This is a genomic window from Bacteroidota bacterium (assembly GCA_016714535.1).
In the GTDB taxonomy this organism is placed as follows: Bacteria; Bacteroidota; Bacteroidia; order AKYH767-A; family OLB10; genus JADKFV01.
In genome coordinates this window covers 1-57671 of sequence record JADKDR010000011.1, presented here as the reverse complement: position 1 = coordinate 57671, position 57671 = coordinate 1, and the positions used below count along the sequence as shown (strand labels likewise).

The window sequence follows — 57671 nt, the reverse complement described above, 5'->3', positions numbered from 1 at the left end:
CCGCGCTGGTTTGAAAAAATTGCCGATACCTTTCCTGAAAACATTGCTATACAATCAAAAAAGGAGACAATTACCTATCTTACACTTAATGCTCAGGCAAATCAACTTGCGCATATGTTGATGGCAAAAGGCGTAAACCCCGGTGATGTAGTGGCATGTTGCATGCATCGTTCTTTTGATTTGATTACTGCTTTTATTGCTATACAAAAATGTGGTGCTGCATACATTCCTATTGACCCCGAATACCCTGCTGATCGGATAAATGCAATGCTGCATGATTCGCAATCTAATTTTCTCGTTACCGAGACATCGATAAAAGAGAAATTTGCTTTTACAACAACATATATCGTCATAGTAGACAAAGGCTGGCAACATGGTTGTCAGGCCTCGGCTATCAACCCGGCTGCGTTAATCAACTCTGCACACAATGCCTATATACGCTATACATCAGGAAGCACAGGCAAACCTAAAGGAGTAGTTATACAGCAGGTTTCTATTGTCAACCTTATTAATTCATTTTTAAGAATTACTGGTCTCAAAGCAGGCGATACCTCCATTGCACTTACAACAGTTTCATTCGATATAAGCGAACTTGAAATACACTTACCACTGGTATGTGGAGCTACCATGTATTTGTGCTCGCGCGAAGAAAGCATGGACCCTGTAAACCTGTCAGATATAATAACAAAATATAAGCCTGCATTAATGCAGGCAACTCCTGCAACCTGGCGTAGTATGATGGATGCCGGATGGGCCGGAAGTAATTCTCTAACCATTTTATGTGGTGGCGAGGCACTACCGGTTGACCTTGCAACCTTTCTATCGCAAAAGTGTGGGCGCCTTATCAATGTTTACGGCCCTACCGAAACCACTGTGTGGAGCGCGTTTTATGAAATAGCGCCTTTGCGTGGCAACGAGAGTGCACCTGTGCGCATTGGCAAAGGAATTGACAACACACTGATTTATGTGCTTGATGCTAACATGAAGCGTGTACCGGTTGGTGTTGAAGGCGAAATATATATTGGAGGTATTGGTGTTGGAGGTGGATACTATAAGCAACCTGCACTTACTGCCGAAAGATTCATAGCAGATCCATTTGACTTTAGCGGTCTTACATTAATATACAAAACCGGAGATAAAGGCAAGTACGACTCTTCGGGCAACTTGATATATACTGGGCGTGCCGACTTTCAGGTAAAAGTTCGTGGTTACCGTATTGAGCCAGGCGAAATAGAAACCCTCTTAAGTGCGCATCCTGACGTGAGCCAAAGCGTTGTTATTGCTCGCAAAGATGCCCTTGGCCAAAATAATCTCTATGCGTACGTGACCCCCAAACTAAACCTAGCAGTATCAAATGAAAACACTTCTCATTCCATTGATTCATTACTTAGTTACTATACTAGTGAGCATAAAAATACAGCTAGGCTCAATCAAATTCGCGAATTACAAAAACAATCGTTTGTTACTGTGCGGCATTATTTGCGCTTACTCAAAAAGCCTCGCATCTGTGTCATAGGCAATGGTCATGAATGGCTTTATAGCAAGCTAAAAAATGAAATCTCATCTTATGCTGGTTTCGTTTTTGACTCATTGCCCGAAAGCTATTCGGAATTCAATGCAGAAAGTGCCGTTCCATTTAATGTGCGGCAATTTGATACTACCGCAATGGCCGAGATTAATGAAAAATATGACCTTGTAATTTTAGATAGTATAACATCATTGTTAGAAAGCGAAGACAAACTGATATACCTTCTTCAAACCATGTCGGGTTTGCTTGCCAATGATGGAGCTATGCTTATACTTAACATAAAAAGCAATTCGCTTTCGAAACTAGGTAATTTTTTTGGAAGCATCGAAAAAAGCACCATAGATGCTACATTAAGTTCAGTTAAAAAACAAATTGAGATAGATGAGCAAAACAATTCGTTGCTGCAGTTGGATAGTGAATGGTTTGAATTAAATCGTGAAAAATTCGGAATTGTTGGCCATGTGGAATGCCATGCTAACTTTAATGCAATCCCTGCAGTTTCAAAATATTATTTTCATGCATGGCTTGATAACTCCACTTCTAAAAGCGATGTAACGTTGCGCGAACTAAATTATCGTAAAGACATACTAAACAAGACACGCATAAACTTATTGCTTTCGCAGTTCATCACTGAAATAAAGATAATGCGCGATATTCCCTGCGATGCGGTAATGAAAGAATGTGAAGCTCGCAACCTTGCCGAACTAGCAAACGAAAAAAGCCTTTTAAAAGATTTAAAAAAGCTATATCAGAAAACCGAAGAAGCAGTAAGCTACGAAGAGTTGAAACGCCTGGCTGATTCACGCGAATATTTTTTGAAAATAAATTTCGACTCAAAACAAGAGTCAGCTAAATTTGATGCAGTCTTTATACCTTTTTCCAATTTACAAAATGGCAAACACTATTCGCTTCCCCTAGCCTCATCAACTAAAAAAGTATTAACCAACAAATCGGTTAAGCAAAGTTCAACAGCCAAAGTTGATATGCTTAAGAAGTACCTTGAAGCCAGGCTCCCTGCGTATATGATGCCGGCAGGCTACATGTGGTTAAACGAATTTAAGCTTACACCTGCAGGAAAAATAGATCGCAAATCGCTACCGGAAATAAAAGCTATAAAGTCCGAAACACGTGATGAAAAACCAAAAACGAATACAGAGCAAAAAATTGCAGCTATATGGAGTGAACTATTAAAATTATCGAAAGTAAACCGCAATGATAATTTTTTTGATCTTGGTGGACACTCGCTCATGGCTGTTAAACTGATGATTGAAATAGAAAAGTCGACAGGAAAGCGACTACCGTTGGCAATTTTATTTACCCACCCAACCATCGAGTTACTGGCAAATGTTATTGACAATGTTGTTTCAATTGAAAAACCCAACGCGCCCGAAGAAGATGTATGGCGCAGCCTTACCGCAATTCGTGAAACAGGCAATCGCCCTGCCATGTTTTTTGCACACGGAGTAAGCGGTAATGTTTTTAAATACTATGCACTTGGCAAATTGCTGGATGATGAAATTCCAGTTTATGGTTTACAAGCTAAAGGGTTAAATGGAATTGATAAACCATTTTACGATATTATCGAAATGGCAAAATACCATATTGCAGAAATATTAAAAGTACAACCATCGGGCCCGTATTATATTGGTGGAGGAAGTTTTGGCGCAGCCCTTGCTTACGAAATTGCACAGCAACTTACAGCGATGAATAAAGCCGTTGGTTTGGTTGCATTGTTTGATGCCGAGGCAGCTACCAAAACCGAATTCATGGCACCTGTTCAAAAACAAGTGGCCGAATTATTTATACGAAGCAAACGGGCTATCAATAGACTAAAAGCCATTAGCCAAAATTCGTTGAGTGACAATATCAGTTACCTTAAAAACAAAATGATCTTGCAACCTGACGAACGAAAAGAATTAGACGAATTACTTGACAAAAACGAAATACAAGAAAAGTTTGGTGCCGATAGTGCTTCTTACTTTAATGAATTAGAAGATGCATGTTACATAGCCTTAAAAAATTACAAACTCCAACCGTATGAAGGTAAGGTCGTTTTATTTCGCGCTATTGATGGATTTTATGGAATTGATTACGATCAGGATTTAGGATGGGGAAAATATGCGCAGGGTGGGTGCAAAGTTGACATGGTTGAAGGAGGGCATAATAGCATTTTCGAATATCCTTATGTAGCAGGCCTAGCCAAAGCACTTCAAAAATCTATTGATGATTATAAAAAGTAATTTTTGTCTGCTTGAAAAATTCCAATTCGGCTTTCTTCTATAATTCAACACAGGCATTACCCCGCCTCGAAAATGATTTAATGCCTTACCACATAGAAGGGAAAACTGCATTAGCAATTTTTAAAATTAAAGACTTACAACTAGTACCCGAAAATTTAACAGGACATTTATCAAATAATGAAAAGGAGCGCATGTTGCGTTTTCGTAAAGTTGAAGATCGCAGCAGATTTGTTTATGCTCATAATTTAAAACGATTGTTGCTTGCTTCTGTACTAAATTTAAGTCCAGCAGATTTGCAGTTTGACTTTACACCCAATAATAAGCCTCTTTTGTTAAATGCAAAATTGCATTTTAACTTATCGCATTCGCATGATACCGTTTGTGTAGCCATTAATTCGCATCAGGAAGTTGGTATTGATGTTGAACAAGTAAGAGAATCTTTTGACTTTACTGACTTTATACAAAAGAACTATCATGTAGATGAAATAGAAATTATTGAACAGGAAAAAGCCCCATTCTCAATTGAGCAGTTTTTTAAATTTTGGAGTCGAAAAGAATCATTACTAAAAGCTACCGGACTTGGAGTTTTTTCTGGCTTAAACTTATTAAACATGACTGATGGAATTAAGCAATTCCATGCGGATAAAATAACCGGGACACTATACCATATAAACTCCATGCGCCTGTGGTCTTGCTGGCTTAGTGTTTGTCATCCAACTAACACTCCCATCCACTATCTGGATGCTAATGTTTGGCTGGAAAAAGAATTATCAAAACTATGAGTGAAAAAATAAACATGTGGTCAGGGCCACGCAATATCTCAACTGCGCTCATGTATTCGTTTGCTCAACGGACAGATACTCTGGTGGTAGATGAACCTTTATATGCATTTTACCTTCATACAACAGGTTTGCAACATCCCGGCTGCGAAGAAGTGTTGAAATCGCAATCCACAGATGGAAACCAAGTAGTTGATCAAATACTTCATCCGGCAAGCGATAAACCGTATGTGATATTTAAGCAAATGAGCCATCATTTGCTTCATCTCGATTTGAGTTTTTTACTATCATGCAAAAATTTTCTTTTGCTCAGGCATCCAGCACGAGTAATTAATTCATACATAAAAAATATTGCAAACGTATCGGAAGATGATTTGGGGTTTAATTCCTTGGTTAAAATCTTTGACTATTTAAAAGAAAATAAGCAACCGTTAATAACAATTGACTCTGACACGCTGATAAAAAATCCTGAACAGGCACTAACTATCCTGTGCAATAAATTGCAAATTCCTTTTGATAAAAACATGCTGCACTGGAAGGCTGGAACAAGGCCGGAAGATGGCGTTTGGGCAAAACATTGGTACGAAAATGTACATCAATCAACAGGGTTACACTATGCTGAAACACCTATACCTAAACTCGAAAAAAAATACGTACCACTTCTTGAAAAGTGCTTGCACGATTATTATTTATTAAAATCTAATGCCATTGAAATATGAAACAAAAATTTAATCCAAAAAATGAGAACATAAAAATATTTGTCGGTAATAAATTATATGAACGTAATGAGGCCCGGGTGTCTGTATACGATAGCAGTGTGCAAGGAGGAGATGCCGTATGGGAGGGCTTGCGGGTATATGATGGCAAAATATTTCAGCTACAAATGCACTTAAACAGGTTGAAGGCATCAGCACATGCACTTATGTTTGAAAATATTCCTTCCGAAGAATTTATCCGCCAAGCAATTAATGACACATTGGTTGCAAACCAAATGCATTCGGATACCCACATACGTTTAACGCTTACACGAGGAGAAAAGATAACCTCCGGCATGGATCCAAGATTAAACCAAAAAGGATGTACACTCATCGTGCTGGCCGAATGGAAATCACCGGTTTACGATAATCAAACCGGAGTATCGCTATTTACTTCATCTATCAGAAGAAACAATCCTAATTTTCTGGATAGTAAAATACACCACAACAATCTGCTAAATAATGTACTTGCTAAAATACAAGCCAACCTTGCTGGCGCAGATGATGGATTGATGCTTGATCATCATGGATTCGTGGCTGAAACAAATGCGTGTAATATTTTTATGCTTAGCGAAGGTAAATTATTTACACCAACAGCCGACAGTTGCCTGCATGGAATAACCCGAAAAACCATTCTCGATATTTGCAAAAAAACAGGAATTGAAGTGGTAGAAAAAAATATTTCACTGGTTGAATTTTATAATGCCGACTTTGCGTTTACCACCGGAACTATGGGCGAGTTAACACCGGTAAACAAAATAGATGGTCGAATTATTTCGCAAAAAGCGCAAGCGCTTTTCGACACATTATTAAACGAGTTTAAGAACCTCACCTTTACCGCTTCGGAGAAGATATATTAATTACTTCACCGCAAGTACAACTTTAGGCTTGCATAACTATGCTTGATGGCTTACCTTTGCCATGCTAAAAAAATGGGGCCGACAGGTTTCGACAGCGGGATTTACCGGCTGGCAAGCATGCAGTGTATTGCAGGAGTGACACTTTAATCCTAACCTTCAAAAACTTCAAATGGCGAAACAACTTTCGCTCTTGCCGCTTAATCAGAGATTAATCAGCAATGTCCTTCACGGTGCTCCTCCTTACTGCGCTGTGTCTGGGCATCATCAATGTGAGGATAGCTTTGCTCCGTTTCGAAGCAAAGTGAAATAAAGAAACTTAAGCAGTCTATTGGAGTGCACACTATCCCAGGGCTGACGAAAATCAATAGCGTGCTAAGCATGTAGAAAACCTTCGGGTAACTTGTTTGGACGTGGGTTCAAATCCCACCGGCTCCACTTATTATAAGGTAAGTTAACCTTATTACCTTCGGAAGAAATTAAAATTTTCTCCTTTGAAAAGTGCCACATCCTTTTTTGGCTAGACTTAGAATCTGCTATAACGATTCTATTTCAATACCCTCCGCACATTTAAAATGCCCTTTAGGGCATTGTTTATAACCGTGAATGCCACAAGGTCTACATTCAGGTTTTATGGTTGCTTCAACAATTCGCGAACTAGTACTTAAGGGGCCAAAACCAAATGCAGGAATGGTACTGCAAAAAAATGCAGTTACTGGTGCATTCATGCTGCTTGCTATATGCAGGGGTGCCGAATCGTTTACATAGCACATGGTGGCACCTTGCATTAATGCTGCAGACTGCAACAGCGATAACTTACCTGCTAAATTTACAATGTTTACATTTTCTGATTGCTTACGAATACTCTCGCAAGCTTCAAAATCGGTGGGTGCGCCTAACAGATAAATTGTGCCGGATTTAATTTTATTGCAAAGCATAACCCACTTAGGAAGCGGCAACTGCTTGGTAAACCAAACCGATGTTGGCGCCATGCAACAATACTCCTGAGTTTGGTATTGACTAATAAATGCAAAATCATCTGCCGATGGATAAAGCTTCGGTTTCGAAGCCTCATCATCTGTAAAGTGTGCAATCAACATTTGATTTCGCTGCGTTTCGTGCAAACCATTATATAAACTGTGTTTTACCTTTCTGGTAAAAAATATCGACAGGGGATTTTTATCAAAACCAACCTTTTCCTTTGCTCCTGACATTGCGCATATTAATCCGGAACTTGCAAAGCGATGTGCATTAATAATGGTATCATACTTTTGCCTTCTGATTAATAAGATCAGAGACAATAGATTTTTGATTTTATTTTGTTTTTTATCCCAAAACCAAACCCGATGTATATGCGGATGGCTTGAAAGCAAAGATTCATTCCCTTTTCTTACGAGAAAATCAATTTTACAATCAGGATAACAGGAGTGCAGTTTTTCTACTAATGCAGTAGCTAATATAACGTCTCCAATAAAAGCTGTTTGTACTAATAAAATTTTTCGGGGACTATTCATATTAAATCGAATGACGAAAGTATTAAAAAAACAGCACGAATATTTAATCATTGATGGATTGAACCAATATTTTTTAGCAATAATTTAGGTAACAGCCTGAGTTTGACTTACGTTAATTAAAAAAATAAAGTCACCTTTGCACAACAAATTACCAATGCTTCGACACCAGTTTTTACAATCGCTAGCGCAAACATCGCCATCGCCACTGATGCTTGAAATAAGCCATGCTTCGGGGTGTACACTTACCGATACAAATGGCAAGGAGTATCTTGATATGATTTCGGGGATAAGCGTAAGCAATGTAGGACATCGTCATCCTAAAATTATTGAGGCTATACATAAGCAATGCGAATTGTACCTTCACCTGATGGTTTATGGTGAGTATGTACAATCGCCACAAGTACTATTGGCTGAGGCGTCGACAGAAGTATTACCTAACACACTTAACACTTGCTATTTTACAAACAGCGGCACTGAAGCAATTGAGGGATCAATGAAACTGGCCAAAAGGGTAACTGGAAAACCGCGCTTTGCAGCTTTCTACCGATCCTATCATGGCCATACGCAAGGAGCTATGAGCCTTATGGGCAGTGAATATTTTACGGCAAGCTATGCTCCGCTCCTACCCTGTATTGACTTTTTACACTTTAACAAGCAAGAAGAGATCAGGAAAATAACGTCTGACACAGCAGCAATTTTCATAGAACTAGTAAAGGCAGAAAACGGATGCATACCTATTGACCCGAATTTTTTGGCAGCCATTATTAAAAAATGTAAAGACACTGGCACACTAATAATTCTTGACGAAAATCAAACCGGCTTTGGACGCACAGGAAGTTTATTTGCTTTTCAACAATTCGATTTTGTTCCGGACATACTCGTCTTAGGCAAAGGCATGGGTGGTGGTATGCCCATAGGTGCATTTATTGCAAACCATGAACACATGATGCAACTAAGCCACAATCCGGTGTTGGGTCATATTACTACCTTTGGAGGGCATCCGGTTTGTTGTGCTGCTGCCCTAGCCAATTTGCAATTAATTGCAAATGAAATAAACCTTAACGAGATTAAACTTAAGGAAGCATTGATATGCGAGCAACTCAAGCATCCATTAATAAAAGCGGTGCATGGCCTCGGATTATTACTTGCTATAGAATTCGAAAGTGAACAGATAAATCAACAAATCATAAAACATTGCATAGAGCAAGGCGTAATTACAGACTGGTTTCTATTCGCCCCAAATATGCTAAGGTTAGCGCCTCCGCTAACTTGCACCAATGATAATATTACCTATACTTGCCGCACCATAATTAACAGTTGTAATAAAATATTAATCTAAATATAATGACAGTACTAATAGTTGAGGATGAACGAAGCCTCTCGCACGAATTAGAAATTTATCTTACCAAGCACAGTTATAATTGCGATGTAGCGTTTAATGGAAAAACAGCTACTGAAAAAATCTTTGTCAATAATTATGACTTCGTGCTACTTGATGTTAACCTTCCCGATATTAATGGCTTTGAAATTTTAAAAGAATGTAAAAAACAAAATGTGGAAAGCGCCATCATTATGCTTACAGCCCGCGGAGAAGTAAATGATAAAATAATGGGGCTTGAGTTGGGTGCTGACGATTATCTTGCCAAACCGTTTTCATTGCCAGAATTAAATGCACGCATGCAGGCTATACTGCGCAGAAAACATGGTTTAAAAAACATCGTTATCAAGATTAACGAATTTGATATGGATGTACAAAACAGAACCGTAACTGCCAATGGCAACCTAGTTAACTTAACCAAGAAAGAATTTGACCTGTTGCACTATCTTACCCTAAATAAAAACAGAGTACTTACTCGTGTGCAACTTACAGAACATATATGGGGCGATGTTATGGAAGATGATTATGATAGTAATTACATCGATGTTCATATAAAAAATTTACGTAAAAAACTGGCAGGTAGTGGCAATGCCGATTTTATTGAAACCGTTCGCGGTATTGGCTATCGTGTAAACCTGCAAGAGTAATTTCAATTCCAATTATAAGTTTTAACCTTATGCGCTTACAGCTCAAATTTGCAATATACAATGCATTAATCAAGCTGGCTATACTAGGCGTGCTTGCAATTGTTTTACCTCCTTTGATAGAAACCATCAGCTATCATTACATCGATCGTCAATTGGACGTGCATTATGAAAAACTTATGCGCGTAATAAATAAAGGAGGACTACAACAGATAATTGAAGAAGACTGCAGCTACGATGATTATAACATCCTGAAACAAGAGTTTGTAGAAGTGCACTCACTTGAAAATTCGAGTCGGCCGCTTAACACCAAAACATTTAAAACCGAAGAGTGGGATGTGGAAGGTGACAAACTTTTGTACCGTGTAATACATACCGAGTTTATTTACGACAACCAACTCTATGAATTAAATATAGGAGAAAGCATTGAGGGTATAACCGAATTAAAAAACGCGTTTATGAAGTACGGATTACCTTTTTTTAGCATCTTTTTGGTAATTACTTTTTTTATAGACTTAGGCTTTGTAACTCTGGTAATGCGGCCATTTAATAAAATTGTTACTAAATTTAAAAATGCCAACGACCCATTAAAATATGAGCCAAAACCCATTAAAACCAGCACTTTTGAGTTTGGCTACATGGATCATACTTTTGAAGAGCTTATGCTCGATATTAAAAAGGCATTCAACAATGAAAAAGAATTTATAGGCAATGTATCGCACGAATTACTTACTCCACTATCCATCATGCAAAATCGATTTGAAAATATTTTGGCAGAAGGAAAAGCTGATGATGAAACTGCGGTAAAAATTTACGAATCGCAGAAAACAATAAGCCGGCTTACCAAAATAATCCGTGCCTTACTTATGATATCAAAAATAGAAAATGCACAATACCTCCGCAACGAAACGGTAGATGTAAAACAAACAGTTGAAGAGGTAATAGGTGAACTGGAAGAACGCCTCGACCAAAAACAACTGACGATACAACTTGACCTTAAGCCCTATGCTATTGAAAAAGGCAATCATGCATTATTGCATACAATGCTGTACAATATTGTAAATAATGCAATAAAATACAATAAAGAAAAAGGATCAATTACCATTATCCTAAGCGATAGACATCTAACTATTTCTGACTCAGGTAAAGGAATAGAAAAAGAAAAACTACCTCTGATATTTGATCGATTTAAACGCTTCAACACCAATGAATCCAATAGCTTTGGACTTGGATTAAGCATTGTAAAAACTATTGCACATTTTCATGACATTCAAATAAGTGTTGAATCAAAGGAAAATGAGGGTACACAATTCATGCTTACATTGCCCAACTAAAAAGCTACTTTTGCAATCTTTCAATATTCTTACTTATGAGTTCAGTTTCTATTCCAAGCGGTACCCGCGATTTTTCGCCTGTTGAATTACGCAGACGCAACTATATTTTTGATATAATTAAGCAAGCATTTGTCAGGTTTGGTTACTCGCCCATAGAAACACCGGCCATGGAAAATCTTATTACGCTAACCGGAAAGTATGGCGATGAGGGCGATCAATTGTTGTACAAAATATTAAACTCACGTATACATGAATCAAAAGACAAAGAAAAACTGCAAGCAGAATTTAATCGCTCCTTAGCAGCTTCTACCAATAGTAGCGTACTAACTGAACGCGCTTTACGATATGACTTAACTGTTCCATTTGCGCGTTATGTGGTAATGCATCGTAATGAGATAACCTTACCTTTTAAGCGAAGTCAGATACAGCCTGTATGGCGCGCTGATAAGCCTCAAAAAGGACGCTATCGTGAATTTTTCCAATGCGATGCTGATGTTATTGGAAGCAAATCTCTTTGGAACGAAATTGAACTTATTAAGTTGATTGATTATATTTTTACAAAAATCAACCTTGGCGTATGTATAAAATTAAACAATCGCAAAATACTATCAGCGCTCGCACTAATGTGCGATGCAGAAAACAAAGTAATCGATCTTACGGTAGCTATAGATAAGCTTGAAAAAATTGGTATGGATAAAGTACTAGAAGAGTTGCAGTGTAAAGGGTTTTCGACAACTGCCATCGAAAAACTGCTTCCAATATTAAACCTGACTGGCAGCAACGAAGAAAAAATAAACACATTAAAAGTTACTCTTGCAAACTATGAATTGGGAGTAGCTGGCCTGGACGAGTTACAATATGTTTTGGAGCAGGTTAAAACGGTAAAAACAAAAATCGAAATTGACTTAACCCTTGCCCGAGGTTTAAATTATTATACCGGAGCCATTATAGAAGTAACGGTAAATGACTCGCGCAGTGCATTTACATCAAGCATTTGCGGTGGCGGACGGTACGATGACTTAACCGGAATATTTGGAATGCCGGGAGTATCAGGCGTAGGAATTTCTTTTGGTGCCGATAGGATCTATGATGTATTGCTTGAATGTAATTTGTTTCCTGACTTTGGGGTGCAAGATGAAAGTTATATGTGCGTTAACTTTGGTAATACCGAAGCACCTTATGCGGCAGCCATCGTTGATAAATTGCGTGCTGCCGGAAAATCATCCATATTGTATCCCGATGCGGATAAGATAAAAAAGCAAATGAGTTATGCCAATAGTTATAATTTCAAGTATGTAATTGTAGCTGGTAGTGAAGAAATAGAAAGCAACTCGATTACGCTTAAAAATATGATTTCAGGTGAGCAGCAAAAAATAAGTCTTACAGATTTTTTTGCTATGGTCGAGTAAGTTTTATTTTCAACTTTCGGGTTATAAATTATGATAACTTACTTGAACTAAGAAACATTCTAACTATTTCTCGAAGAAAAGGAAACATAATTAGCAGCGGTAAAAAATTCTTGAAAGCAACTCAGCTAAGGAGATAAAAATTCAAGCTATTCACTATTTCTCAATAATAATCCTTTTGTGAATTAAAAGCCCTTGCTGGGTAGTAACCCGAACTATATACAATCCATTTGCAATAGAAGGCAACATGATGGTAGTGCTATTACCCGCCTGATTAAACACCACATTTCCTTGTGAATTATATATTTCAACCGAAGCAATGTTTTGTAACGGTGACGCTATACTAATGAAATCACTGGCAGGATTTGGAAAAACAGTTAAAGAAGCCTCCATTGATTCGGCAGTTGATGCGTAGATGACCGAATCGCCAACCACAGGACGAATCATTAATGCCACAGGCTCCGGGTCTTGTATCCACTGCCCTGCAAAATTATAGTAGTTGTTATTGCTATTATTCGTATTACGATCAACACCTAGGTTATAATAATTGGCCGATGTAAAAATGCAGCCAACGTAACATATTCCTGCCGGAATATATACCGGGTTGGTAGCATGATAAATGGCAAAGCCATTTATTGAATCAACATAATCAGGCGTGAGACCAACTTGCTCGTACAAGATAGAATCAATAAAAATATTTTGCCATACGACTAACTGAAGATTGTTGTTGCCAACATAGTCGCCCATCTGTGCCCAAAACACACGTATGCCTCGTAAAGTATCCCCTTCGAGAAAATTAAATCTTACCGCACAACTGCTGAAAGGCGATAGCATGGATAAGCCTGCTTCGGCTGTGCCATCATCAAATGCATAATAATTATACAAACGTTGTTTATAGACTACTGTATTATTTTCAGAATTTAAATCGGGATTTGTTGTAAGTTTAGCTAAAGAATAAAAGTTGGTTCCCTCGTCATTTATCTGTACCGAAGTTGGATAAGTAAATCCATTAAGCGGATAGGCATAAGGCGTGTAGGTATCAGGATTATAATTATTTGCTCCACCAATACTTGAGCTAAACAAGTAGTTAAAATTCTCATCAAATACGCTATCCTTAACGGTTACATTTCGAATGTTGTTTGCATCAATGTTGATGTTGTGAATAGTTAATTCTAAATTCGATTTCATTAATACAGCTTTGTTGCCAAAATTTTTGTAATGCCTCCATGGTATACTACTATAATCTTTTAACAACGATTGCCCTTTGTAAACCCATGCCACATCATCTATATTTTTACTTGAGTTTAAAATAATTTTTCGCAAAAGCACATAATCAATATGCCAATGATCCTGATTACCACTTTTTTGCTGCCGTAATTTCTAAATCGAAAGCGGAACCCGTTTGTTAGAAATTGACCTGTATTAATTTTTATCTCATACTGTGTAAAAACGGTATCATCCACAAAACTGCCTTTCATGCCCCACATACGCACCCAGTTTGATGTTGAAACGTCCCAAAAATCAAGGTTTAAAGAATCCTTAGGTTCCACGGTGTTGCCATACCCTCTGCGCTCCACATAAAACAACATTTGAACGCTATCATAATTATTGCCTTGCGCATCTTTTTGCAAATTGATAAAACGAGATGTCAATTGATCACACCATCCTGCCGTATTTCCGCTTAAAGTATCGTAAGCGTTTCCAAATTGATTAAGGCCATCAAGGGTAGCCACCCCGATACTTGGAGGATTTTTTGGAAAATCGGTATTCACATAAGCGGTGCTATCTATCCACCGTGATGATGCAGGGAAAATACTATCGTATGAAAAATCATCAATAAATGGCAAATTCAATGTATCTGCACTTGCATTCACCTTAAATGCGAATTGTGTTGAAGTGGTCTTCCAATATTGTTGCAAAGTTGCATTGCCCTTTACAGGTACCAGCCTAACCTGTGCAATTAATTGGTAGCCGGAGAGCAACACATATATGGTGAAAGATAGGAGTGTTTTAGCAGAATGAGAAATCATGTTTTAAATTTATTTTTTTTGTAGATGCTGGTTCAATACACTTTGAGACTGAGTAAAAAACAAATCAATTACATCGCCCTGATTAACGGGTTGCCCTGAAGTTGGCTCCGGCTCTTGCTTGTAAATTTTTGCCTCAGCGGTATCAATTACTGTTCCATCATACACAATTTTTCCGGCCAGCAAAGCCGAGCCTTTTAATATGAATAACGCTTCGCTTAATGTAAGATTGTATAACTCAGGGATTTCGACTGAACGATTTCCCAATCCATCCCCAAGTACTAAATCAACGGTGGTTCCTTTGGCTATAAATTCTCCGGGTTTTATGGTAAAGCCATTTACCTGAATAGCCAATACCGCATTTTTGCAAGGTCAGGCTTGTAAATGGTTTCGCCAATCTTAATACCGAGCGACTGTAAAATTTTTTCTGCTTGCCGGTACGATCCATCTATCAAATCAGGCATTAGTATTTCCGGAGCATTAAAACGTGTGATGGTTACATAGATGGTGCGTCCCTCTTTTACTTTTTCGTTAGGCTTTGGATCTTGCTCTATTATAGTGCCCGGACTAAGCTTAATATCATAAATGCTTGAATCGCTTACACTAAAATTTAACTGCTTATACTTTAAGAAAGTGCCAAGCTCGCTGATGTTTTTCTTGCGCAGCTCAGGAACCGTAATGGTTTCGCCATGGTGTGTATATTTATTTAACCAGTGATACGTAAGACCTAATAGCAACATAACCATGATAATGGCAGCAATTACATTAAGCCAAAAAAATCTGGAACGTAAATATGCAAGCAGCGAACCCAAGACACTTTTATTTTTAAAAGAGGCGCAAAATTATAATTTTCAAGCGAATAGCTGATACCTTGAGTGCCTTAGCAACAATTAATTGCTAAAAACATAGCTAAGTAAATTGGCTCCCATCTGTAATGCCTTCTGATGGCGCTCGGGGCTATCTTTATGTACTTCGAGCGATTCCCAACCATCACCAAGATCACATTCGTAATCGTAAAAACAAACCATTCGTCCCTGCCAGAACAAGCCAAAGCCCTGTGGGGCTTTGCCCTCATGCTCATGTACCTTAGGTAACCCATTATTAAAATCGTAGTGTTGATGATAGATAGGATGATTAAAAGGTATCTCTACAAAATTTATCTCCGGAAAAACTTTTTTCATTTCGCGCCTGATATATTCATCCAAACCAAAATTATCGCTTATATGTAAAACCCACCTGCTGCCAGGTAATTACGTATGTTCTGAGTTTCGCTGGCATTAAAAATCACGTTGCCATGCCCGGTAAGATGAACAAAAGGATAATTAAAAATTTCGGGGCTACCTGCTTCAACAATTCCTTGCTCAGGCTGAATATTCATCATTAACTGCTCGTTGCAAAACCTAATCAGGTTAGGAAGAGAAGTTTCGAGGTTTGCATACCAATCGCCTCCGCCATTATATTTCATAAGTGCTATTTTGTACGAGGGTTCACTGGGTACGAAGGCTGCACTTACCATAAAAACAATAAAACATAAGCAAATCTTTAAACTACTATTCATCATCATTCAATTTATTATAGCTCATTGATTCGGCTATTTTATATACAATATTAATCAGCTTAACTATCCTAAAACCTATAATGAAACAAATTAGCAGATTTAAGCGGCAACAAATGTAGAAATGCTTCTATAAAAAAAGCAAGTTTCTATGAGTTAATTAAACCCAAAATTGCATCATAATTTTTTTACTGAGGGTAATTTAATTACTATTGCAACTTCATTTTTACCGGAAAAATAAGTTAAATATTTTAATGAATTGGAAGTTTTGGCGCAAGGCAGAAAATGCTCAAGCGCCCAAAAAGAAAAAAAGTAAAACGCGCGAGTGGATAGATGCAATCGTTTTTGCTGTTGTAGCTGCAACCATAATACGTACTTTTTTAATAGAAGCATTTACTATACCTACTCCATCTATGGAGGAAACGCTTATGGTAGGCGATTTTTTGTTTGTTAGTAAAGTAAACTATGGACCGCGCACACCAATGACGCCTTTAGCTGTGCCTTTTATACATCAGTATTTTCCTTTTACAAAAATCAAATGTTATACCGAAGCAGTAAAATGGGGATATCATCGTTTGCCTGGTTTTGAAGATGTTGAGCGAAATGATATTGTGGTATTTAATTTTCCCGGACGTGCCGATGTTGATGGCAGTGGCAATGACTTCCCGATTGATAAGCGTGTGCACTACATAAAGCGTTGTGTAGCAATGCCGGGCGATTCGTTACAGCTTGTAAATGCCAACTTATATATAAATGGTACCAAGTCGCCTACTTTCGAGCGTGGTCAGGAACTTTATCAGATTAATGCTCAACCGGGTACCGAAGTAAACCCGGAAACTTTGCAAGACTGGGGGGTAACTCCTGATGATATGAATTATGCCCAATTTGGAAAACTAATGCTAACCCAAGAGTCGAAGCAAAAGTTACAGGGAATAAACGGGGTTACCGGTGTTGATTTATACGCGGATACCAACCCCGACAATGGCATTTTTTGTTTTGATCAATATCATCAATATAACCGTTTTAATTTTGGTCCCATTTGGATACCAAAGAAAGATGTCGAAATAGAAATCTCTGTTTTAAACATAAAGGTATACGAAAAGGTCATCACCTTTGATGAAGGCAATTCGCTTGAAGTAAAGGGCGACAAAATCTTTATAAATGGCAAAGAAAGTAGCCACTATAAGTTTAAGCAAAGCTATTATATGATGATGGGCGATAACCGCCCAAATAGTTGGGATGGCCGTAATTGGGGTTTTGTACCAGAAAATCATGTGGTGGGCAAAGCTGTATTTGTTTGGTTGTCGCTGGATTATGGCGGTAAATGGTATAAAAAGGTTCGTTGGAACAGAATGTTTAGATTAATTCACGACTAAATTAAATTCAAAAAGAATGCAACTAAACATGATTAAATTCGTCAGCAATTAAATATCGGACATCGAAAACAAATTTCTAAAAACAATTAACTAAAACATCAATATGAAAAAATTTTACCTGGTTATTTTATTGATTATCTGCATTGCCGCTCAACGAGGCAACAGCCAAACGTGTTCTTTCACAGAGGACTTTGAATTTATTGACAGCGTAACATCAACAGGCGCTATAGGCTGGTTGCCCGAAAATTTCTTTTGGGTATCGGGCTTTCAATGCACTGTAGGCCAATACGCCACGGGCGATTCCGCTATTATGACTTCTAATGTGTTTAGCACTGCAGGAAACACTTTTGTCAAATTAAAATTCTGGCAAATTTGTAAAGTAGAATTTTTTGATGGAGGAATTATTCAAGTATCAAATGATGGAGGTGTAACATGGAATCAATTGACTACTGCTCAATACCTGGGCACAGGCTCCATGCCCGGCAATAAATTCACCGAAGTTTCTTATGTTGACTGGCAACCGGGACAGCAAACTCCCCCTGACCAAACCTGGTGGAAATTCGAAGAATTTGACTGTTCGGCATTCCTTGCCAATACACCTACTGCAATGGTACGTTTTATAGTTGCCGATTTAAATAACAATGGTATGCAAGGACGTTATGGCTGGTTAGTTGATGATATTTGTGTAGAGACTGCACCTTGCGAATTATTTCCACCTGTTTTAACTATTTTACCTCCTTTTAATCAAGGTTTAATTTACAATACCGGTCCTTTCACTGTAAATGTTGATGCCACCGATGCCAGTGGAGTAGCAACTGTTACTATTGATTATACAGTAAATAGCGTTGCGCAGGCTCCTGTTTCAATGGTGTATCAAGGTGGTACAGCCTGGCAAGCTCAAATACCTTCGGTTAATGTTGGTGACATTGTTTGTTATCGCATAACCGCAGTTGATTCATCACCATGTCAAAACAGTATCACCTTTCCAGATTTATCACAAAATCCAATTTGCTTTACCACTACCACCGGAGTTTCACTTACCTACTGTAATAATTTTGACGTCAATGGAGAATGGACGCCTAGCTCAGTTGGAGGATCACAATGGCAATTAGGCACCCCTGCATTTGGTACAACTAATTCGTCATGGTCGCAACCTAACTCATGGGACATAGATTTGAACTCCGGTTATTTAGATAATACCGAAGCATATCTTACCTCCCCGGTATTTGACTTTACGCAATGCATAAATTGCAAAGTAGAAATGAAACTAAATTACAATACCGGAACTAATGACGGTGATGGAGCTCGCTTAGAATATTCGCTTGATACGGGGGTAACCTGGCAAGTAGTAGGGGCTGCCAACGATCCAAATGGTGTAAGATGGTATACTTCACCCTCCTTATTCTCAAGTAACCTGCCCGGTTGGGCTCAAAATTCGCAAGGATGGCATACAGCAAAGCGCAAATTGGTTGAAGCAGATTTTAATCAAACTACCAACCCAATGCGATTCCGTTTTGCTTTTGATAGCGATGGTTTTACAAATGCCGATGGTTTTAGCGTAGATGACTTTTGTGTAAAATTATTGCAAGCAACTGATATGGCAGCCGAATCTTTTGTAAGTCCAGGAGCATCAAGCCCTGCAGGAAGTTCAATACCTGTTGAAGTTATTGTTCGCAACGAAAGTTTCAATGCACAAACCAACTTTGATGTTTACTATAGCGTAAATGGTGGTGCACCTGTTGGGCCAACCAATTACTCTGGTCCTGCTATAGCTAGTAATGCCACAGCAAATATTATTTGTGCAAATATGACAGTTCCTGCAGGTAACTACACCATTTGTGCATGGACATCGGTTTCGGGTGATGGCGATGCTACCAACGACACTACATGCACCCAATCAAACGGAGTGCAAACCTTTCCTATTACCTATTGCAATGACCTCGAAACAAATGGTAATGACCTATACAATGTATCGGTCGGAGGAAATCAATGGCAATTGGGTATACCTAATTTTGGAGTAACTACTGGTACTCATTCTGGTGTAAACGCCTGGGATATTAATCTGAATTCGGTTTATGTTGGGTCAGATACGGGATATCTCTACACTCCATTTTACGATTTTCAAAATGTTACCAATGGCAGAATGCAGCTATGGATAAATTACAATACCGAAGCAAATTGGGATGGAGGTCGAATAGATTATTCTATTAATGGTGGCCCATGGCAAGTATTGGGTACCTGTAATGATCCTAATGGAATTAACTGGTACAATGACTGTGACTGCATAGGTAGTGGGAATTTGCCTTGTTGGCAAGACAATAGTAATGGATGGCTTAAGGCGCAGTATAATTTATCTTTACTTAATAATGCCGGTCTGGTGCAATTTAGAGCAGCATTTAATGCTGATGGTGTTATTGAAAGAGATGGTTTTTCTTTAGATGATTTTTGTATAATTAAGCCATGTGCTTATGACATAGGAAGTGAATCAATAGATGCTCCCGGACCAGGGTTTGCCGCAGGCAACTCTACCAATGTAGTTGTAACCATAAAAAATTATGGCAGCCTTAACATCGATACAATCAATGTTTCTTACAGCATTAATGGCGGAGCAGCGCTAACAACTACAGTTGTTAGCACAGTACTTCCTAATGGTTCGTTGCAAATAACTTGTCAGCCCGCATTTGTTGTTCCTACGGGAAGTTATACTATTTGCATTTGGTCAAATGTTACCAACGACTGCGAAGGATTTAACGATACCATTTGCGGCAATTATATTGGTATTCCTACCATTATACCAGGTTATTTCGATAATTTTGATCAGGCAAACGCAGGTTGGTATGCAACTACCAATACGCAAAACACCAAATGGGAATTGGGTACACCTAATTTTGGAAATACCAATTCGCCCTATAGTCCACCTCAATGTTGGGATATAAACCTAAACTCTGCTTTTGGTAATAACGCTTTGTGCTACTTGTACACTCCATTCTTTAATTGCACCAATAGCGTAAACCCCGAAATTTCTTTTTATATTAATCATAGCACCTTTGCGCAAGATGCGGGATGCAACCTTGAGTACACAACTAATGGAGCTACCTGGACACGTGTTGGAAATGTAAATTCACCAAACTCAACCAACTGGTACAATAGCAATATATTTCTTAATAATGAGGCAGTTTGGTCTGGCATATCTCCTGGTTGGAAATTTGCCGAATACAAGAACCTGACATTTTTATCAAATCAACCTGCTGTGCAATTCCGATTTGTATTTTATTCGGATGCCTTCAGTTCGGCTCCAACTGATGGCATATCAATTGATGATTTCAAATTATACATTCCAATTACCATTACAGCGGCCAGCGAAGATGTAAAACCGAACAATAATATTTTAATTCCTGGTCCACAACCTATCAAAGGAAAAATAACCAATAAAGGGACTACTGCACTTAGCAAAGTAGCTGTAACCTTAACAGTAGATGGATTAAATAATGTTATTGTAACCGATACCCTTGATTTGGTTGCCCTTACCGGTAGCGCTCTTCCTTTAGGTAGTAGCTATTGGCATGTGTTTTCGCAACCATATATAGCCACTCCGGGTTGTCATGATTTCTGTATTTATACCAGCTATCCAAATCAACAAAGCGATCTTGATAATAGCGATGATACCACCTGTGCGCAATATTGCGTGTTCGACTCAACTTCAGTTTATCCTTACTGCGAAGACTTCGAAAGTGGACCTCAATGGGTGTCATTAAACTCTTATACCTACATCGCTCCAACTTCATGGCAATTAGGTCTTCCTTTAAAACAAAATGTGTCAGGAACATTTAATGGTGTTAAAGCATGGGTAACCAACTTAACTCAAAATTATCCAAGTAACGATTCGTCATCATTATTTACTCCGGTATTTAATGTGCAGGCTGGTAAATGCTACCGTGTTAGTTTTGAACACAACTACTTTACTGAATTATTTCAGGATGGTGGTACGGTTGAATTCTCAACAGATGGTGGACAAATATGGAGTCCAATAGGTTTACCTGGAAATGCGCAATGGATGACTAGTTTTTATGTAGCCGCATTTAACGGGCCTCCACCTGTACCAGGATGGACAGGCACAAGCAATGGCTGGATACATGCCGAGCACGAAATTCAATCGTACCAAAATGGCTCTATGATGATTCGTTTCCGTTTTGGAAGTGATGTGTCTAATAACTCAGAGGGTTGGGCAATAGATCAATTCTGCTTTGAAGAGGTTCCGGGCAATCCGTGTGTAACTGCGGTTCAGGACGAAATTTATCAGGATATCTTCCTTTTCCAAAATGAGCCAAATCCAACTACAGGCAATACCACAATTAAGTTTACCATTCCAACAACTGAAAATGTAAGTCTTCAATTGAAAAATGTGGTAGGTCAACATGTAACCACAATTGCTGATAAGGTATTCGATCAAGGATTAAATGCTATCAATTTTGACTTTAGTAAAATTGAACCTGGCATTTACTTTATCGAAATGAACTTTAAAGATTACAAATTAATACGTAAAATGATTGTTCAGTAATTAATATTCTGAATTAAAATTAAAAGCCTGTGGTTATCCACAGGCTTTTTTATTTTTGCACCATGTATCGCTTTTTAACTTTTATTCTGCTACTTGCTTTTGCAATACAAGCGATAATACATCCTATTTCATTTTTTTTAAAGACTACTTTTTTCGACCACTACCAGTGGCATACTGAGTATATAAGCAGCAAGACATTCTTGTATGTTGCTGATGGAACTGAGAATTACCTAAACAATCATGAAGTAATTTTAAATGAAAAGATTTATGATATAATTTCCATATCGCAAAAAAATGACCAAACCGTATTGATGTTATTTGATGATAAAGAAGAACAGGCAGAATACAATCATTATAATAGTCAAAAAGAAAAAGGAAGTCAAAGGCATGCCACTAACCTGATGCTCTTACTTTTTGCAGAAGAGCCTGATTCAATTAAATTCATACTTTCGAGCTTAGCTATTACCTATCACTTCATTTCATTCAACTATACATCACCCAATCTCGAGCCCTTGTATATGCCGCCCTGGGCATAGTTAAAATCTAACTGTTTTCTTAGTATTTAAAACCGACATATACACTCATACATGTTGTGTATTTTTTATTTCTCAATAATTAATTGAATAAATCAAATGAAAATAAATTGTATATATATATTAATTTCCATCGCGTTTATGGAAAGCATAAATGCACAATCAAACGACTCAACAAAAACTTATAAATTAAATGAAGTAGTAGTAGGTGCTGAAAAATTTTCAACCATTAAAATGCGTACACCACAACAAGTAACTGTTATTAGTAAAACCGAAATCAACTTTCAAAATGCGGCAAACGCTGCTGACCTGATGATAAATTCGGGAGGATTGTTTGTTCAAAAAAGCCAGGGTGGTGGCGGAAGTCCAACAATAAGAGGATTTGAATCGAACCGTATTTTACTTACCGTAGATGGCGTGCGTATGAACAACCTGATATTCAGAGGTGGGCACTTGCAAAATATACTTCGATTAGATAACAACATACTTGCAAGCACGGAGGTTATACAAGGACCGGGCTCGCTTATTTACGGTAGTGATGCAATGGGAGGAGTAATAAATTTTAATACCCAGTCACCTTCGTTTTCAACTAACGACAAAGTGCTACTAAAGGTAAATGCAAAATTACGCTATCAATCAGCTGTTGCCGAAAGCATGGGTCATGTTGATTTTTCAATAGCAGGTAAAAAATTTGCCTCCTATACCAGTATCTCTTATTCGCTTTTTGGTGATATGAAACAAGGTAAAACAAAAAATCCCTTGGCGGGTGATTTTGGCCTATACTGGAAAGATACTATATATGTTGAAAGTTTCAATGCTGTAGACAGCATTGTGAAAAATGATAATCCCGAAATTCAAAAATTTAGTGGATACACGCAATACAATATTTTTCAGAAACTTCAATATAGGCATGCCAGTTTTTTACACACGGTTTCACTTCATTATACTGCTACCAGTGATATTAACCGTTTCGATAGGTTAAGTGAATGGCGCAATGACAAGCCACGAAACAGCGAATGGTACTATGGGCCCGAAACCTGGCTTAGTGCATCGTATAGGCTTACCGATACAAAAGAGCGAAAACTATACAGCTCCATGTATTTTACTTTGGGCTTTCAACAATTTGCTGAAAGTCGAAATACGCGTAGCTTTAAAGGAACAGAACTTAAAAGTCAAAAAGAAAAGGTTGATATGCTAACTGTAAATATCGACTTTATGAAAAGAATAAATCGCTACGACTGGCAATATGGAGCTGAGTTGATACACGGCACCTGCCTATCAACTGCTACCTTTACCAAACTGAGCAATGGCAGTGTTAGGCCGGCAGATTCCCGTTATCCCGGGGGCGATAATTCGCAACTAAATGCATCTGCCTATACCACCTTAGAATATAGCATTAATAAGAAGCTTGATGTAAGAGGTGGTGCACGCTTTGCCTCCAATACTCTTAAAGCACAATTTACTGATACTACTTTTTTCCCATTTCCATTTTCAACTATTGAGCAAAATAATAATGCAGTAACCACTTCCCTATCGCTAAACTACTTTGACATGAAATCCACTCGTTTCACATTGATGTTCAGCAATGGGTACCGAACTGCAAATCTTGATGATATGACCAAAGTTTTTGAAAGTATAGGTGGTGTACTAATTATACCGAATCCGAAACTTCAGCCTGAGTATAACTTAAACTATGAGGCTACCATTTCACACTTCATTGGAAATATATGCCATTTGGAAGCCACCGGATTCTATATGGATGTGAGAAACATATTTGCACTCGAAAACAGTACATTAAACGGTAAGGACTCAGTTAATTATGATGGAAGTCAAAGTGTAGTGCGTACCACTACTAATAAAGACAATGCTTACATCAATGGCATAGCGGGCAATGTAACCATACACTTTTCTCATTCCCTATCCTTCAATTTTAAAGGCAACTATACCTATGGTCGTATTATTAATAAGGACACTACTAATACTCCACTTGACCATATACCTCCTTTTGTAGCACGTGCCGGAATAAATTATGAACGCAATAAATTGCGTAGTGAGTTATATGTTCTTTACAATGGTGAAAAGAAATTACGCAACTACAGGCTTAATGCAGAAGATAACGAACTCTATGCAACGCCCAAAGGAATGCCTGCCTGGTTCACCGTAAACCTGAAAGCAAGTTATCAACTTACAAGTTTAATGCAGCTCCAAGCGGGAGTAGAAAACATCATGGACATACATCATCGTTATTTTGCATCGGGTATAAGCGCTGCGGGTCGCAATTTTGTATTTGCTCTGTCATTTAACATGTAAAAAACATCAACGTTAAACAAATAAAAGGCGCATGCTTTATCAAGCGCTTTTTTTATTTCTATCAAATTGTTTCTCCCTAATGCATTGTTATATTCGCGAAATATTAAACAGTGTGAAACAAATCTATTATTCTTTATTTTTGATGTTTCTGACAAATTTTTGTCACGCTCAAACTTTTAGTGGTTCGGGAGATACCATTCCGGATGATGGAACATTGATTGAATTTGAAATTACCGTAAGTGGACTACCAACAACTATTGACACAACTAATTTTGGACTAGAAAAAGTATGCTTTAATATTTTGCATACTTGGGATAGCGATTTGGATGTGACATTGGTGGCACCCGATGGCACCACAGTTTTGCTTACAAGTGGCAATGGAGGCGATGGCGATAATTTTATCGCTACCTGCTTTACTAATCAGGCAACTCAATCTATCAGTCAGGGTTCGGCCCCTTTTACCGGAAACTTTCTCCCCAATGGGAAACTTGGAGTTGTAAATAATCTGCAAGACCCTAATGGAATTTGGAAACTTCGAATAGTTGACACTTACCCCTTTGCTGACTTCGGCATTTTGCTAGGATGGAATATCACCTTTAGTAATTCGCCTGCCAGCGACCCCATTATTAAGATATGTAATCTTCCAATAGTATTGATTACTACCAATGGCCTGCCCATATTAAATGACCCAAAAACAGCTGCACATATGAAAATAATTTTTAATGGCTGGGGAGTTCAAAATTCGGTAGATGATACGGTGTATGTATACGATGGAAAAATTGGAATTGAGGTACGCGGCTCAAGCTCTCAAATGTTTCCCCAAAAACAATACCGGCTCGAAACACGCGACAGTCTTGGCAACAATCTTGACACCACCCTATTAGGAATGCCAGCGGAAAATGACTGGATACTATATGCTCCCTATACAGATAAAAGTTTTCTTCGAAATCGACTTACGTATAAGTTAGGAATGGACTTAGGAATGTATAATCTACGCGGTCAGTTTTGTGAAGTATTTATCAATAGCGAATACAAAGGAGTATATGAATTAACCGAAACCATTAAGCGCAGCAAAGATCGTGTATCACTTGCTAAACTTACAGCTAACGATACCATAGGAGATGAGGTAACCGGAGGTTACATTGTAAAAATAGATTGGGTAAAAGGTCCGTCATGGCCATCGAATTATCCTCCCGACCCAACACAACCGCAGAATAATGTCATTAATTTTCAGTGCGTAGATCCTAAACCTGACTCCCTTCATCCTAAGCAACAGCAATACATTCAAGCTTATATTGATAGTTTTGAAACAGTCATTTTTTCGCCATCGTATACTGATACAGTTACAGGCTGGAGGAAGTTTGCCGATGAGCGTTCGTTCATTGATTTTTTTATAATGAATGAATTTGCCAAAAATGTGGATGGCTATCGTCTATCAACCTATTTTTATAAAGACAAGTTTAGCAAAGGCGGCAAACTACATATGGGGCCTCTGTTTGACTATAACCTTGCTTGGCACAATGCTGACTATTGCAACGCACAAAGCTATACCGGTTGGGCTTATCGCATTACAGATCATTGTGCAGCCGACCTACCTATGTGGTGGAAAAGACTTATAACCGACCCACTTTTTCGTAACAACCTCCATTGCAGGTGGCAAGATATGCGCAGCACGGTTTTAAGCAAAACATACATCTATAATTTTATTGATAGTATGGTTACATACATTGACAGTGCGCAATACAGGCATTATAATCAATGGCCCATCCTTGGTGTATATGTTTGGCCTAACCCCAGTCCATTAGGACAGACATATGCCGAAGAAATAATGCATCTTAAACAATGGATTGACGAGCGAGGCACCTGGCTCGATGCTAATATGTATGGCTTTTGTAGCTTGCAATGGATGGATGAATTCTCACTACCGGTATTGTCAACCTACCCTAATCCGGCTACCGATGTTATTTATATTGATAACTTTATTCGCGAGCAAACTTACTCGGTAACCATATACGATTGTACCGGCAAACAATTAAATGCCACGGTGGCCTGGCTTGATGACCAAATCAAAATACAAGTGGCACACTTGACTCCGGGTGCATACTTAATTAAACTAAATACTAAATATAAACCGTACACCATCAGGTTTCTAAAAAATTAATGTACATCGTTTATGCATCAAGTTATTCTTAAAAATTTACAATTATCTAATTTTAAAAATTACGAAGATTGTCATCTTGATTTAGATGAGCAGATAAATTGTTTTGCAGGAAACAATGGTGCCGGCAAAACCAACATACTCGATGCAGTGCATTACCTGTGCTTATGTAAAAGTTATTTTACTGCAGGCGATGTACAAAATATTCGTTTTAATGAACAGGCTGCTTTTATTCTTGGAAATTTTATTTCAGGAGACACTAGTCATCAGGTTTTATGCACCTTGCGTAAGGACCAAAAAAAAATCATAAAACATAACGGCAATGAACTAGAGCGCTTGGCAGATCATATAGGCACCTTGCCGCTGGTAATGATATCGCCTATAGATAGCGAACTGATAACGGAAGGGAGCGACATCAGACGAAAATTTATCGACAGCATCATATCGCAGAGCAATGCACACTATTTGCATCACCTCATACAATATAACAGGGCGTTGGTGCAACGCAACAATCTGCTAAAGCAGTTGTCGAAAACAGCTTTTCTTGATCAGTCGCTCATGGAAGTATACAACGAGCAGATGCTGGCACATGGCAATATAATTCATGCGCAAAGGGCTACTTTCTTTAAGCAATTTAGTTTACTGTTTAATGAAACGTATAAAACACTAACTCCCAATAGTGAGCAAGCTGATCTTATCTACGAGTCGCAGCTAAATACAGAAAACTTTGATGTACTTTTAAAATCCCACTTGCAACGTGATGTTGATTTGCAATATACGGCTGTAGGTATTCATAAAGACGATGTTGTTTTTACTTTAAATAATATGCCTGTAAAAAAGTATGGGTCGCAAGGTCAACAAAAATCATTTACCGTGGCATTAAAACTTGCACAGTACTATTACATGAGTTTACAAAAAGATTGTAAACCTATCCTGATGCTTGATGATATCTATGATAAACTTGATGAACTACGCGTAAGCAAACTTATGCAAATGGTAAGCGAGCATAAATTTGGGCAAATACTTATAACTGATACGAATGCAGAAAGAATAAAAAATATTTTCGAAAAAATAAAAGAGCCCATCACCATCCATTTGGTAAAAGAGAATAGGGTTACGAAATCAGTTTAAGCAAGAAATATATAACGCCAAGCTTATTAGGCCTTTGGCTTCATGGCTTCCGATATTTTATCACTGGTAAGTGCATGTATATCGGCAAGTATGGTCTCCCTAACACGATGAAACTGATCCCTTTCAAAAGATTCCTGAATACGTCCATCATTAAGATAACAAATACAATCGCAGCCAGTAATGAGTGTTTCGATCATGTGCGAAGAGATAATGAAAGTGATACCTTGCGAATTAAGTTTCGCAATAATTTGCTTTACTACTTCTATCGACTCAAGGTCAAGCCCATTAAAAGGCTCATCCAGAATAAAAAATAATTTGCCAGAAACAAAAGCGCTTAACAATGCAAGCTTCTTTTTCATGCCATGCGAAAAATCTTCTGTCAGATTATCTAATGGCAATTGCAACAAATTGGCAAGCTGATCAATATCACGCTTAGCGTGATTAAACAAAGACAAGTGCTCGCGGGCGGTTATATGACTATAAAAAAACAATTCACTTTCAACAAAGGCTGTTACTTTTTTTGGAGGATGCCCTCCATCAAACACAATCGTGCCTGCTTGCAACTTAAGCCATCCATAAATGCAATTAAACAAAGTGGTTTTGCCACTGCCGTTTAATCCCAACAGACCATATACTTTTCCGGTTTCGATTCTCATCGAAACCCCCTTCAATACTTCTTTGTTACCGTATGAAAACTCAAGGTTATTAATTGAAATCATGTAGATAATAAGATAAATTTTTTATTGCTTTTGAAAAATAGAAAACTAAAATAAATAAAGGCAAGGGCAAAAACCAGGGCATCACAATACTCATCAAGATTAGCGTTTGCAATATGGACGAAGAACCGGTATCCTCATTTGGTGCATATCTGGCATATTTTAAAGTAATAATTGCAGCTAATGCCATAACACAGAGAAAATAGAAGGCCAAAACAATATACCAATCATTAAAATTAAAAATAGTATAAAGCAACAACCCCGGCAACAATGTTAGTGACATATACAGCAACCCTTTGTAAATTTTACCTGAAAGAAACCGCATTGAACTCTGATTAAAACTTATGATAAAAGAAGCTGGTTCGTTATTGGAATAAAAAGAAAACACAACTGAAAACAATACAAAAGAAAATGCAAGGGATACATAGGGAAAGTAAGACAAACATACTTGCAAGAAAATAAAAACATAAAATAACAAACCGCGTTGCCTTAAACCAAACCACCACTCATACATTAAGGGTAATCGTACAAAAGGTTTAAAATTTGTTTTGGCATGAATATGCTTTTGCCCAGGTATTAATGCTATTAGCAATGCACCTGCTATCAAGGTAAAAGCTGCTATCCATTTGCCCAATGCTAGTTGAATGATTACAAATAGGCAAAGTGGCAAAATGTACTCTGCAAAATGAGCACGCCAAGGCTGATTGACAATGGAATAAATAAACTTAGCATCCTTGCGATTAAGATGAATAGATAACAGCAATAATAACAAAACTCCAGACCCGATTAAAGCAGTATGATTAGGGGCCGCCATACGGCCACTTATAAAATAAATTAGAACTACAGGCACTACAATTACCAGCAAACGATAAAGATAATTCAGTTGCAAAAACTCGCGCCACAGCTGAATACATCTAATAATTAATAGCTCCTTAATCACCTTGCAATGATACTATTATACTTTAATGCTTAAGTTCTGAGATGCCTACATTCTCGTTTTTTTAACAAAAAAGGCAACTGAATATTGTTATAACAAATGTGATGGGTATTACGCCTAATTGTATTTACTTCGCGCAAAATTTTGAAATAGGTTGATACCTGAATATAACCCCATCGAACTCACAGCAGTAAATGCTTTGCTTACACAAGAAGGCACTGTAGCAATTACTACACATCATAAGCCCGATGGTGATGCCATTGGCTCATGCGTGGCCTTGTACCACTACCTTTGCGATCGTAATAAAGAGTGTTGCATAATACTGCCTTCCGACTTTCCTGATTTTTTAAGTTGGATGGTGGAAGGAACAAACTATATTAATTACGAAGAAAATCCACAGGTGGGAAATAACCTATTTGCAAAGGCTTCAATTATATTTTGCCTTGACTTTAATGATGCAAAACGAGTAGAACGATTAGAAAATCATTTGTTAAAGAGTGGTGCTACCAAAATTATGATTGACCATCATCTTGAACCAACGGACTTTTGTGACTATACCTTTTCATTTTATAAAGCCGGCAGCACGGCCGAGTTGGTTTATCATTTTATTTTGGCGTTGGACGCCACATACAAATTTTCAAAAAAATCGGCATCTTCATTATATGCAGGCATAATGACCGATACGGGTTCATTCCGATTTAGCAGCACAACTGGTGATACGCACCGTTTAGTAGCTTCGTTGCTCGATTGTGGCGTAATACCAAACGAAATACATGAAGCTATTTTCGATAATTTCTCGGAAAACCGCACCCATTTTCTGGGCCATTGCTTAAAAGATAAGATGGTGGTATTACCGGAGTATAAAACAGCATACATAGCCATTTCGAAAAGTGAACTAAAACAATACGACCATCAAACAGGTGATACCGAAGGCATCGTAAATTTTGCCTTATCAATAAAAGGCGTTCGTATGGCCGCTTTTATTTGCGAGCATGAGGGAATAATAAAAATTTCGTTTCGTTCGCGCGGGCATTTCTCAGTTAAAGAACTTGCTGCAACTCACTTTAACGGAGGCGGGCATCAAAATGCCGCAGGCGGCCGTTCATTTGAAACACTTGATAATACGGTTTCTAAATTCTTAACCATACTCCCCTCCTATTTGCACCAACTTAACAGTAATGTATAATACGGCTGCCTCAACATTATCAATACTAACGGTATGCCTATACGTTGCCGGATGTAATACGTCTGAACAAAAGATTGTGACTGCAGACACAACTGAAGCCATAATTAAAGAGCACCTTATAAAAGCCAATAAAGAACTCACGCTGGAAGAACAGTTAACCATTGAGGCATACATAAAACGAAATGGACTTGAGATGGAATCAACTTCGAGCGGCTTACGTTATCGTATCATACAACAAGGCACAGGCGACTCCATTAATTTGGGAGACAAGGTAACAATTGCATATAGGGTTTACTTACTTGATGGTACCTTATGCTACCAAACAGATAGCGGCCAAACTCTACTTGTTACCGTAGGCCAGTTTGATATACCTGCGGGCATGCATCAAGCTTTGCTTAGCATGCAATTGGGAGATAAATGGCAATTATTAATACCTTCGCACCTTGCTTATGGGCTTACTGGCGATAACAATAAAATACCGATGTCAAGCACATTAAATGTTTATATAGAAACGATCAATAAATCAAAATAACTTTAACTACTAATGATTAAAAAACTTGTAATGATGAGCGCTGTGGCAAGTATCATGTTCACAGCATGTAACAAACCAGAATTTCAGACTACACCAACCGGACTGCAATACAAAATTATTGATGGTGGTGGAAAAGGACGCAAAGCACAGGTGAATGACTTACTCGAAGTTCAATGGGCCTATGCTACCATGAATGACTCTGAGCTATACAGCACTTTTAAAGAACAGAATCTTCCTGTACCTATACAACTACCCGCCCCTCCATATAAAGGCGCATTTGAAGAGGGCATGCAACTAATGAAAGCGGGAGACAGTGCTATTATGATAACTAGCGCTGATTCATTTTTTACCCGACTTGGCAAAGACATGCCTGAGTTTATAAAGAAAGGTGATAAACTGAAAATGAAACTGAAAATATATTCGGTACAAACATCAGATGAATATAATGCTAAAGGTATGGAGCGTGAAAAAAAAGCACTTGCCGACTATATAAAAGCAAACAATATTTCGGCAATGCCTGACAATGAAGGCCTCTATATTATGAAAGAGAAAGAAGGAACCGGAATTACTCCTGCACAAGGTGATACAGTATACGTAAACTATACCGGCAAACTGCTTGATGGAAAAGTATTTGACTCATCAGAAGGAAAAGATCCTATTAGTTTCCCTATTGGCACAGGCATGGTTATAAGAGGCTGGGATAAAGGATTAATGCAACTTAGCGAAGGCACTAAGGCCAAATTTATTATTCCATCAGCGTTAGCTTATGGTCCGCAAGGTGGTGGCCCTATACCACCCAATAGCACGCTGTTGTTTGATGTTGAATTGGTAAAAGTTGTAAAGGCCAAGTAAATAACAAATCCATTTTTAAAATAAAAAAAAGCTGTTCATAATCGAGCAGCTTTTTTTTTGTGCTTAGCTCTTTATTTAATAAACTTAAAATTTTGCACAGCAGATGCAGATGAAATGCGCATCATATATAAACCAGGAGATAGGTTAGAAATATTAAAACTTAACGGCCATTGAGTTATTAATTCAAGCCTTATCAATTTTCCATTTACATCTATCAAACTTAGGTGAGCAGGTAAATCAATCTCTAACTCTGGAATTGTTATTGAATTACCATTAGAATAAACAAAAATCGGTTGTGCAGCTATTAGCTCGTTATTAGATGCAACAATGGCATTAAGATCCGTTTTATATAAGTTACCACCAAAGCCAAAAATCTTTTCATCGCTAAAAAATATCAAACGACTTCCGGTTGTGGCCACTCCTTCTTTTTGCGAAAAGTTTTGCAGATCGAGTTCTGTAGTATTCCCACCAAAAAAGTCGTTTGCTGCATAATTTCGAAATAGCCAACATCTGCCCGAAGAAAGCAATACGACTTCGCCAGAGGCGAAGTCTATGGTTGAGCCTGTTATCCAATAAGCCTCTTTCGGTCCAGGCCCACAGTAAAATTTATTGTTATACGTGGCAAAATATGTTCCGCTATCATCAGGCAGCGTATAACATCTTGAATAACCATCAAATGGCATTGTTCTGTTTTTGGTAAAAAGGAACAAGGAATCATCCTTCCAAATAAAAGCTTCACAGTCATAATTTAATAACGAATCGGGAGGAGGGAATTGCGCTTGATCATTATAATTGAAGTATATAAACTCTCCATCTAACGTATCATTTATTGCCAAAGAAGGATTAGGTATTTTTATGATTCGCAAGTCGGTACGATTATTAAAGTTGTTTCCAAAATCTCCAATATAAACATTGCCTGAGTCATCTGTACAAACCTCCTCCCAATCTAAGTTTGATACATTATTTAGATAAACGGTATTTACCAGATTGGCAAAGGTGTCTATCAAATACAAGGCATTATCAGGCCCACCATCATTATGCGAAACCATAATACCATTGCCAATATAAACCAGACCCGATGACTCATTTAATGCAGCAGGCAAAGGATTTACAGTCTGCAGGCTTACAACAGTTTGTGCAAAAGCCATCTTTGCAATTAGTATGGATATTAAAGGTAAAAATAATTTTCTCATTTATTCTGTATGTTTACCGCCTCATAAAAAAGCGATTGCATGTTTTTTGTTTTGTCAAAGATACTCAACTTTGTAATTCAGCCCGTAATATGGGTTATGGTTTTAATGATAGTTGCTGTAATTGCAAAGAACCCCGTTCGTAAAAAAAAAATCTTACTCGGTGCAACCATACTTCTGCTTTTGTTTACAAACCCATTTTTGTGCAACCTGGTTATGCATGCATGGGAAATTCAGGGCTACAAAGCTTCTGCTATCTCTAAGCCCTACGATGCAGGGGTGGTGATGGGTGGTTCCTTGCGCTTGTATAATTCCTCCATGAGGGGGTAGTATACAGTAGGCGTGGCGATCCATTTTTACAAAGTATCGATTTGTTGAATCAGCAGAAAATAAAGAAGTTATTGCTAACAGGAGGCTCAGGTTTTGTAATGTTTAAAGATATTAAAGAGTCGCAGTTACTTGCCAAGGTATTGGTAGATCTCAATATACCTGATTCATGCATTATTACTGAAAACGAAAGCCGAAACACTTATGAAAATGCTGTAAATACTGCCAAAATAATTAAGGAGCAATTTGCAGGTAAACGTATATTAATTATCACAAGTGCTATACATATAAGGCGCACCCGCGCCTGCTTTGAAAAAGCGAACCTTCAAGCTGATTACTTTCCTGTTGACGAAAGAAGTGGTACCGGAATTTACACTCCCGACAAAATAATTATTCCCAATTCCGAATGTTTGGATGCATGGGGAGCATTGCTGCATGAGTGGGTAGGAATGATAATTTATAAATTGAATGGCTATTGCTAAATAGGTGTAACCAACTATAGGCTGGTATATCAACTGATAAAATGAGAAGGATATTATACTAACTTGAGTGATGCTACTTTCTCGTGTTTAAAAAATCAAAATACATTTTGATTCGGTTACGAAATTGCCTTGTCACAAAATTCAGCAAACATCCATTGGAGCTTGAAACCCATAAGTTTTGGCTATCATTAAAAATCAAGCTCCTACTTGTTAAATTGTCTGATGAGCGACAGTTATATTGTTTTTAAAACACTTGGTTTACGTTTTAACAAAAAATAATAATGAAAAAAAAATCTCCTACTAGTTATCCTATGCATGTTTGCATTAGTAGATAACGCTGGTGCGCAAGCTTTCAATGCTGCCCTTATAACTCATTTTGGCAATGCCAGTTGTGGTATTTGTGCATTACAAAATCCACCATTCAAGAATACTATATTAACGCCTAATGTTGGCAAAGTTCATCTTATAAAAGTGCCCACCAGTTTCCCGGGTTTCAATCCAATGTATTCTGCAATTCCTGCTATATGTAATGCAAACCTGACCTACAATAACATAACAAGTACACCAACGGCTGTTATTAATGGCAATTTTAAAAAGTCGTCATTGTCAAATGTTACACAAAGCGATATAAATACCATAAACGGCCAGCCAAGCCCAATCAGAATAACTACAAGTCATACTAACATCGGCCAAAAACGCACTGTTACCGTTAACATAACCACACCTAAGTATTTAAACACGCTTCCCCCAATCCCCCCCCCAGAATACTCACCACGTTACACCGCAGGTGTCGCTGAACACCCCGTTAGAGTATACGGGGCAGGCCTAATAGACAAAAGCTTCTCGTATTCGACTCGCCCGGGGGCTTTCGTCTATACGGCTAAAGGTTTAGCGGCTGCCGTGCTGTTCGGTCAAAGCACAACTGTTTGAATTCCGCACAAACTTTGTCCGAAGCGAATTACCTTAGAGGCACAACTAGTCGTGTTTGCAGTGAAACCGTGGTTACACTTGCACAAAAACCAATGTTCGCTGTTCATTGTTTGTCTCATCAAATGCTGTCAAACTATTTCTGCTCCAAAAGCTCTAAAGATTTTTTTGAATCTTCATTTTTGGGATTTATCAGAAGAGATTTTTTATACATTATAAAAGCCTCTTCTTTTTTGCCTGATTTAGCTAACAATTCTCCGTAGCTGTTAAATAGATTATCACTGTTTGGGAATACTGTTATCGCAGAACGGAACACCGTAAATGCCAAAGTAATCTTTTCACTCTCGAAAAATTCATAGCCAAGTTGATTCAATTCATCTTCATCTAAAAAATAATTTGAGGTATCGTACTCCATTTCTATGAATTTTGCAAAAGCATATTCTTCACTTTTTTGCAATAATAGATGAGCATAAGTAGTAGCAATGGATTTTTTAGCTTTTTTTACTGAAACTGTTTTACCATTCATAATACTTAATGCACCAAAAATATTGTCCATTGCTGAACTACTTCGTTTATTATTAAACCATACTATTAATTGATGTTTGGTTAAATTCATAATTATGTTTGCGGCACAACCAGGCATACCACCACTTTCCCATACAATTTTCCCCATAGTACTATCTAAAGAAATACGGTTTCCAAACCCCAATAAAAATCACCTATCACACCTATTTCAGAACCAACGCCCCTTAAAGTAACTTTTTTTCCATTGTTTTTTGTTGAAGGGCTAAAAAGGAGATCAAGGCTATTTTGTTTTAATAAAATTCCGTTATACAAAGCATTCTCGAAATTTACCAAATCGGTAACAGATGTATAAATGTTTGCATCGCCTTCAGAAGGCCAAGTTTTGTAATGCACTTTAAAATCATTAGTTGCAAAAGAATCAACCCGGACAGGAGTTATAGAATAACTAAAAGGAAAATCATAATTATATGCTACGTTTGGCTGTGTATATGGATTTGTTCCCGAAGCTTTTTGAAAAGTGTTTTTCATGCCTGAAGGTTTAAAAATATATTTTGAAAGATAGCTGTCAAATTTCTTACCACTGACCTTCTCTACTAACAAGGCCGCCAAAACAAAATTGATATTAACGTACTCCCAGGCCTCTCCTGATTGAAAAGTTAAAGGCAGTTTACTTATTTTGAGTGCAGGAATCACATCATTTAAAGTAAATATTGTATCTCGGTTCAATCGCCAAAGAGGTAAAAATATTTCACCTATATCGGGAATTCCCGATGTATTCGAAAGTAATTGATTGATAGTTACTTCCGGATAAGGAAAGTCTTGAAAATATTTAGCGTATTTATCATTTAAATTCAGCTTTTTTTGTTCACACAATTGAAGCACTGCAATTGAAGTAAATAGTTTAGAAACCGAAGCAATTTGAAACCGTGTATTGGCTGTGTTAAGAATTTTATTTTGAGCATCAGCATAGCCAAAGGATTTTTGGTAAAGAATTTTCCCATTTTCAGCTACCAATACACTGCCACTGATGTCACCATTTTTGTCTATTGTTGAAAAGAAAGAGTCTAATTTACTTTCCCGTCCTTGTCCCATGGAAAACTGAGTAATACAACAAACAAAAAACGAGATTACTAAAAAGCGAAGCTTGGCTCCATTTGTTTTATAGGGGCGTATGTTGTCCATCGAAAATAACCGCAGAGAATAAATTAGTTTGTTTAAGTATAATTTAGTCATTTGTTCTTGATTCTATTTTTAAATTTTTTCTGTTCATTCAAAGCTCAAATGTTCAAAGTTAGCAGTGTCCCCAAGAGTTGCCGATAACGAAGAAGGGATTAAAGAAGTTTTAAAAAGAAGGGATTAGAAGCATAACTGTTTGTTTACCTACACTGTTTACCCCGCAGGGCGATAGCCCAACGGGGTGAATTAGAAGCACCACTGTTTGATTACCGAACAAAGCCCTTCTTTTTTCTATTTCTTTTAATCTTACTGTTATTCGTAGTTTTTCTCTCGCTATGAAACTGTGCCCATCAATCTTTCACAACCTTTCCTTTCTTAATCACTCCGTTTTTGTTTCTCACTTCGTAAAGATAAATACCCTTTGCAAGTTGTTCGGTGTTTATTGAAATTGAATTTGTAAATTTCTCTTGCAATAATTTCCTCGAAGCAATGTCATAAATAATTATTTCTGAAAACTCGTGATTGCTTATTGTTATATTTAATTTATTGTCTAAAGGATTGGGATAGATTTTTATTTCTTCTTTTATGTTTTGTTCTTCCAACCCAGTAGTGCAAGTAGAACCACATAGGGTAAGGCATACATCGTCAATATAAATATATGTAAGTGCATAGCCAGATGTATTTATCTGAGTCATTGTGGTTTGAGAATCGTCTTTATAATTCCCAATTGTCAGATAACTTTCTCCACCCGAAGCTATATAATTTCCGTTAACAGAAACCCAGTTTAGGGTATCAGGCATATTTCCGTTTGTATTGTTAAGTTGGGGTGTAAATGGCAAGGTTCCATAAAAATTGTAACCTGTTAAAAGTGTATTAGAAAAATAAACACCAATATCGTCTGATGCAAAACCGGATGGATTAAATAGGTTAATGAACATTTCGAAATGGTAGCATTGACCAGCCACTAATGCTGATGCAAATGGAACTTCAATATATTCTCGATAACTTGTAGTGCCGCCTGAATGCCATAAAAAAACACCTGAATATCCAGCTCCGCTGTGTGCAAATTGGTAGCCATCCCCCGACCAATTAGAAGGGACACCTGAAAAAGGATTTACAGAGCATTGATTAAAATAATCAGATGAACAAATTGATGTAGGACAAAACCAGGGAACTGCATTGGCAATCTCATTTAAACCACCCGGGCACCCCGAATACCCCTCAAAATCCCCATTCGGAACTAAATTTTGCGCATTACAAATTCTGCAAGTCAACAGCAAAATGATTAAGTAGATTTGTTTTTTCATGGCATTACATTTTGAATTAGCAATACAGTTTATTCGGAGCGTTAAAATTACGGATAACGTTTGTGTTTCTGCAATGGTGCCATTCCGAAGCCGCGTCCTGTCCCACGAAACGATAGCGTTGAACGAAGATAAAACTTAAAATCAAATCGTCACGGCACCATTGCAAAAACATGCTGTTAGCGGCTGACGGTTAGTCCCTCGCTTTTTTATTCTTTGTTCCTACTGTTCCAAATTGTTTTTTAATTGTCCGTATGTGTCGAGCTACTTCCGCTTTAGAAATTGTCTCACCTGTCTCAAGATATCTTGCAACATAATTTTTACATTTGGTACAATCACCCACGAAAATTATGTCGTCCAACCTGTTAAGATAAATCTTATAATTCTCTATTGTCCCTGAGTAACCATTTTTACAATGTAAGCAATAAATACTATTGAGCACTCTGTCGAGATGTCCGAAGTCGTCCCCCATTATAATCTCTACATCTTCAATGTATATTTCGATTTCTCCGGGGTCTCTTTTTCTCTCCTTTTTAATCATGTCCAAAACTTTCTTAACCGCTTGCCGCTAACGTCAGCCTGTGAAATAACCAACTTGCCCACAGCTGCACGTTAACAACATGAGGTAAAAATAAAAATTACAACGACACCGTTGACATACTTTAGCAAAAAAAATAAATACACATCACATAGCAAAGCACTGCCGGTATCAAATGGAAATATCAAGTTTAGATTGCAATATCGATGCTGAAAATGTTTTGTGTTTTTTTGATGCATTTGTAAGCAAGCTTTATTTAGTGAAGTTACATTTTGAGGTAATTACCATCAACACCGAAAGCTTCGAAAAGATACATAATTGCTTCGCTGTAGAAAAAGAAATGCTATAAAACATGAGTTGGATTTTTTTGGTTGGGAGAAAAAATACTCTCTTAAAAAAATTGCTTGCAGCGTTGGCTTGTGTGTTTTTTAAGAGTATATTTTTTGCTTGGGTGGCTTTTTCTCAATTGGCTCTTTGTTTTATTAAGTCCAACTGTTGCGTAATGTTATCTACTATGCCTTCCATCCATTTGTCCATTATGTTTTCAAATTCTTTTTTATCAGGCAATTGATGGTAAAGTTTTTCCAACAAATTGTTTTGTTGGTTGCGGTCAAAGCCAATGGTGTAGTTGTATTTAGTTGTTACAACTGAAAGGTCTTTCCAAATGTTAAACGCTTTTATTCCTGCTGGAATAAAACCGTTGAAGCGTAACTCAATTCTAAACTCACCAACTTCTTTATGTTCTTTCAAATAATTTTTAACGGCTGTATCAGTTTTATGCCCTTGTCCATCTGTCCACACCATCACTTCAATTTCTTCAAACTTTTCAGCAATATCTTTTTCTTCTAATTGCTTTGTAATGCTGTTGCGTAAAAAGAAAACTACTTTGTTCAAAATGCGTTCGCAATTTTCAGCAGTTCTTTTTTCCTTTACTGGCGGCTGCTTCAATCCCTTTATCAACTCTTTTAGTTGCCCAATTTTTTTGTCAACGGGCTTCTGCATTTCAGTATATCCTTCTTCAATTTCTTTTTCCAATTCTTCAATCGTTGGCATTTCGCCTTTCAACTGTTTAGGCAATGCGTTTGCAAATTGATAATCAGAAACTCCGATAGGGGATTTAATTCCTTGCAACGAATATTTTACAACCGTTTTGTTTGGTGTTTTGCAAAGCAAAATTCCAATTGTGGGTTTATCGTCTTTGTTTTTTATTTCTTCGTTGACAGTGTTGGTGTAGAAATTCAGTTTGCCTGTAAACTCGGGTTTGAAGTCACCAACTTTTAATTCAAACACAACATAGCATTTCAAATGAATGTTGTAGAAAAGCAAGTCCAAAAATAGTCATCGTCTTCCACTACTAAATTATATTGGTTGCCTACATAAGCAAAACCCCGTCCAAGTTCCAACATAAATTTTTTGAGATGCTGCATCAAAGCCCGTTCAACATCTTTTTCTTTTGCTTCTTCGCTTAGTGTGAGAAAGTCAAAAACATAAGAACATTTAAATGTTTCTTTGGCTAAATCAGAATCAATAGCAGGTATAGTATTATCAAAATTGTTGATGGCTTTGCCCTGTCGTTCAAAAAGTTTGTTCTCAATTTGTGATGACAAAACATTTCTGCTCTAACTATTTTCAATACATTTTTGAATGTAGAAATACTTTTCTTGTTCATGTTTTACTTTATCTAAAATTAGTTGATGATGTCCCCAAGGTAATTTTGCAGCAGCTTGCTGCAAAATTGCTGGGTCATCATTTTTAAGCACTACTAATTTGTCAGATTTATTTTGCAAAACTTTAGGTTGCTTTTTTGATTTTGTTGTCTGTTCCAATTTTGCAGCAGGTTGCTGCAAAATTGAAAAGTGAGGATATGCCTTTGCAAATTACCTCATGTAGCGAAGGTTTCGGGCTGACAAACCCTTCATGTCTTCAAACTCTGTTCTTAAATCAACCGATAATCTTTCCACCGTTTTTGTTCCCCAACCTTCTTCGTTTTCCTGTTGAATAATGGTTTGCCCGACTTCCCAATAAATAGCCAAGAGTTGAGCATTAGCAGTTAATGCCGCTTTAAATCGGGCTTGCCTGATTTTCTCTTTAAGCCCGTTTAGTATTTGCTGATATTTATTTGTCTGTAGATTCATAATTATTTCTTCTGTGATTTTTTTATTCCTCTGCTGCTATTGAAAGTTTCTCCTCTGGAATTGCATATTCTTTTAGGTGCTGTTATCACAAGTTTACCTTTCCAAATATCTGTTCCATTCAGCATTATTTCCATTATAGGTGTTTATATCAACCCAACCACTGGCAAAGTCAAATTTGCCTTTGTGTGAATGTTGCCAGAATGTCCATTGTCCGTTGATATCAGGTTTTTTATTAAAAGAGCAAATCCAAATATTCTTATTTCTCATTGTCTCTTTGAGATATTTATTGTAACCATTCTCATTAGTGTAAATCATCAGGTTTGCTCCTGTTGCCCTTTCGACTGAAGTAATGAATTCATCAATTTCATCAATTATTTCGACTTTATTCTTTGTTGTTTGATTGCCCCATTCTTCTATATCTAGAACAATGGGTAAATCAAATTTCTTTCCCTCAATTGCCGACAAAAAATTAATCGCTTGTTTTTTATCTGATTTGTTGAACCTGAAAAAATGGTATACCCCAAAGAGTATTCCGCTTTCTTTTGCACCTAAATAATTTTTTTCAAACGTTTCATCTTTATAATTTTCTCCCTCCGTTGATTTCATAAAAACAAAATCTATACTTTGCTCCTTTACTTTTTGAAAGTCAATTTTACCTGTATGTTTAGAAACATCAATTCCTGTAATTGGGTATTTTATTTTATCGATATCAATACCAGAAGGAATATGAATAATAGTGTAAATTATAATTAATCCCGCGGCTATCGCAAACAGGGCAATCATAAATCCAATAATGCATCCTTTTTTCATTTAAATGTGTGCTAACGTCAGCCCATGAAGAAACCATTTCCTCAAAAGTTGCACGTTTAATAACATCAGGTAAAAATAAAAATTACAACGACACCGTTGACACACCTTCAAAAAAAATAAATACACATCACATACCAGAGCACTGCCTGCATCAAAAAGAAATATCAAGTTTAGATTGCAATATCGATGTTGAAAATGTTTTGTGTTTTTTTGATGCTTTTGTTTGCAAACTCTATTTAGTGAAATTGAAATCTGTTCAGTGGACAAGTGGTCAAAATTTGTCAAGATTTGATTCGCCTAAAGTTTTTGTGCTGCTGTACACTTACAGTTTCTCATAAGCTTGTGTGTATACCTGTTCGGGTAAGTTGGGATTGAATTGTTTTAGTTTCTGTAAGAAATTTCTTTTAAGAATAATTTCCTTTTTACTTCCTCTGCCTAATGAACTGCCTTCACCAAAAGTTTCTTTGTTGTAGGCAATAGCAGTGTCCCAACCCAAGCGGTCATGAAACAAATCAATGGCAGTTTGTTCTACAAGGTTATCTTCTGAATATTCCCAACTCATTTATTGTCTTTCAATTTTTTTACTGCCTTGTCAAAATCGCTTTCATATTCACGGTCTTGTATCACTCTATATTTTTCAAATTCACCTTCGGCTTTCAGTTTTGCTTGCAGCATGGTTACCTTGGCGTTGTCTTTGAGAATCGGATAATTGGACAGTGGGAGAAAGTTGCTCAAAAATTTGCTCCAATCTTTCATATACATCAGTTGGTTGCGTTTGGCATTTACCTCTGCCAAATCAAGATAAGCAGAAACTATTTTGTTAAGTTCTTCAATGTGAGCTTCGTTCAAATAATTTTTTGCAACCGAGACATCACTTTTCAATATTTTTCCTGAAGGGGCTTGTTTCCATGTTTTCAATCCCATGTAAATTTTCTTTGCATCGGCTTCGGTGTAAATTATTTCGGCTGCTGTTTTTCCTGTAATTGCCCAATGCAATTTGTTTTGAACCGATGCAAAAAAATCTTGTGTGGTGGGTGCTTCTTTGGTGTAATCAACACTCAAAGCATACAGGTCGGTAATCTTCTGATAAAATCGTCTTTCGCTTGCACGGATTTCACGAATGCGTTCAAGCAATTCATCAAAATAATCTTTGCCGAAATTTTTGCCTTGCTTCAATCGTTCATCATCCAACACAAAACCTTTGGTGATAAATTCTTTCAATGTGCTTGTTGCCCAAATACGAAACTGTGTGGCTTCGCTGCTGTTTACACGGTAGCCAACTGCTAAAATTGCTTCTAATCGGTAATACGAAGTTTGGTATTTTTGCCATCGGCAGCAGTTGTTTCCATTTTGGAAACAACTGAATTTTCATCCAACTCTTTTGATTCAAAAATGTTTTTGAGGTGTTTGCTTATTGCAGGAACAGCCACCGCAAACAAAGCTGACAGTGCTTTTTGTGTTAACCAAAAAGTTTCTCCTTGGTAAACCACTTCCACCTTTACATTGCCTTGTGGGGTGGAGTAAAATATGAGTTGATTGTTTTCCATTAGCGTAATTATTTTTTTGTCATTTACCGAGAAATCCTCGGCAACTAAATCTTTATTTTTCAACTTGTAAGAATTCCTTAATAGTTCGTTTTTCATTCACTACCATTTTCCTGATGTCGGGAAAATGGTTTGCACCGTGTTGAGTGGTATGTTCCAAAATGGAACTAACCACTTCTTTTAATTCTCTGCTTTCTATACTTTGCTCCTTTACTTTTTGAAAGTCAATTTTACCTGTATGTTTAGAAACATCAATTCCTGTAATTGGGTATTTTATCTTATCGATATCAATACCAGAAGGAATATAAATAATAGTGCAATTTATAATTAATCCCGCGGCTATCGCAAACAGGGCAAGCATAAATCCAATAATGCATCCTTTTTTCATTTAAATGTGTGCTAACGTCAGACTGTTAAATAACCAACTTGCCCAAAGCTCCACGTTAACAACATGAGGTAAAAATAAAAATTACAACCACACTGTTGACACACCTTCAAAAAAAAATAAATACACATCACATAGTAGAAGGCTGCCGGCATTAAATGGAAATATCAAGTTTAAAATGCAATATCGATGCTGAAAATGTTGTATGCTTTATTGATGCATTTGTAAGCAAGCTCGATTTAGTGAAATTGAAATTTGAAAGAGTAGTTGTTGTCGTGGTATTTTAAACTACAAGAGGCATAAATCGTATATGGTCATAGTTAAACAAACGCAAATAACAAAATTGTTTTACTAATACACGTAAGCAATCACCTCATTAAACTACGCACCACACCGAAAGTGTTGCTGAACACCCCGTTCGAAAATACGGGGCAAACTTTATAGACAAAAGCCCCTCGTTTGAGTTGCGCCTGGTGGGCTTTCGTCTATACAGCTATATGTTTTGCGTTTACTTTTTACACATGACCTAATTATTTTCTTATAACAAGCTGAAACTAGTTACAACGCCATTTTTTATGTGGACATACCACAAAAATCCAAATTTATATTTACCATCAGGGGCTGATTTACCATTCATAAAAGCTTTTTTTCCGGGTTCGGGATAGCTATAGCTATTATTCTGTTCAATCCCTACTATACCCTTGTTTGTTTGAAAATCGACAATAACCAACTTATTTTCATCTACCGTTTCGTATGAATAATTTGCCTGTTTTTGCTCATTGGAAAATTTATTTTCTGAATTTTCAGCCTCAATTAGCTTTTTAAAGTAAGTATATAAATCAATATATGTTTTGTTTTTTAGAGTCAGCGAAGATTTAATTTGTCTTCCAATATTTGAATTTTCTGCCAATAATTCAAACGTTAAAACAGCATTTTTGAAATCTCTTAATTTGTAAGTCTTTTGTCCAATTGGTTCCACCGCTCCAAATGGCTTTAAGAATACTTTATCTGCATTAATGGTCTTCCAGATAAACGTTACTTCTTGGTCATATTCAAACGTTTGTTTATTCGATTTGAAATATTCTATATCTGGGTTGAAGTTTACTCCTCTATTAGTTTGTCTGGTAGATGAACTTTCGTTTTTAAGGGCGTCATACGCTTGTCATTTCTGACTGTCAACTAATGTTTCATAGGCTTCTTGTATTTCTTTAAACCGTTCGGTAAAAAACTCATCACCATCATTTTTGTCAGGATGAAATTTGAGCGAAAGTTTTCTGTACGCTTTCTTTACCTCTTCAAGAGATGCTCCTTTTTTTAAACCAAGAATATAGTAGTAATCTTTCATTTACGTAGCTGTTGTGTCGTTTTAAAGTGCCGATAAAGTTTTGCAAATCTGCCATGGGCGGGAATCTCAACACAAATGTTTATGCCCAAAACTGAACTTTCGGTTACCACAAAATTGGCTATGGATCACGAAACCCCGCCTATTGCAAATGTGCTGTTATGCACAGGGCTTTATTGTGGTTTCCTTCTTTCGATTTTTAAAGTAGTCTAAAATTTCAGCTTTTGTCATTTTTGATAACTTTTCGCTCAATTTGTCACGTTGCTGACGCATAAAATTTACAGCGTCAAATTGTTTTTCAGTCGTCTTCATATTTTTCAAATTCTCTTGGTGAACGTATTTCTAATTGTTTATAACCGTTTTTAATGTTTATAGAATTGTAACCACGAATTCTTTCCACATTTACTATGTGTTTAAAATTCCAACTTATTAAAAAGTCTGCACGATTTATTGTCGCTAATGCAATATGTAAACAATCTGCAAAACTTGTTTGTCCAACTACCTTTTCAGAAATATAATCTGTTGCGAGGTCAATAGCTTCAATTGTTGTCTCAAGAAATTCAGTGTTGTCAACCTTTATACTTTTTACAAGTTCTTTTACATTTTGTGGAGCGGTTTCTAATTCGTCTTGTGTTACTGTAGAAAAAAGTAAAATAAATTCATTGTTTTTCAGTCTTTCGAACAGCGGAATTGTATGTTCAGCAAACTCTTCGTCAAAGTGTCCACCGAAAACAGAAGTGTCAATATAAATTCGTTGTTTCATATGGTCAAAGTTACGAAAAAAAGTTTATTATGGTTAATGGTTTTCGAAGTGTTGTGGTGTCGTCCAAGCCTTGTGCATAACGTCAGCCTGTGAAAAAACCAAACAGCCCACAGCTGCACATTAACAACATGTGGTAAAAATAAAAACATAAGCACTGGTGATTACTATTTTTGAAAAATTTTTTTTGCATGCAGCACATAGCGCAAGCCAATAGACATCAGGTAGATTTAGTTCGCTTGACTGTCGTATTTCTGCAAACAATCCAGTTCGTTTTATCGATGCATTTGTTGATAAGCTCGATTTACCTCAGTTACAGTTTGAGGTAACTAACATCAACACTGAGGGGCGTCCATCGTTCGATAGAAAGTTGTTTCTCAAAGTATACATATACGGTTACATCAACGGCATACGCTCATCGCGTAAGCTTGAGCGAGAGTGCATGCGTAATGCCGAAATGCAATGGTTGTGCGGCAACCTTGTTCCCAATTACCATAGTATAGCAGACTTCCGTAAAGACAACTCCCAAGCCTTGCGCAACACCTTAAGTTGTTTGTGCAGTTTCTTTCAGATTGCGATTTGCTTGGTAAAGAATTAATAGCCATTGATGGTACCAAGTCTCGAGCACACAATAGCAAGAAGAATAATTACAATCCCAAAAAATAGAACGCCATTTGACCTATATCGAAAACAAGGTTAATGAGTATATAACTCAATTAGACGCTTGCGATGCCAACGAACAGGAATTGAAAATAGATGATATAGCACATAAAATTGAAAAATTAAAGCCAGCAAAATTAACTACGAAGCCTTGCAGAAAGAGTTAACCCAGAGTGGTCAGCCACAAATAAGCACCACCGATGCCGATGCACGTGCCTTGCTCATACAAGGTGAGGTTGTGGAAGTGAGTTACAATACACAAGCAGCAGTAGATGAAAAACATAAATTAGTAGTAGCCACACATACCATCAATCGCAATGATAGAAATGCGCTTACTGATATTGCCAAAGAAGCAAAACAAAACATGGAGGTAGAAACGTATACAGTAATAGTAGATAAAGGGTATCATAACGGTAGGCAGATACAGCAGACCACACAAGCAGGCATAACCACCATAGTAGCACCACCCGAAATAGTAAACAGCAACGAGCATGGCACCACCCCGATTACGTAGTAACTAAGTTTGTATACGATGAAAGCACTGATACATATACATGTCCACAAGGCGCAACACTAACAACCACAGGCACATGGCATCGCAAATCGCGCGAGCGCGATACTTACCAATTTAAAAAATACCGTACACCAAAATGTAAACCTGCCCGCAAAACACCTCTGCACAGGGCGCGCCAAAGGAGGCCGCGAAATAGAACGCAGTGAGTTTGCAGCCGAAGTAGAAGCCAACAATGCCCGCTACCACAACAACAAAGAATTGTACCGAAAGCGACAAGAAATTAATGAGCATATATTTGGAACTATCAAAAGAGTATGGGGATAATATACACAAATCTAAAAGGATTAATAAAAGTGAACGGAGAATGGAGCCTCATCATGACAGTTTACAACCTCAAGCGCACAATCAACATACTAGGTATACAGCCACTGTTAGAAAAACTAAAAAACTGGAATCCTGACTACACAAGGATTTCACGGCTAAAATCAAAACGACCTCATTACATCAAATTCTACGCATTCAATTTTGCGACTATAGTGTAGCGGCCTAAAAAACAACCCCCGTTAAAATCGTCTAAATCGTATATGGTCACCGTTATGGAACGGATTCGGCTGGCAAAATTTTCCAAAATGGGTTTTTTCACAACCTGACGTTTTGGGGCTTGGCGAAGGGCGGGATTTTTAGCACTAAAGTTCATACGAAGCACAAATGTTGAACCTTGCACAAATGTTTCTACGAAGCACGTCAGCCCGCCTTTTGCCAAACCGCTGTTAGCTGTAGTTTTTCTTCGTGTCAAGGTAAATATTCTATATCAACACCTCTGTCGTGCATATGTAAAATGCAATTTTCTAACTCACCGTTTTTGAGTTTAATTGTCAAACCATAGTCAGCAAATGAAGCTCCCATTGCATCGTGACCGTAGCCACGCAAAACAATTTTGTCATTTGTCTGCTCTATAACTTTCATTTGCTTTGGTGCCATTTGAACATTGTTTTGCCAAACTGGGTGATTGCCGTCAAGGTTATACATTGTAACAGAAACGCCTTCGCCACCGTTAATATTTGGCTCAACTTTTACTGCTCTTCCTGCACCACCGTGTGGTCCAGATACGTGTCTGCCATTTTCGTAGCGTAAATGGTCAGAAGATTTGAAAACGAAATCTAATTTCATATTTGATTTTTTTGATTGATTGTTTGCGTTTGTGTTGGGAACATTTTGTTTAATCCAATTTACAGCTAATGCTTTTGTAGTGTTTTGAAAAATACTTGTATAGTCGTCTCTCAACTCTGAAACTCTACTTTGATATTTTTGTCCAAACAACTCGTGGAATTTTTCTTGGATATGGTTGCTATTTGCCAAGTCGTCAATTGTCAAATCATCATCGTATGTAAAATCTTTTAAGACTTCTACTGAAAAATACTCTACAAATGAACTAAATGGCTCTTTTCCTTTAGTTTGTTTTTTATACTCTTCAAGAAATTCAGACAAATTAAGTCTGTCAATTAAAACATATCTATCCTCATCTACGAAATCGGTCGGCTCGCTATTGGTAATTCTATTAGCAAGTCTTCTGTTAGCTACACTTTGGTCGCCAATATGAGATGAAAAATAACCTTCAACATAACTTAAAACATCACCTTTCAATTTGTCGAAGTAAACCAATTCGTCATTGGTTCTACTTAAACCGAAAAATGTTGCCATTAAAACTTCTTCGTTCAAGCTGTCTATTGAAAATTGAGGTTTTACTTCCTCTTTTTCTGTTGTTTCATAAAGTTGGTTTACAAGTGCAAAGTCTAATTCATTTTCATCAAAGTCATCATCATCTGTGTCTGTAAACAAAACAACTTGCGGAAATTTATTGTCAATATGGTTTATTAAAGCATCAATGTCGCCTTCGCCAAGCATCTGCCTCATATTGTCCATTGAAAACATACTATTACTAATTGCAATGTCAATACTTCGTTTTGCTTTGTGAGCAATTTTATAAGACTGTTCTATATTGCCAATTAGATAGTTCCCAAGTGCTAAATGATAAAGGATTTTAGGTTTGCCTACGTGTTCGTCCTCTGTCATTTCATTTGCTTTCTTGAAATGTTCTAAAGCTTTTTTTATTGATGTTGCATCCTGTTTCTCTAACAGTTGCTGTCCTTGTTGTAAGTGGAATGAGAAGTCCATATTTTTTATTTTTTTTGTTCGTTAGTTTCTGTCTTGCAGTGTCGCCATAAAATTACAGCTAACGTTTCGGGGCTTAAAGAAGTTGGGGATTTCGGAGCACAAAACTGTCAGCCTACCACCAAACTTTATTAGTTGCACAAAGTTACGATTTACCACTGAACCCCCAATTTCTTTTAAGCCCTTGTTATCAGCTGCCCTTCTGTCCGTCCGAAGTGTTGTCGGTCGTGTTTGCAGGGTCTGTCTGCGATGAACGGGTGCGGTTGCTTGCACTCTCTTTTGCTTTTGCTGCGTCTGCCCGTGCGTTGAGGCAAAAGCAAATGTGAGTGCAAATGCGTTGGCTTTAGATGCAGTCGGTTTTGAGTTTGCAGGTCTCTCCATTTTATCCTTTGTAATTCATCAGTCGTAAACTTGTCAAAATTACAATTAGTGTTACTCCTACGTCTGCTGCTATGGCGAAAACCAAATTGCTGTAACCAATAAATGCAAGTGTTATGAATATCAATTTTACCGCTATTGCTCCGATGGTGTTGAATTTTATTCTTCTCAATGTTTTTTTACTTAACTGAATGAGAAACGGAATGAGTGAAAGTTTGTCGTTCATCAATGCAATGTTTGCAGTTTCTATTGCCGTGTCGCTTCCTGCTGCTCCCATTGCTATACCTACGGTGCTTTGTGCAAGGGCAGGAGCATCGTTTATGCCATCGCCTACCATTGCTACAAATTTATATTGTTGCAAAAGTTCTTTGATTTTGTCGGCTTTGTTTTCGGGTAACATATTGCCGAATATTTTTTTAATACCTACTTGTTGGGCTACATAGTTTGCTGCTTTTTCGCTGTCGCCTGTAAGCATAATAGGTTCTATGTTCATTGCTTCTATTTCCTTCAATGCTGCTGCACTGTCGGGTTTTATTTCGTCCATTAAACCAATGACACCTGCTACACCTTCGCCAAAACTTACGACTACACTTGTTTTGCCTTGTGCTGAAAGTTCTGCTACAATTTTCTCGGCTTCTTTGTCAACGGGTTGATGTTCTTTTATGAAATCTAACTTGCCTACATAAATTGTTTCGTCTTCACACACCAAACATTTTGCGGTTGCACCTTTGCCCATAATGCTTTTGAAACCTTCGGTTTTGTGTGGTTCAAATCCTTCTTTTTTACTTGCATCAACAATAGCTTGGGCTAATGGGTGTTCGCTGAATATTTCTGCTCCTGCGGTGCAAGCCAAAAGTTCTTCACGGCTTGTTCCGTTTAAAGGAAATACATCTGATACAATCGGATTTCCAAAAGTAATGGTTCGTGTTTTATCTAATGCAATTGCTTTGATGCTTGCCAATGCTTCAATGTATTTTCCGCCCTTTACTAATGCTCCTTTTGCTGATGCGTTTCCGATTGCTGCGTAAATGGCTACAGGTGTTGATATGACCAATGCACAAGGACAAGCGATTACTAAAAGTGTAATGGCTTGTTGCAACCAATGGTTAAAATCTAATTGCATTGCAAATACAGGAATGACAAAAACTAAAATTGCCATTGCAATAATTGACGGTGTGTAATACTTTGAAAATTGCTGAATGAATTTTTGTGTTTCACTTTTGTTGCCTTGTGCTTCAAAAGTTAGGCGAATGATTTTTGAGAAAGTGGTATCAACAGAAAGTTTTGTTGTTTCCATTTCTATGAAACCATTTTTGTTTAGTGTTCCTGCAAAAAGATTGTCGCCTGTGTGTTTGTCTTTTGGAATTGGTTCGCCTGTAATGGCGGCTTCATCAACAGTTGTTTCGCCTGAAATAATTTTGCCGTCCAACGGTATCATTTCACCTGCTTTCACCTGAATGATTGTGCCGACTGCAATTTTATCAATAGGAACATTCTCATTTTGAGATTTTACAAAAGCGGTCTTTGGTGCTTTGCTCACCAATTCATCTAATGCAGATTTTGAATTTTCTATTCCAATATCTTCTAAGCGTTCGCCTAAAACATATAGCACTATTACAACTGCTGCTTCGGGATATTCGCCCAGATAAAATGCACCGATTACAGCAATGGTCATTAGTAAATTGATGCTGCTAAATTGGAGTTTGAAGATTGCTTTTACTCCGTTCCATAAAACATTGTAGCCAATGCCGAGAATGAATGCAGCAAATACGAAGGGAGCATAAGGCATAGGTATGTGTATGCCGATTATGGATAAAATTTCTAACGCCACCACTATTATGATTGCAGAAAGAAGAAAAATAAATTTTTTGTCGTTGATTGGTAGTTTCATTATTGAAAATATATTAAGTGATTAATGTGCGTGTGCTTCGCCTTTATTATTCATTTTAGCTAAGATGAAAAAAGCTCCGTTCACTACTACTTTGCTGTTTGCAGGAATTTCTTTTAGTAAAGTAATTTCGCTGTAACCTACATCGGTAGTGCCTTTTCGGATGGGAATTTTTTCAAAGGTTGTTCCTTCTTCTGTATGTTCGGGTTCTTCTTTTTCGCTGTGTTCGTGTCCGTGTTCATCGTGCTTGTGTTCGGCAGTTTCTTTTTCCGAATGATGTTCTTCTTCCTTATGAGCATCGGTAACAATAAAAATATAGTCCTGCCCTTCGTGGTTTACAATGGCGTTGGTTGGAACTGCATCAACAGTAGCATTTTCTAAACTTACTAAGGCGGTAATGCTCATTCCGTCAATCAAGCCTTGTTTGTTGCCTTTTACCATTGCGTGAACGGCAATGGCTTTGGTGTTTTGCTCAAAGGTGTTGCTAATGGCGTAAACATCTGCATCGTATTCTTTGCCTGGATTGTTGGTAAGCGTAAAATGTATGGTTTGCCCCACTTTTAGTTTCTGTAAATCTTTTTCATATACATATAAATCTAAATGTAGTTGGCTATTGTCCACTATTTCGGCAATAGGATTGTTTGCATCTACATAGCTGCCAATGTTTACCATCACATTGCTGATTGTGCCGTTTATGGGGCTTGTAATGTTTACGATTGATTGAATGTTTTCGCTTGTGAGTGAAGCGGTGTTGATACCAATAAGTTCTAACTGCTTTTGCAAACTCGCTTTTCGGGCTTTCAAGGTTTTAAGTTCTGCATCGGCAGATTGCAAATTCTTTAATGCTCCTGCATTGCCTTGTTGCAATTCTTTTTGTCGGGCAAATTCCAATTGTGCCAATTCTGCTTTTGAAGAAATACTTAAAAACTCCTCTTGCATTGTGATAAAAGAATTGTTTGAAATGGTAGCAATTGTTTGTCCTTTGCTCACCGAATTACCTGTTTGCACCAAAATAGATTTTATTACACCGCCCAATGATGCTGTTGCATTTGCCCTGTTTTGATTAGGCACTTTTAAAATTCCATTCGCTTTGAGTGAGGCGGTTAATTGCTTTTTCTCAATGCTGCCTAATTCTATTTTTATAGATTTCATTTGCTCGACTGTAAGCATTGCCGTGTTGGTGTTTTCGTGTTCATCGTGATGCTCGGTTTCTTCACCGTGCGTTTCGGTTTTATTGCTGTTGCAGGATGCAAATACTATGGATGTTGCAAGGGCTGCTATGAAGATTATATTTTTCATTTCTGTGAAATTTTATTTATTGATTAAGAAATTGATGTTGATAATGGATTGGTTAATTTGATTGACGGATTGCAGATAACTTAACTGCACATCGGTAGCGGTTTGTAAGGCTTGCAAGTATTCAATGTAGCCAATGTCGCCACTTTTGAAACCAACTTTTGCGGTGCTGATAATTATTTCTGCATTGGGCAAAGCTGTTGATTTGTAATAATTGTATTGCGACAAATTCTGGTTGTATTGCTGAAAAGCATTTTGCAATTGGCTTTGTAAAATCAACTTTCCATTGTCGGCTTCAGTTTGCAAAGCCTGTTGTTTATAGCTAAGTGATTTTACTTTTGAAGCGTTGCTAAAAAAAGTAATTGGAATACTTAACCCAACATTAAAACCTTGAAAGCGTTTACTACCATCAAAATTTACATCTGCACCATTTATGTTTTGCACTCCAATTAATGACTGGTTGAAATAACCCACATTCAAATCGGGCATTGCAGATGCGGTTTCTACCTTTTTATTTTGCTCGGCAATAACTGCTTGCTGATACAATACCTTTAATGAAGGATTATTTACAATAAGTGTAGTGTCAAACGAATTGCTCATTACAAGTGGTTGGAAGTTTCCGCTATTTTCAATCGTAAATTCTTCTCTTGTGTTCATTAGCGTTTTTAACGAATTGTAAGCGGTTGAATAGTCTGTTTCGTTTTGTTTGAGCAAAAGAGAAAGCTGCCCACGCTTGGTTTCGGCTGTGGTTTTTTCCAACAAATTTGTTTCACCTGTTTTATATCGCAAAGCGGCTGCATTCACAAAATCATTATACAAACTGTCTAAGGATTGCAGTTGTTTTTTTGTGGTTTGTAAATACTGCAACTGATAATACCAATATTGCACCTGTGCTTTTATTTCGTTGGCGGTGGCTTGCTGTTGCAATTGGCTACCTTGCAATTCGGCTTTATACAAACCTGATTTTGCAGAATAGTAAGTTGGAAACGGAATGGATTGATTGATTTGAAAACCCAAATCCTGATTGATGCTATTATATTGCCCATATTGTAAATTGACATTCGTTTTAGGTAATTCAAACACCGATTTTTTCAATAGGGTGGAAGATTGCACATTGAGTTGTTGCGATTGAATTTCTAAATTATTTTTCATTGCTGTGCTTAGGGCATCTTCAACGGAAATGGGTTTAGTTGTTGGTGTTTGGGCGTTTGCAGCATTGAATGAAAGCAATACAAAAACTAAAATACTTGTGGCTGAAACTTTTATTTTAGACTTTTTGATTTTAGAAAACATCACATACAGCAAAGGCAAAACAAACAGAGTTAAGAAAGTTGCTGTAAGCAAACCGCCTATCACAACCGTTGCCAAAGGTTTTTGCACTTCTGCTCCTGCACCGTGCGAAAGTGCCATTGGTAAAAAGCCCAATGATGCAACGGTGGCAGTCATTAACACAGGTCGCAAACGGATTTTTGTTCCTTCTTTTATGCGTTCTAAAATGTTGGTCATTCCGTCTTTTTCTAATTGATTAAAAGTTCCGATTAACACAATGCCGTTTAGCACAGCTACACCGAACAAAGCAATAAAACCGATACCTGCCGAAATGCTGAATGGCATATCACGAATGAGCAAAGCGAATACACCACCTATTGCACTCATTGGAATTGCTGTATAAATAAGCGTGGCTTGTTTTACTGAACTAAACGTAAAATAGAGTAACATAAAAATGAGTGCTAATGCTACTGGCAAAGCAATCATCAGGCGTTTGCTTGCTGCTTGCAGATTTTCAAACGTGCCTCCATAGGTGTAATAATATCCTTCGGGAAGTTTTACTTTTTCACTCAGTTCTTTTTGAATGTCGGTAACAACACTTTCTACATCTCTGCCCTTTACATTAAAGCCTACTACAATTCTACGTTTGCCATCTTCACGACTAATTTGTGCGGGACCCAATTCCATTTTTATTTCCGCAACTTGCGATAATGGAATTTGCGTTCCGTTGGTAGTTGGGATATACAAATGGCTCACATCGTCAATGTTGTTGCGGTGTGTGCTGTCTAAGCGAACCACCAAATCAAATTTGCGTTCGTTTTCATACACAACTCCTGCACTTCCACCAGCAAAAGAAGTAGAAACAATGTGGTTGATGTCCTCAATGTTTAAACCGTAATTGGCAATTTGCGAACGGTTGTATTTGATTACGATTTGCGGTAAACCTGCAACCCTTTCAACGCTTGGTTCTGTTGCACCGTCCACACTTTGAACAACTGCATTTACCTTATTGGCATAGCTTAAAAGTGTGTCCATATTTTCACCGAAAATTTTAACGGCAACATCTTGGCGAATACCTGTCATAAGTTCGTTGAACCGCATTTGTATGGGCTGATTTTTCTCAAAAAATACCCCGGGAATGGTGTTCAGTTTCTCTTCAAATTCTTCTGCCAATTCATCATACGAAATATCACGTTTCCATTCGCTTTGCGGTTTTAAAATTATCATCATATCCGTGGCTTCAGGCGGCATTGGGTCTGTTGGAACTTCGGCTGCTCCTGTTTTTCCGACTACCATTTTTACTTCATCAAATTCTTTGATTAGTCTTGATGCTTGCATAGAAGTTTCCAAACTTTGTGAAAGTGATGTGCCTTGCGGTAATATGCAATGAAAAGCAAAATCGCCTTCTTGTAAAGTTGGGATAAACTCACCGCCCATTTTTGAAAACAGAAACACGGAAACCACAAATACGGCAACAGTTACACCTACAATTACTTTTTTGAAACGGATTGCTTTTTCTAATAGTGGTGCATAAATGCGTTGGAAAAAGTTCATCATTCTATCGCTCAATGTTTGTTTGTGCGAAATGTTTTTAGAAAGGAACGCTGCACACATCATTGGAATGTAGGTAAGCGATAAAATCAACGCTCCAAAAATGGCGAAGGAAACGGTTTGAGCCATTGGGCTAAACATTTTGCCTTCAATGCCAACCAAGGTAAGAATAGGAATATAAACAATAAGGATAATTATTTCTCCAAAGGCTGCACTGCTTCGAATTTTAGATGCCGAAACAAAAACTTCATTATCCATTTCTTGTTGTGAAAGTTTGCCTATTGCTTTTCGCATTCCTAAATGGTGCAAAGTGGCTTCGACAATAATTACTGCACCGTCTACAATTAAACCAAAGTCAATTGCTCCTAAACTCATAAGGTTTGCCGAAACATCAAATACATTCATTAAGCCCAAAGCAAACAACATTGATAAAGGAATGGCAGAAGCCACAATCAATCCTGCACGAAGATTTCCAAGAAACAGAACTAAAACGAAGATTACTATTAAAGCTCCTTCAATCAGGTTTTTTTTTACCGTTGAAATTGCACGGTTTACCAAATCGGTTCTATCTAAGAAAGGTTCTATTACTATGTCTTTAGGCAATGATTTTTGAATGGTTGCCATTTTATCTTTGATACGACTAACCACATCGGCACTATTCGCACCTTTCAGCATCATTACAACTCCACCTACTGCATCTACTTCACCGTTGTAGGTCATAGCACCGTAACGGACTGCACTACCAAATTGCACTTCAGCAACATCTTTTATCAGGATTGGAATGCCGTTAGGGTTTGTTTTTACAACAATATTTTTGATGTCGTCAAACGAACTAATCAAACCAACTCCACGAATGAAATAGGCATTTGGTTTTTTGTCAATGTATGCCCCGCCTGTATTTTCATTATTCTTTTCTAAGGCGGTAAAAATTTCGGGAATTGTTATTCCCATTGCAATAAGTCGGTCGGGATTTACGGCAACTTCGTATTGTTTGAGTTGTCCGCCAAAGCTGTTTACTTCCGCAATTCCTGCCGTTCCGTAAAGTTGTCGGGCTACAATCCAGTCCTGCATTGTCCGCAAATCCATAGCTGTGTATTTGCTTTCGCTTCCTTTTTTTGGGTGAATAATGTATTGATACACTTCACCCAAACCTGTGCTTACTGGTGCTAATTCTGGTGTGCCAACACCTTTGGGGATTTTGCTTTCGGCTTCCTTTAGTCGTTCGTTAATCAGTTGTCGGGCAAAGTAGATGTCCACTTTATCGTCAAACACAACGGTAATTACCGAAAGTCCGAAACGGGAAATGCTCCGCAACTCTTCCAAGTCGGGAAGGTTGGCAATGCTTTGTTCTATTGGGTAAGTTACTAACTGTTCAACCTCTTGTCCTGCAAGGGTTGGGCAAACCGTAATGATTTGCACTTGGTTGTTGGTAATGTCGGGAACTGCATCAATAGGCAGTTTGGTTGCACTCCACACTCCCCAAATAATGAGTGCAAACGTCATCAAGCCAATGATGAATTTATTTTTTATGCTGAACGCAATTATTTTGTCTAACATTATTTTTATCAGTTTAATGAATGAATACAGGATTACTTGCGGTGCGTTAGCATCGTAAATAGTTGTGTTTTGTTCCGCTGAAAGCGGAACATCAGAAATTCATTAACTGATTTTGGGCGGTTGCCAAATAGACAAATACACCTCTGAAACAAATGAGGCGTTGTAAACTGGAAATTTTTCTAATGAAACAGGAACGTGAAGCGATAAACTGAAGGTAACAAACGAATTACTAAAAGATTGTCCGCAGCAAGCACACATACAAAAAGGTGAGCAATTCTCGGTGTCGCTGTCGTGGTCTGAATGGTCGGTAGTTGCTAATGAAGTTTGTTCTGCACTCTGATATTGACAGTCGTCCTTGTCGCTGCACGGCATAACAGGACAAAGCCAACAAGTAAAAACTGAATAAGAGTGTCAAAACTTGTTTCACGGGGCAAATGTAGGGAAAAAATTTGTCGGTTTTGCTGAAAATTGTCGGGTGGCACTGGTGCGGTTGGGCAAAATAAAATGTGCTGCAAAAAGTGGGTCGGCTTGTGGGTGGCTTTGCAGCTCTTTTTATTTTGCGAAGGGATAGCCAAACGGCTTTGCCGAAAATTGCATTGTCGGTCGGTTTTTGTCTGTCGGTTAATGGTCGCACT

The 57671-nt window shown here is 37.6% G+C and carries 46 protein-coding genes, 1 other RNA gene and 3 pseudogenes (1 of these 50 running past the window's edge); 21 read left to right on the top strand and 29 right to left on the bottom strand.

Annotated features, from left to right (window positions below):
* The 5 genes from IPO27_14210 to ssrA all read left to right on the top strand — a co-directional run.
* Positions 1 to 3768 carry the 3' portion of an amino acid adenylation domain-containing protein gene (locus tag IPO27_14210; protein MBK8847624.1) on the top strand. Its footprint begins 1440 nt before the window's first position, so only the last 3768 of its 5208 coding nucleotides appear in the window; its start codon lies beyond the left edge, outside the window; its stop codon occupies positions 3766 to 3768.
* A gap of 11 nt (positions 3769 to 3779) precedes the next feature.
* Entirely contained in the window at positions 3780 to 4550 is a 771-nt protein-coding gene (locus IPO27_14205) for a 4'-phosphopantetheinyl transferase superfamily protein (GenBank protein ID MBK8847623.1), read from the top strand.
* A complete protein-coding gene (locus IPO27_14200) occupies positions 4547 to 5266 on the top strand; it encodes an HAD family hydrolase (GenBank protein MBK8847622.1) in 720 nt (239 codons plus the stop codon). The genes IPO27_14205 and IPO27_14200 overlap by 4 nt, the downstream gene beginning before the upstream one ends.
* Positions 5263 to 6162: an aminotransferase class IV gene (locus IPO27_14195; protein ID MBK8847621.1), complete on the top strand. Its 900-nt coding sequence runs from the start codon at positions 5263 to 5265 to the stop codon at positions 6160 to 6162. The genes IPO27_14200 and IPO27_14195 overlap by 4 nt, the downstream gene beginning before the upstream one ends.
* 74 nt (positions 6163 to 6236) lie before the next feature.
* Positions 6237 to 6600, top strand: a transfer-messenger RNA (tmRNA) gene (gene ssrA, locus IPO27_14190).
* A 95-nt stretch (positions 6601 to 6695) separates the two neighbouring features.
* On the opposite strand, the gene IPO27_14185 is transcribed toward ssrA, so the two are convergent.
* The gene (locus tag IPO27_14185; protein ID MBK8847620.1) at positions 6696 to 7673 is read right to left on the bottom strand and encodes a glycosyltransferase family 9 protein; all 978 of its coding nucleotides are present in this window, start codon (positions 7671 to 7673) and stop codon (positions 6696 to 6698) included.
* A 154-nt stretch (positions 7674 to 7827) separates the two neighbouring features.
* On the opposite strand from IPO27_14185, the gene IPO27_14180 reads away from it, so the two are divergent.
* The 4 genes from IPO27_14180 to IPO27_14165 are packed head-to-tail and all read left to right on the top strand — an operon-like array spanning position 7828 to position 12438.
* On the top strand, positions 7828 to 9012 hold the full coding sequence (locus IPO27_14180) for an aspartate aminotransferase family protein (protein MBK8847619.1): 1185 nt from the start codon (positions 7828 to 7830) through the stop codon (positions 9010 to 9012).
* 5 nt (positions 9013 to 9017) lie between these two features.
* A complete protein-coding gene (locus IPO27_14175; GenBank protein MBK8847618.1) occupies positions 9018 to 9698 on the top strand; it encodes a response regulator transcription factor in 681 nt (226 codons plus the stop codon).
* Positions 9699 to 9727: 29 nt separating this feature from the next.
* The gene (locus IPO27_14170; GenBank protein MBK8847617.1) at positions 9728 to 11029 is read left to right on the top strand and encodes a HAMP domain-containing histidine kinase; all 1302 of its coding nucleotides are present in this window, start codon (positions 9728 to 9730) and stop codon (positions 11027 to 11029) included.
* A 35-nt stretch (positions 11030 to 11064) separates the two neighbouring features.
* Positions 11065 to 12438, top strand: coding sequence for a histidine--tRNA ligase (locus IPO27_14165; protein ID MBK8847616.1), 1374 nt, complete (start codon positions 11065 to 11067; stop codon positions 12436 to 12438).
* Between the two features lie 153 nt (positions 12439 to 12591).
* Here the strand turns inward: IPO27_14165 and IPO27_14160 are convergent, their stop codons facing one another.
* The 5 genes and pseudogenes from IPO27_14160 to IPO27_14140 form a co-directional block, all read right to left on the bottom strand.
* Positions 12592 to 13758: a T9SS type A sorting domain-containing protein gene (locus IPO27_14160; GenBank protein MBK8847615.1), complete on the bottom strand. Its 1167-nt coding sequence runs from the start codon at positions 13756 to 13758 to the stop codon at positions 12592 to 12594.
* Entirely contained in the window at positions 13740 to 14465 is a 726-nt protein-coding gene (locus IPO27_14155; protein ID MBK8847614.1) for a hypothetical protein, read from the bottom strand. The genes IPO27_14160 and IPO27_14155 overlap by 19 nt, the downstream gene beginning before the upstream one ends.
* Before the next feature lie 9 nt (positions 14466 to 14474).
* Positions 14475 to 14816, bottom strand: coding sequence for a PASTA domain-containing protein (locus tag IPO27_14150; protein ID MBK8847613.1), 342 nt, complete (start codon positions 14814 to 14816; stop codon positions 14475 to 14477).
* The gene (locus tag IPO27_14145; GenBank protein ID MBK8847612.1) at positions 14801 to 15274 is read right to left on the bottom strand and encodes a PASTA domain-containing protein; all 474 of its coding nucleotides are present in this window, start codon (positions 15272 to 15274) and stop codon (positions 14801 to 14803) included. Before IPO27_14145 ends, IPO27_14150 begins: the two co-directional genes overlap by 16 nt.
* Before the next feature lie 78 nt (positions 15275 to 15352).
* Positions 15353 to 16020: pseudogene (locus IPO27_14140) on the bottom strand (DUF4159 domain-containing protein).
* A 251-nt stretch (positions 16021 to 16271) separates the two neighbouring features.
* Between IPO27_14140 and lepB the strand changes: the two are divergent.
* The 6 genes from lepB to recF all read left to right on the top strand — a co-directional run bounded on the left by lepB (position 16272) and on the right by recF (position 28083).
* Complete coding sequence (lepB, locus tag IPO27_14135) at positions 16272 to 17393, top strand: signal peptidase I (GenBank protein MBK8847611.1); 1122 nt, start codon at positions 16272 to 16274, stop codon at positions 17391 to 17393.
* 103 nt (positions 17394 to 17496) lie between these two features.
* A complete protein-coding gene (locus IPO27_14130; GenBank protein ID MBK8847610.1) occupies positions 17497 to 21951 on the top strand; it encodes a T9SS type A sorting domain-containing protein in 4455 nt (1484 codons plus the stop codon).
* Between the two features lie 62 nt (positions 21952 to 22013).
* Positions 22014 to 22487, top strand: a complete 474-nt coding sequence (locus tag IPO27_14125) for a hypothetical protein (GenBank protein ID MBK8847609.1) — start codon at positions 22014 to 22016, stop codon at positions 22485 to 22487.
* Positions 22488 to 22625: 138 nt separating this feature from the next.
* Positions 22626 to 24794 (top strand): TonB-dependent receptor, encoded by a 2169-nt coding sequence (locus IPO27_14120; protein MBK8847608.1) that lies wholly within the window; start codon positions 22626 to 22628, stop codon positions 24792 to 24794.
* 142 nt (positions 24795 to 24936) lie between these two features.
* On the top strand, positions 24937 to 26955 hold the full coding sequence (locus IPO27_14115) for a CotH kinase family protein (protein MBK8847607.1): 2019 nt from the start codon (positions 24937 to 24939) through the stop codon (positions 26953 to 26955).
* A 12-nt stretch (positions 26956 to 26967) separates the two neighbouring features.
* Positions 26968 to 28083: a DNA replication and repair protein RecF gene (gene recF, locus IPO27_14110; GenBank protein MBK8847606.1), complete on the top strand. Its 1116-nt coding sequence runs from the start codon at positions 26968 to 26970 to the stop codon at positions 28081 to 28083.
* A gap of 26 nt (positions 28084 to 28109) precedes the next feature.
* Here recF and IPO27_14105 read toward each other — a convergent pair whose 3' ends face one another.
* Together IPO27_14105 and IPO27_14100 are read right to left on the bottom strand one after the other, a co-directional pair.
* Positions 28110 to 28802, bottom strand: coding sequence for an ATP-binding cassette domain-containing protein (locus IPO27_14105; GenBank protein MBK8847605.1), 693 nt, complete (start codon positions 28800 to 28802; stop codon positions 28110 to 28112).
* Positions 28789 to 29739, bottom strand: coding sequence for a hypothetical protein (locus IPO27_14100; GenBank protein ID MBK8847604.1), 951 nt, complete (start codon positions 29737 to 29739; stop codon positions 28789 to 28791). The genes IPO27_14105 and IPO27_14100 overlap by 14 nt, the downstream gene beginning before the upstream one ends.
* Positions 29740 to 29890: 151 nt before the next feature.
* On the opposite strand from IPO27_14100, the gene IPO27_14095 reads away from it, so the two are divergent.
* Genes IPO27_14095 through IPO27_14085 form a run of 3 tightly spaced genes read left to right on the top strand, consistent with a single transcriptional unit; the run spans position 29891 to position 32306 of the window.
* The gene (locus IPO27_14095; protein ID MBK8847603.1) at positions 29891 to 30922 is read left to right on the top strand and encodes a DHH family phosphoesterase; all 1032 of its coding nucleotides are present in this window, start codon (positions 29891 to 29893) and stop codon (positions 30920 to 30922) included.
* A complete protein-coding gene (locus IPO27_14090; protein MBK8847602.1) occupies positions 30915 to 31454 on the top strand; it encodes an FKBP-type peptidyl-prolyl cis-trans isomerase in 540 nt (179 codons plus the stop codon). The genes IPO27_14095 and IPO27_14090 overlap by 8 nt, the downstream gene beginning before the upstream one ends.
* 12 nt (positions 31455 to 31466) lie before the next feature.
* The gene (locus IPO27_14085) at positions 31467 to 32306 is read left to right on the top strand and encodes an FKBP-type peptidyl-prolyl cis-trans isomerase (GenBank protein MBK8847601.1); all 840 of its coding nucleotides are present in this window, start codon (positions 31467 to 31469) and stop codon (positions 32304 to 32306) included.
* 71 nt (positions 32307 to 32377) lie between these two features.
* Here IPO27_14085 and IPO27_14080 read toward each other — a convergent pair whose 3' ends face one another.
* Positions 32378 to 33499 (bottom strand): T9SS type A sorting domain-containing protein, encoded by a 1122-nt coding sequence (locus tag IPO27_14080; GenBank protein ID MBK8847600.1) that lies wholly within the window; start codon positions 33497 to 33499, stop codon positions 32378 to 32380.
* Positions 33500 to 33870: 371 nt separating this feature from the next.
* Between IPO27_14080 and IPO27_14075 the strand changes: the two genes are divergently transcribed.
* Together IPO27_14075 and IPO27_14070 are read left to right on the top strand one after the other, a co-directional pair.
* Positions 33871 to 34305, top strand: coding sequence for a YdcF family protein (locus tag IPO27_14075; protein MBK8847599.1), 435 nt, complete (start codon positions 33871 to 33873; stop codon positions 34303 to 34305).
* A 315-nt stretch (positions 34306 to 34620) separates the two neighbouring features.
* Positions 34621 to 35235: a hypothetical protein gene (locus IPO27_14070; protein ID MBK8847598.1), complete on the top strand. Its 615-nt coding sequence runs from the start codon at positions 34621 to 34623 to the stop codon at positions 35233 to 35235.
* 133 nt (positions 35236 to 35368) lie between these two features.
* Here the strand turns inward: IPO27_14070 and IPO27_14065 are convergent, their stop codons facing one another.
* The 15 genes and pseudogenes from IPO27_14065 to IPO27_13995 all read right to left on the bottom strand — a co-directional run bounded on the left by IPO27_14065 (position 35369) and on the right by IPO27_13995 (position 45754).
* Positions 35369 to 35905, bottom strand: a complete 537-nt coding sequence (locus IPO27_14065; GenBank protein MBK8847597.1) for a hypothetical protein — start codon at positions 35903 to 35905, stop codon at positions 35369 to 35371.
* 8 nt (positions 35906 to 35913) lie between these two features.
* Positions 35914 to 36990 (bottom strand): beta-lactamase family protein, encoded by a 1077-nt coding sequence (locus tag IPO27_14060; protein ID MBK8847596.1) that lies wholly within the window; start codon positions 36988 to 36990, stop codon positions 35914 to 35916.
* 293 nt (positions 36991 to 37283) lie between these two features.
* Positions 37284 to 38240, bottom strand: a complete 957-nt coding sequence (locus IPO27_14055) for a T9SS type A sorting domain-containing protein (protein ID MBK8847595.1) — start codon at positions 38238 to 38240, stop codon at positions 37284 to 37286.
* Between the two features lie 190 nt (positions 38241 to 38430).
* Positions 38431 to 38778, bottom strand: a complete 348-nt coding sequence (locus tag IPO27_14050; GenBank protein MBK8847594.1) for a hypothetical protein — start codon at positions 38776 to 38778, stop codon at positions 38431 to 38433.
* Positions 38779 to 39237: 459 nt separating this feature from the next.
* The gene (locus IPO27_14045) at positions 39238 to 40080 is read right to left on the bottom strand and encodes a DUF1016 family protein (protein MBK8847593.1); all 843 of its coding nucleotides are present in this window, start codon (positions 40078 to 40080) and stop codon (positions 39238 to 39240) included.
* On the bottom strand, positions 40077 to 40382 hold the full coding sequence (locus IPO27_14040; GenBank protein ID MBK8847592.1) for a DUF1016 family protein: 306 nt from the start codon (positions 40380 to 40382) through the stop codon (positions 40077 to 40079). The genes IPO27_14045 and IPO27_14040 overlap by 4 nt, the downstream gene beginning before the upstream one ends.
* A gap of 12 nt (positions 40383 to 40394) precedes the next feature.
* The gene (locus IPO27_14035) at positions 40395 to 40601 is read right to left on the bottom strand and encodes a hypothetical protein (protein ID MBK8847591.1); all 207 of its coding nucleotides are present in this window, start codon (positions 40599 to 40601) and stop codon (positions 40395 to 40397) included.
* A 51-nt stretch (positions 40602 to 40652) separates the two neighbouring features.
* The gene (locus IPO27_14030; GenBank protein ID MBK8847590.1) at positions 40653 to 40910 is read right to left on the bottom strand and encodes a hypothetical protein; all 258 of its coding nucleotides are present in this window, start codon (positions 40908 to 40910) and stop codon (positions 40653 to 40655) included.
* Positions 40911 to 41003: 93 nt separating this feature from the next.
* Positions 41004 to 41720 (bottom strand): hypothetical protein, encoded by a 717-nt coding sequence (locus tag IPO27_14025; GenBank protein ID MBK8847589.1) that lies wholly within the window; start codon positions 41718 to 41720, stop codon positions 41004 to 41006.
* 322 nt (positions 41721 to 42042) lie between these two features.
* Positions 42043 to 42282 carry a hypothetical protein gene (locus IPO27_14020; GenBank protein ID MBK8847588.1) on the bottom strand — a complete coding sequence of 80 codons (240 nt, stop codon included), beginning with the start codon at positions 42280 to 42282 and terminating at the stop codon, positions 42043 to 42045.
* A pseudogene (locus tag IPO27_14015) lies at positions 42279 to 43267 on the bottom strand (virulence RhuM family protein). The gene IPO27_14020 and the pseudogene IPO27_14015 overlap by 4 nt, the downstream one beginning before the upstream one ends.
* A 52-nt stretch (positions 43268 to 43319) precedes the next feature.
* Positions 43320 to 43652 (bottom strand): hypothetical protein, encoded by a 333-nt coding sequence (locus IPO27_14010; GenBank protein ID MBK8847587.1) that lies wholly within the window; start codon positions 43650 to 43652, stop codon positions 43320 to 43322.
* Between the two features lie 535 nt (positions 43653 to 44187).
* Complete coding sequence (locus IPO27_14005) at positions 44188 to 44628, bottom strand: hypothetical protein (protein MBK8847586.1); 441 nt, start codon at positions 44626 to 44628, stop codon at positions 44188 to 44190.
* Between the two features lie 183 nt (positions 44629 to 44811).
* On the bottom strand, positions 44812 to 44994 hold the full coding sequence (locus IPO27_14000; GenBank protein ID MBK8847585.1) for a DnaJ domain-containing protein: 183 nt from the start codon (positions 44992 to 44994) through the stop codon (positions 44812 to 44814).
* A gap of 295 nt (positions 44995 to 45289) precedes the next feature.
* Positions 45290 to 45754, bottom strand: coding sequence for a PIN domain-containing protein (locus tag IPO27_13995; protein ID MBK8847584.1), 465 nt, complete (start codon positions 45752 to 45754; stop codon positions 45290 to 45292).
* 188 nt (positions 45755 to 45942) lie between these two features.
* On the opposite strand from IPO27_13995, the pseudogene IPO27_13990 reads away from it, so the two are divergent.
* Positions 45943 to 47380: pseudogene (locus IPO27_13990) on the top strand (IS1182 family transposase).
* Between the two features lie 337 nt (positions 47381 to 47717).
* On the opposite strand, the gene IPO27_13985 reads toward IPO27_13990, so the two are convergent.
* The 5 genes from IPO27_13985 to IPO27_13965 all read right to left on the bottom strand — a co-directional run bounded on the left by IPO27_13985 (position 47718) and on the right by IPO27_13965 (position 57408).
* On the bottom strand, positions 47718 to 48095 hold the full coding sequence (locus IPO27_13985; protein ID MBK8847583.1) for a hypothetical protein: 378 nt from the start codon (positions 48093 to 48095) through the stop codon (positions 47718 to 47720).
* 1384 nt (positions 48096 to 49479) lie between these two features.
* Complete coding sequence (gene cadA / locus IPO27_13980; protein ID MBK8847582.1) at positions 49480 to 51366, bottom strand: cadmium-translocating P-type ATPase; 1887 nt, start codon at positions 51364 to 51366, stop codon at positions 49480 to 49482.
* A 21-nt stretch (positions 51367 to 51387) separates the two neighbouring features.
* A complete protein-coding gene (locus tag IPO27_13975) occupies positions 51388 to 52662 on the bottom strand; it encodes an efflux RND transporter periplasmic adaptor subunit (GenBank protein MBK8847581.1) in 1275 nt (424 codons plus the stop codon).
* 12 nt (positions 52663 to 52674) lie between these two features.
* A complete protein-coding gene (locus tag IPO27_13970) occupies positions 52675 to 57036 on the bottom strand; it encodes a CusA/CzcA family heavy metal efflux RND transporter (GenBank protein ID MBK8847580.1) in 4362 nt (1453 codons plus the stop codon).
* Positions 57037 to 57138: 102 nt separating this feature from the next.
* The gene (locus IPO27_13965) at positions 57139 to 57408 is read right to left on the bottom strand and encodes a hypothetical protein (GenBank protein MBK8847579.1); all 270 of its coding nucleotides are present in this window, start codon (positions 57406 to 57408) and stop codon (positions 57139 to 57141) included.
* Positions 57409 to 57671 lie beyond the last annotated feature (263 nt).

What these genes read in the sequence shown, in the direction of transcription:
- IPO27_14200 (MBK8847622.1), top strand. Translation starts at nt 4,547, where the DNA reads ATGAGTGAAAAAATAAACATGTGGTCAGGGCCACGCAATATCTCAACT.
- IPO27_14195 (MBK8847621.1), top strand. Translation starts at nt 5,263, where the DNA reads ATGAAACAAAAATTTAATCCAAAAAATGAGAACATAAAAATATTTGTC.
- IPO27_14185 (MBK8847620.1), bottom strand. Translation starts at nt 7,673, where the DNA reads ATGAATAGTCCCCGAAAAATTTTATTAGTACAAACAGCTTTTATTGGA.
- IPO27_14180 (MBK8847619.1), top strand. Translation starts at nt 7,828, where the DNA reads ATGCTTCGACACCAGTTTTTACAATCGCTAGCGCAAACATCGCCATCG.
- IPO27_14175 (MBK8847618.1), top strand. Translation starts at nt 9,018, where the DNA reads ATGACAGTACTAATAGTTGAGGATGAACGAAGCCTCTCGCACGAATTA.
- IPO27_14170 (MBK8847617.1), top strand. Translation starts at nt 9,728, where the DNA reads ATGCGCTTACAGCTCAAATTTGCAATATACAATGCATTAATCAAGCTG.
- IPO27_14165 (MBK8847616.1), top strand. Translation starts at nt 11,065, where the DNA reads ATGAGTTCAGTTTCTATTCCAAGCGGTACCCGCGATTTTTCGCCTGTT.
- IPO27_14155 (MBK8847614.1), bottom strand. Translation starts at nt 14,465, where the DNA reads ATGATTTCTCATTCTGCTAAAACACTCCTATCTTTCACCATATATGTG.
- lepB (MBK8847611.1), top strand. Translation starts at nt 16,272, where the DNA reads ATGAATTGGAAGTTTTGGCGCAAGGCAGAAAATGCTCAAGCGCCCAAA.
- IPO27_14130 (MBK8847610.1), top strand. Translation starts at nt 17,497, where the DNA reads ATGAAAAAATTTTACCTGGTTATTTTATTGATTATCTGCATTGCCGCT.
- IPO27_14125 (MBK8847609.1), top strand. Translation starts at nt 22,014, where the DNA reads ATGTATCGCTTTTTAACTTTTATTCTGCTACTTGCTTTTGCAATACAA.
- IPO27_14120 (MBK8847608.1), top strand. Translation starts at nt 22,626, where the DNA reads ATGGAAAGCATAAATGCACAATCAAACGACTCAACAAAAACTTATAAA.
- IPO27_14115 (MBK8847607.1), top strand. Translation starts at nt 24,937, where the DNA reads ATGTTTCTGACAAATTTTTGTCACGCTCAAACTTTTAGTGGTTCGGGA.
- recF (MBK8847606.1), top strand. Translation starts at nt 26,968, where the DNA reads ATGCATCAAGTTATTCTTAAAAATTTACAATTATCTAATTTTAAAAAT.
- IPO27_14105 (MBK8847605.1), bottom strand. Translation starts at nt 28,802, where the DNA reads ATGATTTCAATTAATAACCTTGAGTTTTCATACGGTAACAAAGAAGTA.
- IPO27_14090 (MBK8847602.1), top strand. Translation starts at nt 30,915, where the DNA reads ATGTATAATACGGCTGCCTCAACATTATCAATACTAACGGTATGCCTA.
- IPO27_14085 (MBK8847601.1), top strand. Translation starts at nt 31,467, where the DNA reads ATGATTAAAAAACTTGTAATGATGAGCGCTGTGGCAAGTATCATGTTC.
- IPO27_14080 (MBK8847600.1), bottom strand. Translation starts at nt 33,499, where the DNA reads ATGAGAAAATTATTTTTACCTTTAATATCCATACTAATTGCAAAGATG.
- IPO27_14070 (MBK8847598.1), top strand. Translation starts at nt 34,621, where the DNA reads ATGTTTGCATTAGTAGATAACGCTGGTGCGCAAGCTTTCAATGCTGCC.
- IPO27_14065 (MBK8847597.1), bottom strand. Translation starts at nt 35,905, where the DNA reads ATGGGGAAAATTGTATGGGAAAGTGGTGGTATGCCTGGTTGTGCCGCA.
- IPO27_14060 (MBK8847596.1), bottom strand. Translation starts at nt 36,990, where the DNA reads ATGACTAAATTATACTTAAACAAACTAATTTATTCTCTGCGGTTATTT.
- IPO27_14055 (MBK8847595.1), bottom strand. Translation starts at nt 38,240, where the DNA reads ATGAAAAAACAAATCTACTTAATCATTTTGCTGTTGACTTGCAGAATT.
- IPO27_14050 (MBK8847594.1), bottom strand. Translation starts at nt 38,778, where the DNA reads ATGATTAAAAAGGAGAGAAAAAGAGACCCCGGAGAAATCGAAATATAC.
- IPO27_14030 (MBK8847590.1), bottom strand. Translation starts at nt 40,910, where the DNA reads ATGAATCTACAGACAAATAAATATCAGCAAATACTAAACGGGCTTAAA.
- IPO27_14025 (MBK8847589.1), bottom strand. Translation starts at nt 41,720, where the DNA reads ATGAAAAAAGGATGCATTATTGGATTTATGATTGCCCTGTTTGCGATA.
- IPO27_14020 (MBK8847588.1), bottom strand. Translation starts at nt 42,282, where the DNA reads ATGAGTTGGGAATATTCAGAAGATAACCTTGTAGAACAAACTGCCATT.
- IPO27_14010 (MBK8847587.1), bottom strand. Translation starts at nt 43,652, where the DNA reads ATGAAAAAAGGATGCATTATTGGATTTATGCTTGCCCTGTTTGCGATA.
- IPO27_14000 (MBK8847585.1), bottom strand. Translation starts at nt 44,994, where the DNA reads ATGAAAGATTACTACTATATTCTTGGTTTAAAAAAAGGAGCATCTCTT.
- IPO27_13995 (MBK8847584.1), bottom strand. Translation starts at nt 45,754, where the DNA reads ATGAAACAACGAATTTATATTGACACTTCTGTTTTCGGTGGACACTTT.
- IPO27_13985 (MBK8847583.1), bottom strand. Translation starts at nt 48,095, where the DNA reads ATGAAATTAGATTTCGTTTTCAAATCTTCTGACCATTTACGCTACGAA.
- cadA (MBK8847582.1), bottom strand. Translation starts at nt 51,366, where the DNA reads ATGAAACTACCAATCAACGACAAAAAATTTATTTTTCTTCTTTCTGCA.
- IPO27_13975 (MBK8847581.1), bottom strand. Translation starts at nt 52,662, where the DNA reads ATGAAAAATATAATCTTCATAGCAGCCCTTGCAACATCCATAGTATTT.
- IPO27_13970 (MBK8847580.1), bottom strand. Translation starts at nt 57,036, where the DNA reads ATGTTAGACAAAATAATTGCGTTCAGCATAAAAAATAAATTCATCATT.
- IPO27_13965 (MBK8847579.1), bottom strand. Translation starts at nt 57,408, where the DNA reads ATGCCGTGCAGCGACAAGGACGACTGTCAATATCAGAGTGCAGAACAA.